The sequence below is a fragment of the Fructobacillus sp. EFB-N1 genome, assembly GCF_001038455.1.
In the GTDB taxonomy this organism is placed as follows: Bacteria; Bacillota; Bacilli; order Lactobacillales; family Lactobacillaceae; genus Fructobacillus; species Fructobacillus cardui.
The window spans coordinates 1-57,671 of the sequence record NZ_LDUY01000001.1 but is presented as its reverse complement, the minus strand read 5'-3'; the positions used below and the strand labels follow the sequence as shown (position 1 = coordinate 57,671).

Here is a 57,671-nt window from a genome sequence, read left to right as displayed (position 1 = left end):
CGTTGTCGCTAGCTTACTCTTAGCGACTGGCTTTTGGTTGCGCCTAGAAGGTTATCGCGACCGCCTCCACCAAGCTGCGACTGCCTTTTTAACCCGACGACAAGCGCGCGCTTTACCAAGTAAAAATTAGTCTAAACGCAAACAGTACACTTCCTGATTTTTTATCGGTGAACCACAGTAACTCTGTCAGCGTCCTTCGCATTTTTTTATGATGCAAGCGAGACGCTGCCCATACATAAACAAATAACTAATCGATCTCAATTTAGTCAACACGAAAGGTATCGCCAGCACCATGTTAATCACATCCAAAAGCCACAGGCCCTATTCCCTTTTGGCTGTCCTACTTGCCCTCTGCCTCATTATTGGTAGTACCGGTAGTTTTAGTTCACAAACATCGCTCGCCATTGTCAGCACCACCATCTTGTTCCTGATAGCAAGCTACTACCTGCGACCTTTTTCCAACCGCTTGAGCATCCGCCAAATCAGAACTATCACCTACCTAGCCCTCACGTTAATGGTTGTCGGCCAGGTGCTGATTCTGATTTGTCAGCCATGTTGGCCGTCCTGGTTATTTTCAGATTTTTATGGCGCTGGCCAAAAGCTAGCACTACCAGGGCCAAAGTTAAAATCAGCCTGGGACTCACTGCCACAGCACTGCTGGGCATGCTGATGAAGCCGAATATGATTGTCCTGTTACCTGCTGGATTCTTAACACTACTGATTTTAGCCATCAAGAGATTTTAGCCATCAAGAAAGAACGGACAAAAAAACAACTGTTATGCTTCATTCTTTTTCTCAGCTTGGGGATGGCCCTAGCGATGCCAGCCACCCTCTTAATTGACCATGCCAGCTCCTATCAGCCACATAGTGTGCTAGTCATTGGGTCTTAATGGGGCTCGATAAGAGTGAAGATGGCATGTACAATGACTAAGACGTCGAAAAGGATATCAGCCTAGCTAACACCACTGCCCGTCGGCAATATGATAGCCAACAAATTGTTCATCGAATCCAAACGCTCGGACCACTGGGTCTCAGTGAACTCTGGTTGAAAAAATTAACGATTTTATTAGACGTCAGCGCCGTCCAAGACTGATATAACGGTGGCTTTGAATCGGCTCCAAAATGGTATCAAGACCACATTGCCTTTATCAAAAAGCCATTAAAATCGGCTACGTTGTCGCTTCGATCATTCTCTTTTTCACGGTTAGCCTCCCTCTGCTATGCTGGCGACCACGCTTTCATCGTCAAAAAGACCAACTAGCTCTGCTAGCTGTTTTAACCGCCTTGGGCTATCTGGCCTTCCATGTTATCTTTTGGGAAGCTGAATCACGTTATGGGCAAATTATCCTACCGGCTCTTTTCCTCCTTCTAGCCGCTTTACCAGCCCCTGTCACCCGTCGACAAAAGGTTACCGATGTTAAAAGACAAAAGCGCTGGCCTCGTGTCACCTTTCTCATTTCGGCAACCATTACCATCTATGCCATCTTCCTGCAGTCCTACTCACTGTCCACCATTGCTGTGGCCGCCCAACGGAGCCAACTTTCGGTCCAATACCACGCCCAAGCAACAACCACTAGTCCCGGTACAACGCTTGAACAGCAAGTTAATTTGCCCAAACCCGCTAATACTTTCTCGGTTTAAATTCAAGCCAAACAAACCATGACTATCACACTCCAAAGCCTTCAAAGTGCCCATGTTTGGACCTTAACAGAAAAAGCGGATGAATTTATCCTGAAGCAACCCCTTCCCGCAGGCTCTTACCAGATTGTCATTCAAAATCAGGGACTAGTTCCCCAGTTAATTGATTTAGTTCAAACCAATAACTACACTCTGGCACCTTTTCCAATAACGATTAACCAGTTACAAAATAAGAACGTATCACTGATTTACTTCTTTGAATGGCTCAATATGAAGCCGTCCTAATAATAGCCATTTCCCTAATAAAAAAGACGAACCCGTCAACATCAACTTAGTCAGCAGACTAACTGTGACGTGCGATTCGTCTTTTTATTTTCGGTTGGTTGTTTAGTCCCATCATAAATATATTTGTAATAATGCGATACACTTTTAAGTGCAGCGTTTTATTAATTATTATAATAAAATTTCATCATACTAAAATTAATTGCTATTCCAATATTTATAACACAACAATCATAATACTTTATCAGCCATAATAGAATATGATGCTTTTATTTATTCACTAAACTTAAGTAAAATTTTTTTAAGGTCTTAAGCAAATTTCTTAGGTTGAACATATCAATCCGTCCAATATCTAGCGATTCATTTAAAAACTCTTCAACTTTTTGAGCTAACTCTAAGATATCAATATTTTCATCCGAATGAAAGTCCTTGGAATTTGTTATCTGAATATACTCAGAGTTCAAATATTGATTTAATAAATTTGCCTTTGAACCCACAGTGAGCAACTCCGAATACAATTGACTAGAATCCAAGACTTCTCGAAAAATATTTACATTTAAATTAGAGTGTACGATGTTACGCATCAATTCATAGTTATCGTCAAAAATTGCAACGACTAGCTGCTCAGCTTGCATTTCATGTTGTGCTTTATCTCCGGACTCCAAGATGTCATAAACTTGTTTCAGAATATTGTCATCCGCTGAAATCACTGAGTACATAAAACTGATTTCCCCACGATCGTAAGTAAACTTATTTTTCAGTACCTCTCTATCGACCGCTTTTTTGAGCACTTTTAACAAAACAGCCAAATAATTCTCTTTGCAAAAATATAAATCATTCTGATCAAAGAACAAGAAAGTGTTAATTGTTGACAAAATATCCTTGATTGATATCTCCTGTTTCTGCGAATCATCGAGTATCTGCTGTTCAAGTTTCTCAAGTTGCTTATCTGTCATATTTCTAAAGTTTGCAACTTCGTCTAAACTAGATACCTTCCCAATTGGCCTAAATAATTTCATCCATGAGTTGATGAAACCTGCTGCATCAAAAACACCACTAAAAACAGCTTCATTAACAGAATTATCGTACATTATTACTTGTTTCAAATTATTGTCATCATGATATTTAAGCGTTATTTCTTCTGCCAATGATTTCTCTTCATCGTCCTTTATATGCATAAAGAAAAAACTACGGGTATTGAGAATTCGATCAATCAATACAATGTTTTCACGAGTTAAATTTCCCTCACGATATTCTGTCGCAATCACAAATAGATTTACAAATACCGATCGTTTGATTTGAAGACAATCAAGCTTGTCTTGCGTGTCCCCCTCCCAGTACTGATTTAACTTCCTATCAATGATAGTAAACGTAGTCAGAATAAATTCCAACGTTCTTAAGTTAATTTTCCCTCCATTTCGTCGAGCGTAACCAGCAAAAATCTCCACAAGCCACTCTGAATCTTCTTGTAAGAAATGATTGCCTGAATCTTGGAAAAACTCTTGTCTGATATTGTTAAAATCATAAGTAAAAGGAAATATTCGACTCACAACCTTCTCGCGAGTCATATTAAACTCGTTGATTTCAACGTCCCGAATTTCCTTAACGTTACCAACAACGATTACCCTATATCCATACGGCTCAATAATGTCAGTAAGCAGAAATCCCATTAAATCCGACGTGTGGATATCTCGACTAATACGTTCTAAATCATCAATAATTAAAACCGGAGATGAATCTGGTACTTGAGAGCGTAATCGTTTATTAATTACATAGTTTTCAGTTGTTGCTGCTAGTGTTTTAAAATTCGAAAACTTTTCCCAAACAGCACTGCCTATTTCATTAACAATAGGCACTATGTCCTTGGTGTTGACTTGATCTTCTTTATCTATATTTTTACCAAAACTAGAGATGAATAATTTCCCAATCAATTCCGACTTTAACTTTGCCAGCGATTCATATCCATACACAGAGAAATAAACAACCTTATGCTCCCCACAGATATGCGGTACCACAGTATTCTTTAAAAAATAAGTTTTCCCGGAACCCCAAGCCCCATCAATCATCACTGCAAACTGATCGTCACTGTTAACATAGTTCGATAAACTTTCGAGCAACTGACTATTTTCCAAATTCACACCTCACAATAGTAATATGTATAGAATGTACAGACAAAAAGAACTGCAGTGATTATCCCACTTGCTAAATATACCTACGTTAATGATACTTCACATAGTTTTAATTTCCTACTCTTCTTGAACACGCCCACATAAAAAATCCCCGCCAGCTCAGCCCTCATTCGGCCCAAACTTGGCGAGGATTCTGGCGGGAAACGTAACAATTTCCCCGCCAATCGCGTCCTTTGTAGTTTCCGAAAATGCGTTAAATCAACATTCCGGTTTCAATTTGCATATAATTTTTATTCCCATTCAACCGTTGCAGGTGGCTTAGCGGTAATGTCGTACACGACGCGATTGATGTGATCCACTTCGTTGACAATTCGTGAAGAAACCTTTTGCAACACATCCCATGGCAAGCGGGCAAAGTCCGCTGTCATACCATCAACAGAAGTAATGGCACGGACGGCAATCGTGTATTCGTACGTACGGTAATCACCCATGACACCAACAGACTTGTTGTTTGTCAAGACAGTGAAGTACTGCCAAACATCACCTTCCAAACCGGCCTTGGCGATTTCATCGCGCAAGATAAAGTCGGATTCACGGACAGTTTCCAACCGGTCCTCAGTGATTTCACCCATGATTCGGATACCAAGACCTGGTCCTGGGAATGGTTGACGCCAGACCAACTCGTGGTCCATTTGCAGCTCTTCACCTAAGGCACGAACTTCATCCTTGAACAACTTGTTCAAAGGTTCGATCAAAGTAAAGTTCATTTCTTCAGGCAAACCACCAACGTTGTGGTGTGACTTAATTGTTTGGGCTGTATCCGTACCAGATTCAATCACATCCGTGTACAACGTTCCCTGGGCCAAGAAGTCAACGTCCTTCAACTTAATCGCTTCATCGTTGAAGACTTCGATAAATTCGTTACCGATAATCTTACGCTTTTGTTCTGGGTCAGTAACACCAGCAATCTTTGACAAGAAACGATCCTGTGCATCAACCTTGATGATGTTCAAGCCAAACTTGCCACCCAACATGTCCATCACTTGTTGTGCTTCGTTCTTACGCAACAAGCCATGGTCAACAAAGATACAAGTCAATTGGTCGCCAATGGCCTTTTGTAACAAGACACCAACAACAGATGAGTCAACCCCACCTGACAAACCAAGCAAGACCTTCTTGTCACCAACTTCGGCGCGAATCTTCTCAATTTGTTCATCAATGAAACCAGCCATTGTCCAAGAAGCGTCTGCTCCAGCAATGTTGATGACAAAGTTTTTAATGATTTCCTTACCGTGTTCAGACAACGTTGTTTCGGAGTGGAATTGAACACCGTACAGACGGTCATCATCATTAGCAATCGCTGCAATTGGCGTCTTTTCAGAACCAGCAGCCACAACAAAGTTGTCAGGCAACTTTGTGACGTTGTCTGAGTGTGACATCAAGACAACTTGCTCTTCTGGCGTACCAGCAAAGAGCTTTGAAGGAGCAGTCTGCTTGATAACAGTCTGACCAAATTCCCCATTACCTGGGTTGGCTTCGACTTTACCACCCAAATGTTGGGCCATCAATTGCATCCCGTAACAAACACCCAAGACGGGAATCCCCAACTTGAATACTTCAGGGTCAATTGGATAAGCATCGTCATCATAAACTGATTTTGGACCACCCGAAAGGATAATTGCCTTAGGGTTGTATTCCTTAATTTCATCAATCGTCATCTTCGATGACTTCAATTCAGAGAAAACGCCGAGTTCTCGAACGCGTCGCGTAATCAATTGATTGTATTGGGACCCGTAGTCCAATACTAAGATTTTGTCATTACCTGTGGTCATGGCTTAGTCTCTTTCCTGTTCAACGTAATTTGGCGCTTTTTTGGTGATTTCCACATCATGAGGATGTGATTCCTTCAAGCCGTTATCCGTGATTTGAACGAATTGTGCGGACTCTTTTAAATCAGCAACCGTATGTGAACCAGTATACCCCATTCCGGCCCGTAAACCACCATCAATTTGGAAAACCGCGTCTTCAGCGACGTCTTCTTTGGCAAGGTAATCAGAGACCATGACCAAATCAGCACCACCAGCCAAGGCCTTAACAACATCACCTGAATAATGAATACCGCCCTGAGCGATAACCGTCTTATCCATTGGGTCTGCCACTTCAGCAATGCCCATCACAGTCGTCAAGAATGGGTAGTGAATGTCATCAGGCCAGTCAGAATGAACTGAACGGCCAGCAATCACGGCATCGACACCCAAGTCGAAGAGTTCCTTAGCAACTGCAGGATCTTCAATGGTTCCAACAGCCAAAGTAACGTGGCTCAAGGCCGCCTTCAAGTCCTTAATTTCAGCGGCAATATCAGCCGTCAAATCATCATTTAAGTAGAGGAACAAAGCAGAAACACCAGCGCCAACCAATGCTAATGCACGTTCCTTCACGTCAGCGGCCAACCAGATTTCAGCACCAACGGCCACGTGACCATCTTCAGTTACCAAAGTCTGTGGGTTCTTGTCCAAATCAACAGTTGCGGCACGCACAGCTTCAACGGCAGCCACTTGGTCTGCAACAGCTTCACTAGCAGCAACCAAGCCCAATCCACCAGATTGAGCCACAGCCAAAACGACTTCTTGTTGATCAGCAGCTGGATTAATTGCTGCAGCTGCCAACGGGTTTTTCATAGCCAATGCGCCCAAATGCGTCTTCAAGTCGACCAAGTGTGGCAAAACATTTGAAGCTGCTGGGACCAAAAGGGTTTCGTCGTAACCCAAGCCGTGTCGTGTATTCATGTCAGTCATAATTTCTCCCGATCAAAAGTTTGTGTTCGTAAAAATTACAAAGAAGCCTGGTAGTCAAAGACGTCAGTGGTCTTCTCAACGTTTTCGGCTTGGTCAATGGCTTCTGGCACATTGTGCACGCCCCTTTCGGCCATTTCCTTGCGCAAGTGGTCCAAGATTGGCATCAAAATATCAGCCAAAGTGCCCTTGTAGGCAACTCGTGCTTCAATTCCTTCTGGCACCATCTTCTTGGCTTCGTTCACTTCTCCCTGGAAGTAGCGGTCCTTTGAACCATTTTCCATGGCAGCAATGGAGCCCATGCCACGATAGAACTTAAACTTCTGGCCGTTGTCTTCGAAGACTTCCCCAGGAGTTTCCTTTGTGCCTGAGAACATTGATCCGAGCATCACAGCGTTACCACCCATGGCAATCGCCTTCATGATGTCATCGGGTGTCTTAGCACCGCCATCGGCAATGATTGCCTTACCACGACGCTTAGCTTCCTTAGCAGCATCACGAATGGCAGACAACTGTGGCACACCAATTCCCGCAACAACACGTGTTGTACAGATTGATCCAGGTCCGATTCCAACTTTCACGACATCAGCACCGGCATCGTATAAATCAGAAGCAGCACCTTCAGTGGCAATATTACCAGCAATGATGTTAACGTCAGGGAAGGCATCCTTGACTTCGCGCACCTTACGCAAAACACCTTCTGATTGGCCGTGAGCAGAATCCAAGATAATGGCATCGGCACCAGCATCAACCATTGCACCAGCACGGTCGACCGTATCATTGGTTACCCCAACGGCACCGGCAACAATCAAGTGACCCTTGGCATCCAAAGCTGCGTTAGGGAATTGATTCAAATCAACTTGGTGTTCCTTCACCTTCTTGATTTCACCTGCTTGGTCAGCAATCGTCATATTTTTATGAACAACGCCCAATCCACCAAACTGTGCCAGGGTAATGGCAAAATTCGCTTCTGTGACAGTATCCATTGCGGCTGATAGCAAAGGAATCTTCAGCTTGAGCGTAGGCGTCAATTCCGTTTCCAAAGAAACGGCATCAACTGAAATTTCGTCTTGTTTTGGGGCGACCATTTTCATATCGTCAAAGGTCAAACCCATTGGGACGAACTTATTTTTAATCTTAAATTCTGCCATGATTCTCCTCACCATCCTGCTTACAATATAGACCAAAAAGAGCACTTTGCAGCTACCACAGCTCCGCAAAATGCTCCCTCAAAAAAACCTTGATTCGCATTCACGGATAGTCACGACTTTTGGGGCGCGGTAGAGACTGCTGGCCATTTTCCAGCGATATATCTGTAAATTTCTCTTAAATTATTATTGATAATTGTACTCGGTTTTTTCTCATTTAGCAATAAAAATTCCCGAACATTAAATTATAAAAAGATGAGAATTTAGTCCTCATCTTTTAGTTGATCCAACTGATCGGCTAACTGTTGTTCAGCCTCCAATTGGGCGTCAATCGTGACCGCTTTTGGTCCCATTGACTTCTTCATTTGTAATTGCCGGTCGGCATCCCAAAACTCACCCGCAACGGAAACCGTTGACAAGAAGTTAATAAAGGCCTTTGGGTCGACCTGGCGAACAGTTTCCTGCATTTCAAACAGTTCAAAACGGGAGAGCACCATCATCAGCGTTGTTGACTCCCGCTTCGTATAAGCCCCTTCTGATGGCAAAATGGTAATGCCACGAATCAAGTCACGGTGCAAAGCATCGATGACTTCCGGTCCCCGACTCGTGACAATCAAAGCCGTGAGCTTTTGGTAACCAGTATAAATCGCATCGATTACCCGTCCGGTTGCGTAAATCCCAATCAAAGTGTACAAAGCATTTTGCCAACCAATAAAGGAACCAGCAATCAACACAATCACAAAGTTAACTGCGTTATTAAAGGCACCAATTGATTTTCCAGTTCGCTTTTGCACAACCATCGAAATAATATCAAAACCACCCGTTGAAAAACCATAGCGCAGAGCAATTCCAACAGAGGAACCAACCAGCAGGCCACCAAAGAGTGAGGCCAGCAATGGCTGAGTCGTGAAAGGATGGACTGGCACGAAAATCAAAGCCAATGCTACCACCATCGCGTTGATAAAGGATAGAATGGTAAACTTACCACCAATTAATTTCCAACCCATAATTCCAATTGGAATATTGAAAATCAGAAAGAACAGTCCGGTTGGAATCCGTAAATGCCAAGCATCAAAGACCAACAGGGAAAGCAATTGCGAAATTCCATTAATTCCAACAGAAAAAATACTATTGGGGATTAAGAAATAATTCAATCCAAAAACCTGTAGTCCAACGGAGATTACGAAAACAGCGCTTGTCAGCGCAGCCTTACGCCAAGATTTTGTTAAAGCTTGCATGGCGAGCCTCTCTTTCAAAAAAGAATTTATCACTGTCTCTCATAATATCATAGAAAACCTGTATCTTCAGCCTGGTAGCCAACATTTCCTAAACAAAAGAAAAGAAAACAAAGACCACGATAGATTGATTCTTGATACAAAAAAGCCAGACATTTGTCTGGCTAAAAATTCAATCATTATTTGGCTTTTTCTGGCTCGTGGCCACGGTCTAGGACCTGATTTAACAGGCCAAAACGGCGATATAAGACCAGCAAAACGGCAAGTCCACCAATCACCCCTAAAGCAGTTGCTAAGCCTGCACCAGCCTTTGTTGTCGTCGTCAGCAAGAAAGTCTTTGAGACCCAAGTTAACAAAAAGGCAACGATGGCCATTACGGCCGCTGATAGATAAGTCTTTAACAAGGTATCCTGGATGGTTCTCATCGAAACTTGGTAATTCTCCTTCAGATACTTCATCATCAGGTATAGCGACCAACCTAAACCAAGCGCGGTAGCAATCAAAGCCCCCATCCCCTGGAAGAGGTAAATCAATGGTGCCTGAATCACAATCTTAATTAACAAGCCATAACCAAAGGCCCGCATCACTTCTTTACCGTGTGACAAGGCCTGTAAGACAAAGGCCAACAACATAAAGAAGGACATAATAATCGTCAAAACAGCTGAGAATTGGAGCAAGTAAATCCCGGCTTGGACCGTTTGATCAATTGGGTAAAAGAATCGGTACAAAGGATCTGAAACGGCGTACATACCAAGCGCAGATGGCACCAAGACTAGAGAGGTCAATCGCAAGACGGCAATTAACTGTTCCTTCAAGGCCCCCATTTGCTTAGCCGCCTTCTTGGCTGCCAAGATTGGTAAGGCCGTTGCCGCAATACTTGTGGCGAAAGAAATGACAATCATCACCAATTTATTTGGATTGGCCGAGAACAAGGCAAAGTCAATCTGTAATTGACTAAGGCTCGTATGGAAAAACGCCTTCATCAATGGGAAAAAGCTGTATTGGTCAACGAACAAGAACAAATTCGTTGACGAACCAATAACGACAAAGGGCCATGACTCCTTCAAAATATTGATGACCATCGATAGTGCTTTTGACCCAGTTGGTTGATCCTTTTGATCTTGGTTATCATCTTTTTGATGACGACGGTGCAAAGTTTGGTCAGCAGCTGTTTGATTTTCAGCGACTGCTTGCTGGTTGGCAGCACTCATTTGTGCCAAAGCGGCTTGCTCGTCCGGCACGCCGGCAACTGGGTGAATCAACCGCGCATAGCGCACCCAGCCATAGCCCAAAACGGCCAATGAGAAGAGCGCCCCGATAAAGGCGGCAAAGGTTGATTGAACAACGGCCCCAGTCCAGTTGCTACTATCATGACTTAAGACAATCCAAGTAGCCAACAACAAATAAATCACACGACCAACCTGTTCCCAAATATCAGACAAGGCTGAAATGTGCATCAATTGGTGTCCCTGGAAGATTCCACGAACCATCGACATCACTGGAAAGACCAAGACAGCCGGTGCCAAAGAATGCAGAACTGGGACGACCTGGGCATTGCCGTTCGATAGGAGCGGCGCTGCAACATACAACAAGGTCGAAAAGATAATCCCAAGCACTACCCCGATTTGTAGTGATCGTTTGGTAAGGGCCCATAAACCATTCTGATCTTTTTTAGCAATCAGTTGGGCCATTACCTTGGAAATGGCTGATGGAAAACCAAAGGTAGCAATTGAAAGTAAAATCGCATAGATATTATACCCTTGCGAAAAAAGGGCATTCCCCTGGTTGGCTGCCTTACCAAGCATGGCCAACCATGGCAGGATATAAACTGCTCCTAAGAGGCGAGAAACAATGTTCCCCATGGATAACCAAAAGGACCCGCGGACCAAGGCACTATTTCCGCCACCCTGACTTTGGTCAAGAGCCTGCTCATCACTAGCAGACCGGCCCAACGAAGCCACTGTTTGGTCTGCCAAGGCTGTTACGTCATCAACTGGCTGACCATCATCGCCATCTTTTTGGTTGGCCGACTGCTTTGACCGGCGCTGAAAGCAGGCTGATTTTTTGGTTGTTACTGCTGGTTGTTCTACTTCTACTTCGATTTCGGATTCAGACAATGGTTTTGAATCATCTTTCGAATCGCCATTATTCAAATTCTGTTTTCGTCGATGCGACCGTTTTGGCCAAAAAGCGACAATTTTTTCTTGCTTGGTTTTAGGGCGAAGATTTCGCTCTAACTTGGCGAGCAACTCGTCAGCCGTTAGATGTTGGTCATCAAGTGGCGCCCGGTCTTTTTTTTCTTGACCACCCTCTTGTTCGTTATAAAAATCCTGGGTCATACCTGTATCACCTTTAATATGTATCCCATTAGGAAGGAAAAACCGTCTTCCTAACGGGCCATTCTTGGATTGTTTCGATTAAATCAGCTAAACACCAAGATAACACGTTCGCTCTTACTTCGCAACAATATTAACGAACTTACCTGGAATGGCAATAATTTTTTTGATTTCCAAGCCATCCAAGTTCTTTTGAACCTTTTCATCAGCCTTTGCTGCTGCAATCAAGTCGTCCTGACTGGCATCAGCTGGTAAGACCTGCTTTGAACGGACCTTGCCGTTCACCTGGAAGATGATTTCCTTTGTATCATCGACCAAGGCTTCTTCATCATAAGTTGGCCAGGCAACATAAGTGATGGATTCCTTTGAACCCGTCAACTTTTGCCACAATTCTTCGGCCAAGTGTGGTGCAAACGGTGCTAACATTTGCACAAAGCCTTCCATGTAAGCGGCTGGAAGCTTGTCTTCCTTGTAAGCATCATTGACAAAGACCATCAACGTTGAGATGGCAGTGTTGAAATGCATGTTTTCCAAGTCTTCCGTGACCTTCTTGACCGTCAAGTTGTATTCCTTCTTGAGCGTGTCATCGGCCTTATCCGTCAACTTGTCCGTTATGGAACCATCTTCATTGATGAGCAAGCGCCAAACACGGTCTAACCAACGACGAGATCCTGTCACCCCTTCTTCAGACCATGGCTTGTTCTGAGTCAATGGGCCCATAAACATTTCATAAATTCGAAGCGTGTCAGCCCCATATTCGTTCACGATATCATCTGGGTTTACCACGTTGCCCTTCGACTTTGACATCTTTTCATGGTTAGCACCCAAAATCATTCCTTGGTTAACCAACTTTTGGAATGGTTCCTTGTCCTTCACCACGCCAAGATCATACAAGACCTTGTTCCAGAAACGGGCATACAAGAGATGCAAAACCGCGTGTTCTGCTCCACCGACGTACAAGTCGACGTTCTTCCAGTAAGCTAATTTTTCAGGGTCGGCCAAAGCCTCGCCATTCTTTGCATCGATATAGCGTAAGAAATACCATGATGATCCAGCCCATTGTGGCATGGTGTTGGTTTCGCGACGACCCTTCATGCCATCTTCACGAGTGACTTCCAGCCAGTCCTTGGCATTGGCCAATGGTGATTCACCAGTACCAGAAGGCTTCAATTGCTCTTCTGTCATTTCTGGCAAACGTAGTGGCAACTCATCCTCTGGGACCAATGTCTGTGTGCCATCTTCCCAGTGAATAACAGGGATTGGTTCACCCCAGTAACGCTGGCGAGAGAAAATCCAATCACGCAAGCGGTAGTTGACCTTCTTTTCACCGGCACAATTTTCTTCCAACCAAGCAATCATCTTGTCGATGGCCTCTTGCTTGCCCAAGCCATCTACGAAGCCTGAGTTAATGTGAACGCCCTCGCCACTATAAGCTTCCTTGTCAATGTCGCCACCTTCGATAACTGGCGTAATGCGCAAGTCAAATTTCTTAGCAAAGTCGTAATCACGCTGATCGTGGGCTGGCACACCCATCACGGCTCCGGTTCCATAAGAAGCCAAGACATAGTCGGCAATCCAGATTGGCAACAATTCACCGTTAACTGGATTCTTTGCATAAGCCCCAGTGAAGACCCCTGACTTATCTTTATTCAAATCAGTTCGCTCCAAGTCAGACTTAGTGGCAATTTCTTCTTGATAAGTCGCTACAGCTGCCTTTTGATCAGCAGTGGTGATTTGATCAACCAAATCGTGTTCTGGTGACAAAACCAGGTAAGAAGCACCAAACAACGTATCTGGACGAGTTGAGAAGACTTCAATCTGCTTACCATCATGTCCATCAACCGCAAAGCGAATGGAAGCACCGATTGAGCGGCCAATCCAATGACGCTGTTGCTCCTTAATCGCTTCAGGCCAATCCAAATCATCCAAGTCATCAATCAAGCGGTCCGCATAGGCCGTAATCCGCAGAACCCATTGCTTCATCGGCTTGCGGTAAACAGGGTAGCCCCCACGCTCCGTCTTGCCATTAATCACTTCTTCGTTAGCAACAACCAAGCCACCACCTGGAAAATCAGGAGCCCAGTTGACCATGATTTCATCTTCATAAGCCAAGCCCATTTCATAGAGCTTTTCAAAGATCCATTGCGTCCACTTGTAATAGCTAGGGTCAGTTGTCTTAATTTCACGGTTCCAGTCATAAGAGAAGCCTAATGACTTCACTTGGTTCTTAAAGGTTTGAATATTTTCGTCTGTAAAGGTTGCGGGGTTGTGACCCGTCTTCAAAGCATACTGTTCGGCTGGCAAACCAAAAGCATCCCAACCCATTGGATGCAAAACATTAAAGCCACGAGCACGCTTAAAACGCGATACGATATCCGTGGCCGTATACCCTTCTGGGTGACCAACATGTAATCCTTGACCAGATGGATACGGAAACATGTCTAAAGCATAAAACTTTTCCTTATCTGATTTATCTGGTGCTACAAAGGTTTGATCCTCATCCCAAAAATTTTGCCACTTCTTCTCAATTGCTTTGTGATCGTATCCCATTTTATTCCTCCATCTACTAAAAAACGCCCCATGTTAAGCCACTTGGGCCTAACATAGGGCGATTGTCATCGCGGTACCACCTACGTTTTGTTCAATTTCTTGAACCTCGAAGTTGCCTTAACGCAGCAAGACGTACCGACTACTCCACTTCACCGGTAGGGGTTTCAACCGAGTTCATGATTTTGGTTGGTAAGCTTCCAGCCCCGCTTACTTTCTGATGCTCCGCAATCACTACTATTGTTGAAAACTACCTTTATTATAGCATAAATCAGTAAAAATTCGTATACTATAGATTAGAAAAGAAAAAGGAGCTCGCGATGCAAATTTCAAATCGACATTTTATTCAAAGTACACTTGAAGAAACGGTCGAACCTGGTAACCTCGTTGTGGATGGTGCTGCTGGTATCGGCTTAAACACACGCTTTCTATCGAGCCGTGTGGGCTCACAAGGCCAAGTTTTGACCTTTAGCGAAGAGAAAGAAAATGCGAATCAAATCGCTTCTTCTCTTTTTATGGCAGGTTTACAAGACCGCGTTGACGTGATTAACGGTGTTTTGACACAAGACAAGCTGCAAGCACAAATTGGTAAAGTTTCAAAGCTTGACCTCGCCATTCTTGACTATGGCTCTGACACTGGCACTTCCCTTCCTAACCGAGAAACGCTTAACGAACAAATCACCCTTCTTTGGGACCACCTTAAAGATGACGGTCTCTTGATTGTCAACTTAACCCGTAACCAACAGGCAGTCAACTTCGACGTCTCCATTACAAACGATACGGATAAGGCTAGCTACCAAACTCATTCTGACTTAACCTATTTGATTGAACGCAAAGACGATTAGTCCCAGCATATCAATTCGTAAAATGGTATAATAGCGCCAATCAACAAAAACGGAGGCAAAATTCATGGGACGAATTGTCAACCAAGAAGAGCACATTAATACACCCTTAGAAGACCTCATCGACCTACCCATTCTTGATACGAAGCAAGATAAGGAAGCTCGCGATAAGGCTTTGGGTATTAAAAAAGACAAATAAAACTTACAAAAGCCCGCTGGCTGTTCAGTAATTACTGACAGTTGCGGGTTTTTAGTTTAAATCTAGCAATTTTAAGCAAAAAGAAAAAGCCCACTAAAGTGGACTTTTTTGAAGAGATAATAAATTATTCTTCGATTTCAGTAACAGTTCCGGCACCAACAGTGTGGCCACCTTCACGAACAGTAAACTTCAATCCCTTTTCAATGGCAACTGGTGCGATCAATTCAACGTCGAACGTTACTTGGTCACCAGGCATAACCATTTCAACACCGGCTGGCAATTCAACAACACCAGTAACATCAGTGGTGTGGAAGTAGAATTGTGGACGGTAGTTAGTGAAGAATGGTGTATGACGACCACCTTCGTCCTTAGTCAAAACATAAACTTCGGCCATGAACTTCTTGTGAGTCTTGATTGAACCAGGAGCAGCCAAAACTTGACCACGTTCGATCTGGTCACGGTCAACACCACGGAGCAAGGCACCAATGTTGTCACCAGCTTGAGCTTCTTCCAAAGTCTTACGGAACATTTCGATTCCAGTAACCGTAGTCTTTTGGATTTCATCCTTCAAACCAACGATTTCAACTTCAGTACCAGTTGTCAAAACACCACGGTCAACACGACCAGAAGCAACAGTACCACGACCAGTAATCGTAAATACGTCTTCGACAGGCATCAAGAATGGCTTGTCATCTTCACGTGCTGGAGTTGGGATGTATGAATCAACAGCGTCCATCAATTCCAAGATGACCTTAGCTTGTTCTTCATCACCTTCCAAAGCCTTCAAAGCTGAACCCTTGATAACAGGAATGTCATCGCCTGGGAAATCATATTCTGAAAGCAATTCACGAACTTCCATTTCAACCAAGTCGATCAATTCTTCATCGTCAACCAAGTCAGTCTTGTTCAAGAAGACAACCAAATGTTCAACACCAACCTGGCGAGCTAACAAGATGTGCTCACGAGTTTGTGGCATAGGACCATCAGTTGCGGCAACAACTAAGATGGCACCATCCATTTGTGCAGCACCAGTGATCATGTTCTTAACGTAATCCGCGTGACCAGGGGCATCAATGTGGGCGTAGTGACGAGTATCAGTCTCATATTCGATGTGAGACGTGTTGATCGTGATACCACGTTCCTTTTCTTCAGGAGCGTTATCGATTTCAGCGAAATCAGTAGCAGTTCCACCATCTTTTTCTGCCAATACCTTTGAGATAGCAGCAGTCAAAGTAGTCTTTCCGTGATCGACGTGTCCGATCGTACCGATGTTAACGTGGGGCTTATTGCGAACGTAAGTTTCCTTAGCCAATGTAGTTTCCTCCAATTTTATCTCTCAGTTTTTGTCCCGAGAAAATCGTATGTTTATATTTTACAACGCCTGGGCCATAAAGGCAACCATTAAACTGCGTTTTTCTGGCACTTAAGCCGACACTTATTATACTAAGTTCTCGAATCTTTGTAAACACCCATTTCCTAAGGGGTTTACTACCCTGCCAGTTCACTCAATGCCTGCAAAACCAAGTCGTGTGCCTGCTTTTGTTTGGCCTCTTCTTCCGGTGCTTGTTCCTGATAAAAGGCTGACAAATCAGCATCCACCCAGGCCGTGGCATCCAAGATACTTTCTTCTAGCCGTGGGAACAATAACATGGCCTCTAAGCGTAGCTGATCAAACAAAGCCTGGTAGGCAATTGGGTCTTCTTGGCCAACCTGGTCATCTAAAGCTGCAACCAGTTTTTGAAAGGACTGATTTGAGAACAGTGGCAAGATGGCCTGCAAATCGATTTGGTAGCGCTGTTGGTCAAGCCACTGATAGGTGACTCCCCCGGTTTCCCCGAGCTCCTGCAAGTCACTCAAAAGCGTGCTGCGCATCAATGGACTTGCAAAGGGATCAACCAGTAAGAATTTCGCCCCCGTCACAAAAGTAGCTACGGGCAAGTGAAAGGCTTGTTGGTAGCGTTCCTGCTGGGCAACCATTGATTCATCGCTCAGATGGTAAAAATGCTGAGCAATCGTCTTGAGCGTCTGTCCTTGTTGGTCTTCGGCCTTCCTTTCGCTGCCCCGAATCTGTGCTAACAAATCTTCTATCAGAGCTTGGTTTGGACTCTGCAAGGTCCATTGTTGGGCGGACACGAAGTTTTGTATTTGCAAAAGCAGGTCAAAATACAGTAAGAACAGATTTTCATGTTGGGCATAATCCGACAAAAAATCAGTGGCGTAATCTTTTGCCAGTTGGTATTGCTGGTCCTCTTTTAAAGCCAGCACCAATTGGCGATTAACAGCCAAACTTTGCTCTTCTTGGTAAACTGTCACAAATAAATCAGCTGCCTGGTGGTAATGTTCCTGGTTAAACTCGGCCTCAGCCTGATCTTTGATTTCAATCAATGTCTTTTCCAAGTGAAACTCCTTTTACTCTAATAAGGCAACTTGCGCCTCTATTCTAACAAAGAAAAAAGGCCCTGACGGGTCTTTTCTCAAAATGATTTATAACTGCAAGTGACTAAAAATGCCGATGACAGGAATCGAACCCGTTGAGCCACTTTCAGTTTTAATTATTGGTTTGCTGCTTGTTGCTTGGCTTGGTTTTGATTCTTTTGACCTTTAGCCTTGTTGCCCTGGCTCTTAGGCTTATTTTGCTTTGCTTGACTATTTTGCTTCTTTTGGTTGTTATTTTGGCCCGGATTCTTTTGACCCTTCTTTTGGTCTTTATTTCCGTTTGCCTTCTTGCCCTTTTGACCGGCCGTTTCCTGACCCTTGGTGTGGTGTGGTCGGCGGTTTTGGTTAACTTCCATTACCACAGGCATTACCATTGGCCGGCGACGAGTCTCATTAAACAAGAAACGAGACAATGATTCGCGAACGCCATTCTTCAACTCGTTCCAGTCAAAGGCCTTGGCATTTTTCAAATAGTCTTCAATTGCATCAATCGTCAGCTTGCCAGCTTCCTTCATCAAGTCACGGTTCGCCTTCACATAGACAAAACCACGAGACGTCATCTTTGGCTTTGACACGACCTTGCGCTTTTTGCGATCAATCGTCACCACCGTCACAAAGACACCATCTTCAGACAAAATTCGGCGGTCGCGAAGGACCACATTGCCGATATCATTCAAAGAATCACCATCAATCATGGTTTCGCCAATCGTAAAGCCACCCTTCTTTTCAAAGGTTTGGCCATCATAAACGTACTGGTCGCCACGTTTAGCCATAATAATCTTTTTAACTGGAATATTAACTTCCTCGGCAGCAGCCTTTGCCGTTACCATCACACGAAATTCACCAGAAACAGGGAAGAAGAATTCCGGCTTCATGAAATTAATCATCATCTGCACGTCTTCAGCTGATCCGTGGCCAGATGACCGTAAATCAGTTGAAATCTGCTTGACATCAGCACCTTGTTGGAAGAGCAAGTTTCGTGTTTGTGCCACATAAGATTCAACAGCAAAGGACGGTGTTGTTGCAATAAAGACCAAATCAGAATCGCCCAAGCTGATATTGGGATTTTCACCCTTCGCCATCTTGTGCAAATTCTTAACGGGTTCCCCCATCTTGCCGGTTTCCAAAACAACAATTTGACCAGCCGGCAACGTCTCTAAGTCTTTCAAATCAGCAAACAGTTCTTCCTTTGGCATTGGCAAGTTCAACTTACCCAAATTCAAAGCGGCATGAACGATTTGTTCCACATCTTGCCCAGAGAAAATCAGGCGTCGGTGGGTCTTTGCCGTCGCATCAATCACCTGCTGAACACGCTGAATATTAGAAGCGACAACAGCCACAATAATCCGCTTGCCCTTGGCGGCTACAAAGCTGTCTTCAACATACTGGTGAATCTTCTTCTCGCTGACCATCGGCTTACCGATGTCTTCGGTTCCAGCCGCATCAGCTAGCAATGCCAAAACTGGCTTGGCACCAATTTCAGCCAAACGAGCGTAATTTGTTTGGTAAGAAGCTTCCGCCGTTTGGTCAAACTTAAAGTGACCAGTATAAACAATCTGACCCTCATCCGTTCCCAAAACAACCCCTAAAGCTTCAGGAATTGTATGTGTGGTATTGAAGAATGACACCTTAACGGCCCCAAAATCAATTTCAGTATTTTCATTAACCAGGTGAAAATCATCAAAAGCCTTTAAGTCGGCTTCGCCTTGGATGGCTAATTTGGCCAAGGCAATGGTCAATTCAGAACCAAAAATTGGCACTTGAAGCTGTTGCAACAAGTATGGCAAAGCACCAATAGAATCTGCATGGCCGTGTGTTAAAAAGATTCCAGCAATTTTTTCTTGGTTATTAACGAGGTACTCAAAATCAGGGATGACAACGTCAATCCCGAGTTGTTCCGTTTCGGGGTACTTGAGTCCGGCATCTAAGATGAAAATTTCATCGTTGACCGAAACGGCATACATGTTTTTGCCGTTTTCACGCACTCCCCCAAAGGGAATTATTCTTAAATCTGTCATGTTCTATCCTTTTGTCGTTACTACTTTTTAAAGCGAATCATCTTGAAAAGGCATATTGGATTATTAGCCCCTTCTTGTCTCGATTTCAATTATATTTAGTTTAACATAAAATCCACTAGCTTGGGCAAAAGGCACTCGATTCAGCTCAAAAATTGGCAAAAAATTAGAAAATGCACATCAAAAAGAAAAAGCCAAAGCCCTGAGTGGCTTGGCCTTCAAATAAAAATCAGACTTAGATTATTCTAAGTCTGATTTTTTAGATGTTAATTAAAATTAACGTTCAACCTTAACAGTTGTTTCGGTTGTTGCTGCTGTACGTTCCTGAACCAAGACAGAACCTTGTTCCAAGGCTTGCTTTGCTTGGTCAGCCAACTTAGCAAAAGTATCGAAGTCAGATACGGCCAAATCAGCCAACATCTTACGGTTCAATTCGATACCAGCCATGTTCAAACCGTGCATCAACTTTGAGTATGACAAACCATTCATCCGGGCTGCTGCGTTGATCCGAGCAATCCACAACTTACGGAAGTCGCGCTTGCGGTTCTTACGATCGCGGTAAGCGTACAAGTATGACTTGTAAACTTGTTGCTTAGCAACCTTATAATTGATGCGACGTTGGCCACGGTAACCCTTAGCCAACTTGATAAACTTTTTGCGACGTGCGCGTGAAACTGTACCACCCTTAACTCGCATGGGTAATTCCTCCTAAATAGTATTAATTAAACGACCCTTTAAATTAGAGGGTAGACAACAACTTAGCGTACTTCTTGATGGTTGTCTTGTTCATCATCCGAGTACCACGTAATTGACGACGTTGCTTCTTTGTCTTACCGTGGAAACGGTGTGATGTGTAAGCTGAGGCTGACTTAAAGCCACCCTTAGCTGTCTTCTTGAAACGCTTTGCTGAAGCGCGGTGAGTCTTCATCTTGGGCATGAGTCCATATTCTCCTATCGTTTTTCAAGTATCTAGCGACCGGTCAAAATGAATCGTGCTTAACCCTTCTTAGGAGCTAAGACCAAAAACATTTGGCGACCGTCCATCTTAGCACGTTGTTCAACCTTGGCAATATCGTCCAATTCGTTGGCCATTCGTTCTAAGACTTCGCGTCCAATATCTTGGTGAGTGATCATCCGGCCACGGAAACGCAAGTTCAACTTTACCTTGTTTCCCTTTTCAAGGAACTTGATGGCAGCCTTCTTCCGCGTTTCGAAATCACCAGAATCAATGACTGGTGACATCCGGACTTCCTTCACCTGGACAACCTTTTGGTTTTTGCGTTGTTCCTTTTGACGCTTTTGTGCCTCGAACTTGGCCTTTCCCCAATCCATGATTTTGGCAACAGGTGGTACAGCGTTGGCCTGTACAAGCACCAAATCTTGTCCCAAGTCATCGGCGATGTTTTGCGCATCACGCGTTGACATTTCTTCTTGCTTACCGTCATGAATTAATAGAACCCGACTTGCTCGGATATTATCGTTGACTAAATCAACTTGTCGTGGTTGACGTGCTATGGCTAGGTACCTCCAAAAATTTTGTTGTGAACAACGAAGAAAAAATGGGCAAACCGAAGTTCACCCACTTTACCTGACTGTACAAAAAGTACAACGTGTATCTGCCTAGCAACAGCAATCGTCACGAGGCGAGAAGCGGGTGCTCCTACTTGTTCAACACCCAATACTATACGCACTTTTCGTCTTGAAGTCAAGACTTTTCTGATTTTTATTTAAAGATCAATTGCGTTGGCTATCCTCTACTGCCAAATTAGCCAATAACCGACCACCAAAGTGATAAACAACTAAAATAGCAAATTGAGCACCAGCAAATAGCAGGACAAAGGCGACCATGTGTGCCGAGACAGCATCCTGCGTATTAGCCAACACAAACTTAAAGTTTGTGAAGACATCCCAAGAGTTTAACCGCAAGAACCGGCCCAAATAAATACCAATTGACGAAACCAGCGAGACAATGGCCAAAAGCACCAGGACAGTTATCCCGCCTCTTTTAATAAAGAACTTTTGAATCAGTAACTCCAATGAAAGAATACCTAGATAAACACCAATAAAAATGCCTGCCGACAGAACAGAATAATTAAAGTACTGATAACGAACGTCCAAAGAGTCACTAATATATTGCAGATGGATAAAATCCGTAATCATGTACATGGTATTTGGGAAAAACAGCAACCAGAGGAGGGAAAAAAATGCTTGTAGCAGCTTCGATTTAAAAATCAGCACCAACAAGGCAAAGTCCAATGGCAACAAAGCCAAAAAGACGTTCCACATTAAAAAGTCAAAATGGGTCGGTGTCACTAAGACGAACAAAATAAAGACCAAAACGACCAGGTGGACAACTAGCATATTCATTACATTTCGTTTCGTCATCGCGTTTTTGTACCCCATTACATTCGTTTAGCTCCCCCTTTTAACTCAAAGAGAAGAGATAATTTAATATCATCTATTTTAACAGAACTAAGCCCGTTCGTTAAGCCTTTTTAGCCGTTTATTTCAAAGATTTTACAAGGAAAAAGATTCCACCGGTTGACATTCCCTCATAAATTCGATAAACTTAACAGGTTGATAAATTGAACCGAAAGGAGGTGCCAGCATGGCTACCCCATCAAACAAGAATTCTAAGTCTCACAAGCGTAACCGCCGCGGACACATCGGTTTGAATGTGCCAAACATTGTTTTGGACAAGACTACTGGTGAATACCGCGTTGCTCATCGCGTCTCTCCATCAGGGATGTACAACGGTAAGCAAGTGACCGAAAATAAGTAAGTTTTAAAAAACCTCACTCTGTGTAGTGAGGTTTTTTTGTGACCAAATCAGCACCCAATCACCCGCTTGCATCACTTTTTCAATGCTGATTTCCGTTATAATAGAATTGATACCCCTTTGAAGGAGGAAAGACAATGCCCCTTGATGGCCTCTTTGTCCATTCGTTGGCCAAAGAATTAAATGAACAACTCGCTGGTGGTCGTATTACGAAAATTCACCAACCCTACCCGAACGAAATCGTGATGGTCGTTCGCAATAATAGTCAGAACTATCCGGTCCTGCTTTCGGCTAACCCAGCCTATGCCAGAGCCCAAGTGACTCGAATTCCCTACCAGAATCCCGCCACGCCGCCTAATTTTGCGATGTTCTTGCGTCGTAACCTGGAAGGCGCTCGTTTAAGCTCGGTTTCACAAGTTGAAAATGACCGAATCCTTCACTTTTCGATTAGTACCCACGATGAACTAGGTGATGATCAAACACTGATTTTAACGCTTGAGATGATGGGACGGCATTCAAACCTCTTCTTAGTCCGAGAAAAAGATCAGCGCATCTTAGAACTCATCAAACACGTCCCTGCCGATCAAAACCGTGTTCGGTCATTGATCCCCGGTGCAGTCTATACGTTGCCCCCTGCTCAAAATATGACCAATCCATTTGGCCACGATTTGACGGCTTTGGCTAAAATTTTATTGGACATGGATAAGGCTGATTGGCCAAAAGCCATTCAGCAGACCTACCAGGGATTTGCCAGCCTTTCAGCCAAGAATTTGGCAAAGCATTTGGAAACTGGGGCAGATGCCATGCAGACAGCTAAGGACTGGTTGGCTCATTTCGACTCGCCACAGCCGACCCTTTATCAAATAGACAAAAAGTTTACCTTTGCCGCTTTTAATTGGGATTCTGAACAAGCAGGCCAGCCTTATGACACACTCGGTGATTTATTGGATGCCTACTTCCAGGGCCAGGCCGAAGCTGACCGTGTTAATCAACAGGCTGGAACCTTGGTTCGTCTTGTTAAAAATGAATTGAAGAAAAATCAAACCAAAGAAAAAAAGCTCCAACAAACCCTCACGGACTCGCAAAATGCCGAGACCTATAAGGTCAAGGGCGACCTACTCATTACCTATCCACACCTTGTTCATAAGGGCATGCATTCGGTTGAAATCGAAAATTACTATGACAATAACCAGTTGTTGACTATCGACCTCGACCCACGCTTTGACGGTTTACAAAATGCCAATCGCTACTTCCGTAAGTACCGTAAACTCCGGTCAGCCAAGGACTACGTCTTAGAACAGCTGAAAACCACCGATACGGAAATTGACTACTTTAATCAAATCGCTAACCAATTGGCAGTGGCTTCGCCCAAGGACGTTGCTGACATCAAGGTCGAATTGATTGAACAGGGCTACCTCCGCGAAAAAGTCAAAATCAAGACCAAGGGGAAGCAAACAAAAAAGCCAAAACATGTTCTGTCTGCTCCCGACCAATTTACGGCTAGTGATGGCACGTTGATTGAAATTGGCAAAAACAATCTCCAAAACGACAAATTATCCCTAAAAAAAGCTAACCGCCAGAACATCTGGATGCACGTCCAAAAATTACCTGGTTCCCACGTCATTGTCCATTCCGACAATCCCTCACAGGAAACCATCGAAGAAGCGGCCAAATTAGCTGCCTACTTCTCGAAAGCCCGCGATTCGGCCAATGTGCCCGTTGATTACTTACCAGCAGGAAAACTGCGGAAGCCAAATGGTGCCAAGCCTGGTTACGTTATTTTTGAAGGACAATCGACCACTTACGTCACACCCGACCCACTTTTAGTACAAAAGTTGAAACATTCGTGATAGAATAGACTTATTCTGAATCATGTGAGGAGTAAGTAATATGCATTTCGTCAAAGAATTTAAGGATTTCATCAATCGTGGCAACATGATTGACCTAGCAATTGGGGTTATCATTGGTGGTGCTTTCTCTGGTTTAGTTAAATCATTGACAACAAACCTGATTAACCCCTTGGTTGGCTTTTTCACCGGTGGCGGTAACGACTTAGACAGTTTGAAGTGGGTCCCTTACAAGCACCTGACATTCAGATATGGTGCCTTCTTGAATGATGTCATCAATTTCTTGATTACAGCTTTTGTTGTCTTTCTTCTGATTAAAATCATTAGTACGTACATTATTAAGCCAAAGCAAAAAGCCGCACCGGCTCCGAGTGATGAATTGCTCGTGCTACAAGACATCAAAAAGATTTTGGCTGACCAACAGAAAACAACCAGCACTCAAACTACAACAACAGCAGATGCAACTGACTCACAATCCCAGTCTGCCAGTGATAAATAAAGTCATATAAAAAGCCTGTCTTTTAAAGACAGGCTTTTTATATGGCCAATTAACGAATCGCCTTTAAGGCATCATCAATTTGATCCAGGATAATTGCTTGATTATTTGGATCTTCCAAATCGTACTTTTGCAAATCCACTTTAATCTTTGGTGATTGGTCATATGAATCGAACCATCCCTGGTAGGCTTCCCACATCTTGCGGTAATAAGCCTTTAACTCATCATTGCCATCAAACTGTTCATAATCCCGACCACGCTTCTTAATGCGGGCCAAAATCGTATCAAAATCAGCATCGGCATAGACCATCAAATCAGGCGCCTTTTTTGGCAAGGCGTGCAATTCGTCCATCATCCGCGTCAACAAGTTATGATAGACATCCATTTCCATATCGGAAATATTACCATCCTTATGGTTTTCCTCTGTAAAGAGTTCATCTTCATAAATTGACCGATCCAAAACATTGTTATCGTCAGCCAAGGCCTTTTTAATCATCTCAAAACGACGGTTCAAGAAGAAAATTTGGAGCAAGAAGCCATATTGCTTTGGATCCTTGTAGTACAGTGGCAAAACCGGATTATCCCCCACCGGTTCAAAAAAGGCCTGCGTTTCAAAATGGTCTGCAATCAACCCAGTCAACGTTGTTTTCCCAACACCAATCATTCCTGCTGTAATAATCACCATACATGCTCCTCTGTTTTGTGGCCAAGGCCTTCCTTTTTCACTGGAAAGAATCCCTCAGCTTGCGCTCTTGTGACAAACGGTTGCTTACACCGCATTTAACCAGTTCGTTATGCTGAAACTAGCAGGGCCAGAGCTTTTGAAATCAGCTCCTCTGTCTTTCCCTTTTCACCGGCCAAGGCCTTCTTCACCTTTTTAATATCCTTTGGCGCATAACCCAAGGCTTCCAAAGCCGCCATGGCATCGGCCAGGTTCTGGCTATCGCCGGCAACCAAGCGATTAGAATCAGACAAGTCTAAACCTAAGCTAAGCTCTTGTCCTTGAGCTAAGTTCGCAAAGTCCGCCATCTTCCCCTTCAAATCCAGAATAATCTGCTGAGCTGTCTTCTTTCCCACTCCTGGAAACTGAGTCAAATAACCAACTTCATCCTGATCAATGGCCGCCACCAAGGAAGCTGGGTCTGCACCAGCCAGGATAGCCAAGGCTGATTTGGGCCCAATGCCTGAAACATTTAATAACTTGTTGAACAGTCCCTTTTCAGTCATCGAAGCAAAACCATAAAGGGTTAACTCCGTTTCGCGAACAATTTGTTCCACGAAAACTTGGGCTTCCTGGTCAACGGTGTAGTGATAGGGATTGGCCGGAAAAATCTTGTAGCCAATCCCATCCTTACTTTCTAAGACGATATAGCCTGGCCAGACCTGGGTAATCACACCCCGCAAGTATTCATACATAATAACTCCTGGATATCTATTTTACCGTAAAGCAGATTACGGAACTAAGTTAATTTTTTGCTTTTTCGTATCGAAATAGCCAACTTCGTCATTGCTAGCATCCGCCCAAGATTCAAACTTCATGAACTTGGCATTCGTGATGATGCGCTTCGTAGTATCAGGAAAGAGACAGGTAATAATCGTAATTTTTGCCTTATCGTCATCACGGTCATCCGGATTCAAAACGGATCCATCGTTTTCATCAACACCAACCTGACCGGTAATCTGATAAGTAAAGACCCCATCACCATTAGCCAGATAGATTGATTGACCATTTAACCAGCTTGAGCTCCCCGCTTGACCATTTTCGTAATACGGTGCATTCTGATTAAGCTTCTGTTGCAGAGCGGAAAAAGCCGTATAACCATTATCCCAATTATGAGCAGCCAGCGTATAGTTTCCCTGTCCCATTGTTGGTACAGGCGTACCTTTTTGCGCCGTATTAGCCCCAACATTCAAGGCAACGACTGAATAGGCATTATCGTAAATCGGTAGTAAGATTGACAATTTTGGAATAGCCACAAAGCCTTGCTTTGTTAATCCTTTAGCACTTTGATCTTGAGCACTAATTTTGCTGGCAATCTGTTGTCGATCATTTTGGCTATAAATCTTTGTTTGACCAAACAATTGCTTTGGAACCGTTTTTACTGGACTTAATGCAGGCTGTGATTCAGCCCAGCTGTAACTCAAAAAAGCGATAATACCAATAATTATTAACCAAAGCAGGCGTCGAACCCACTTCCTCATACGGTCAGTCATTTGGCTTTCTCCTCCTGACAGTTTTTCATTGTCTCATGATGCTAATTTTTTCTGTAGGATAAATCAGCATTAAAATGTTTGACTTAATGCTACTATTATAGCATAAAAACAGATTGGTCTAGTCGCCCCCGTTTGACCTAACAAACATGGTTTTTAGCACTAAAAAAGCAATCATTCGATTGCTTTTAAATGTTTATCAATACATGGTAACAGGTTTTACACCAATAGCTCAGCTAGACTCGATAACTGATTTTTTCTCTGCTTACAGGAGGTCAGCCAAAATCGTCTTCAAGACCCCGTCATTGTTGGAATCAGCAACTGCTTCCTCAAACCCATAGGTAAAAAGTTCAGGATCGGCATTCGGCATCACGAAGGGATGACCAACCAATTGCAGCATCTCCAAATCATTCAGGCCGTCACCAAAGGCAGCCATCTCCTCTGGCAGGATACCTAGCTGATCACCTAAATCCTTTAAGGCGACACCCTTGTTAACAGCTGGGTTGACCAAGTCAACGGCACCATAACCCGAAGTTGTGACGTGGATTGGTAGTTGACGGTTATTGACCGCTTCCATGAAGGGACGCTCAAAGTCTGGTAGATCGACCGTCATCTTCAAAATCGGTTCGTTAATCTCGCTTAAACTGTCAACAATTCTCAAATCCTTGAAATATTGTTGCGCCTTGCGATCACCATACCCCAATGCGGCCATCTCTTTCAGCATAAATGCTTGAGTGACCCCAGTGAAAACTAGGCCCATTGAGACTCTGTCGCGATTAGCTAACACAGTTTCCACAATCGGCTGAAAAGCGGCCGTCTCAATTGGGTAAGTCTTCATGATTTCACCCTGTTCAACGACTTCAGCACCGTTGTTAGCAATCAACGTAAAGTCTTGGTTGGCCCCGGCAAAGTATTTGGCCACCTTATCTAGATGATTACCAGTCGCAACCACAAAGGTTACATTCTGTTTCTTGGCTAAATCGACCATTACCTGGTAAGCCTGGCGGTCAAAACTTTTGTCCGCTCGTAAAAAGGTGGCGTCTAAATCAGTTGCAATTAGTTTAATCGTCATCATTTTCCTATCTGTAGCTACGTTCAAAAACTGGGATATGTCGCCCCTTTTCTACCATAGGCAATGACTGCCGCCGGTCACCTGCTATCGTTTCACTAACAACAGGCAATAATTATTTTTTGCCACGCTTCTTCTTTAACTTCTTCATCTTCCGGGCTGCTTGCTTCATAGCAAAATTTTGAACCTTTTGGCCAAAGTTGCCACTTGGCATACCACCGCCCATGCCACCCATCATTTGAGACATGTCCATCCCGGTTTGTCCCATCATGGATTCCATACCGGAGAAGTTTCCGTTTGAGGCTTGGTTCATCATCTTGCGCATCTGATCGAATTGCTTAATCATCTTGTTAACTTCCACAATTGGTCGCCCAGCACCGGCTGCCAAACGACGGCGGCGAGATGGGTTCAACAAATCGGGATCCTCTCGTTCAGCCTTCGTCATCGATGAGATAATCGCTTCCATATGGGCAAACTGCTTGTCATCAATTTGCAGGTTCGCTAAAGCGGGATTACCGGCCATTCCAGGAATCATCTTCAACAAATCTTCCATTGGTCCCATGTTTTGGACCTGGTGCAGTTGGTCGATAAAGTCGTTGAAATCAAAAGTGTTCAGGCGCATCTTTTCAAGCTGCTCTGCCTGCTTCTTTTCGTCAACTTCTTGCTGAGCCTTTTCGATAAAGGTCAGCATATCGCCCATGCCCAAGATTCTTGAAGCCATTCGATCTGGATAGAAAACGTCCAAATCAGTCGGCTTTTCACCTTGACCAACGAACTTGATTGGCTTCCCCGTGACGTCACGGATTGATAAGGCGGCTCCACCACGGGTGTCACCATCTAACTTAGTCAAAACGACACCAGTCAAGTTCAACTCGTTGGCAAAGCCTTGCGCTGTTTCCGTAGCGTTCTGTCCGGTCATCGCATCGACCGTCAAGAGAACTTCATCCGGCTGAGCAATCGTTTCGATGTCCTTCAATTCAGCCATCAATTCGGCATCGATTTGCAAACGACCCGCCGTATCGATCAAGACATAATCGTTCTTATTTTCCTTGGCCTGAGCCAAACCAGCCTTCACGATTTCACGTGGGTCAACGTCTGTCCCCTGTGAAAAGACCGGAACATCCAAATCTCTTCCCAAGATTTCCAACTGATCAATGGCGGCTGGACGATAAACATCGGCCGCAATCAAAAGTGGACGAGCATTATTTTCGCGCTTTAACTTATAAGCTAATTTGGCAATGGTGGTTGTCTTACCAGCCCCTTGCAAACCGGCCATCATAATGATTGTCGGAATCTTTTCTGATTTGTTGAGCGGAACTGCTTCGTCTCCCATCAAGGCCGTTAATTCATCATTAACAATCTTGATGACCTGTTGGGCTCCGTTCAAACCTTCCAGAATTTCTTGACCCTTCGCCTTTTGGCGAATTTGGTCGATGAACTTCTTCACTGTTGAGTAAGAAACATCCGCCTCCAGTAAGGCTAAGCGGATTTCACGAAGAGAGGCCTGCAGGTCTTCTTCTCTAATCTTGCCCTGACCAGTTAGGTTTTTCAACGTCTTGGAGAGACGCTGCGTCAAGTTTTCAAAAGCCATGATTGCTTGGCCAGGCCACTTTGGGCACCGGCTTCCCCCTTAATTAATTTCTTGGTTGACCAGTTGGTCTAAAATTTGCTTTAGGTGTTGATCGTTTTGGTAGTGCTCGGCAACATAGTCCAACAAATCCTGTTCCTGCACTTGACGGTGGACTGAATCTTTGTAGAGGCCCAAAACAGCCTCGTAATGTTCCAAAGAGTCAACGCCACGCTTCAAGTTATCCGAAACGGCTTGCCGGCTAACAACTTCGGCCTCGGCAATTTCAATGATGGAATAATCATCCTCAAAGTAAGCCCGCAAATAGTTTTGTTGCTTAACCGTCAGCAACGGTCCGTAAAACGGTAATAGTGCGTTCACCTGATTTTTTTTGTCTAAATCCATCGCTTAGACCAAGTCCTTAAACATGCCATAAACAAAGTCTTCAGCCGAAAAGACGCGTAAATCAGTGGCCTTTTCACCAAAGCCAATCCATTTGACTGGCAAATGAAGGCTGTCACGGATGGCAAAGACTATGCCACCCTTGGCAGTCCCGTCCATCTTGGTTAGGACGATGCCAGTCACATCAGAAGAGTCCTGGAACAACTTCGCTTGCTGCAAAGCATTTTGCCCAGTCGTCGCATCCAAAACCAGCAGAACTTCTTGTGGTGCATCTGGCAAGACCTTCTTCACCACCCGATTAATCTTTGATAGCTCCTGCATCAGGTTAACGTTGTTTTGTAAACGACCGGCCGTATCAACGAACAAGACGTCATAGTGTTCTTCTTTGGCACGTTCAACCGCCGTATAAACAACAGATGCTGGGTCAGCCTTTTCGGGACCAGCCACAACTGGCACATTAGCCCGGTTACCCCATTCCTGGAGTTGCTTCACAGCACCGGCACGAAAGGTATCCGCTGCCGCCAGAAGAACCTTTTTGCCCTCCTTCTTATGGGTTGAAGCTAATTTTCCAACGGTCGTTGTCTTACCGACACCGTTCACCCCAACAAAGAGAATCACAGTTGGTTGACCGGCTGGCGCAAAATGCATCGTTTGGTCTTCGTTTTGACCTTGAGCCTCATACTGTGACACCATTTGTTCAATAATTAAAGAACGGATTTGGTCCTTATCTTTGATGTTTTGAACCTTAACAGCCTCACGAACTTGGTTAGAAATTTGGATGGCCAAATCGAAGCCTAAATCAGCCCCAATTAAGGTATCCTCTAATTCTTCAAAGAAGTTTTCATCAACCGAACGGAAGTTAGCCAAAAAGCGGTTAAACCGTTCAGCAAAGCCGTTCCGTGACTGCTTCAAGCCACGGTCATAGACGTCCTGGTTGGATTGCTTATCTTGGTGTTGGTCTTCGTTCTGGTCTTGCTTTTGACCCTGGTTCTGATTGTGGTCAGTAGCAACAGATTGGTCGCCGTCATGCTCGTCCTTGCTATTTTCTGCAACCACTTCAGCTGGTTCGTGCTTGGCTTCGTCATGATCAGCGGTTGCCGATACACGGGTGTCAGCTGCATCTTTCGCAACAGGCTGGTTTTGTTGGTCCGTTGCTGCCACGTTTGCACTCTTCTCAGCCGGCTGATTTTGGTCAGCATCAGTTACCTGTTTCTCTGATTCACTTAGTGCTGACTCAGGCGTTGTCTGCTGTTCAACTTCGGCTGACTGATTTTCCTGATCAACCTTTTTTTTCTTAAAAATATCAAAAAGTCCCATAGTCTACTCTCCTATGTGATTAAGCGAGTTGTTGGTTCGCCTCTTCCAGGTTAACCGCAACCATCTTTGACACCCCTGCTTCTTGCATTGTAACACCATACAGAATTTTAGCGGCAACCATCGTTCCTTTTCGGTGCGTGATGGTGATGAATTGGGTATCGCCGGCAAAGTTTTTCAAATAGGCCGCAAAGCGGTCGACATTCGCCTCATCCAAGGCTGCTTCGGCTTCATCCAAAACGGCAAATGGTACCGGGCGAACCTGCAAAATCGCGAACAGCAACGAAATGGCGGTCAAAGCCTTTTCGCCACCGGATAACAACGACATTTGCTGGAATTTCTTGCCAGGCGGCTGCGCCTTAATGTCAATTCCAGTCGTTAACAAGTGCTCCGGGTCGGTCAGCTCGATTTGAGCCTGGCCACCCGCAAACATCTTTGTAAAGACATCTGAGAAATTAGCCGCAATGGCAACAAAGGTTTCCTTAAAGCGAATCTGAACCTCTTGGTCCATCTCATCGATGGTATCCTGCAAGGTCTGCTTGGCCGCTTTCAGGTCTTCTGCTTGGTTCGTCAAGAAGTCGTGGCGGTCTTTAATTTCATCGTACTCCTGGATCGCCGCGATGTTCACGGGCCCCAACGCATCGATGGCCTTCTTTGTTTCGGCCAAAGTTTGGTCAATTTCTTGGTCAGACAAATCAGAAGCAACTACATCGTCCTCTGATTCTACAGTCAAGCCATAAGTCTGCCGCAACGTTGCAATTTGCTTGGCCAAGCGTTCTTGGCTACTTTGCAAACGATGGTTAGCGGCTGATTGATCAACAACCTCGTTATTCAACTCTTCTTGGGCCAAGGCGAGTTTTTCTTCCTCTTCCTTAATCGTCGTTGATAACTTAGTCCACTGCTCAGCTAACAAATCAGCCTTTTCCTGAGCCTCTGTTAAGGCGGTCGACAAATCCGTCACAGTCTGGCTCAGTTCTTCAGCGCTCTTCGCCTGGTCGAGGCTTTCTTGCATCTGCCCCGCCTGCTCCTGCAATGACAACAAATGCTCTTGCACCTTTGTCAAGGCTTCGGTCAAACGATTCTGATTTTCTTCCTGAGCAGCACGCTGGGCCGAAACCTTGGCAAGTTCTGCTTGGAATTCGGCTTTTTGGTCCTGATAAGCCTGTTGGTCCTTAGTTAACTGATCCAACTCGGCGGTCAAATAAGCAGTTTGTCCCTCGATTTGCCCCTTCTTATCCTCGTTTTCAGTCAATGCCGCTTGGGCCGCCGTCTGTTCCTGCTCAGCGTCCTCTCTGGCAACCTGCAAATCTACTAGGTCCAAGGATAGCGTTTGAACACTGGTTTGATGGCGGTCGACGGTATCTTTTAAGCCGGCTAATTCATAATCAATCTGCTGGCCCTGGGCAACAAAATCGCGACTTTTTTGCATCAAGTCCGCCAATTTTTCCTGCCAGGTGTTGACCTGATTTTGGCTTTGATTGCGCTTTTCAGCTAGGTCGTCAACCAGTGCCTGTTGCTTAACCAGCGCTGCTTCTTTTTCCTTCAAATCAGCCTGCCGTGACAGAACAGATGGACCCTGACGGAAGTTGGCACCACCAGTAATCGAACCACCGGCATTGACCAACTGACCGTCTAATGAAACGACCCGCAAACGATTTTGACAAGCCCGAGCGACTCGAGTTGCTGCATCCAAATTCTCAACAACCAGCGTTGTTCCCAATAGCGAAGACAGAATATTTTCCATCCCAGCTGGAACGGAAACTAAGTCGGCAGCTAAACCAATATAGCCATTTTCACGGCTAGCGGCAGCAACATCGCGTGCCTGACGAGGCCGAATCGTATCAATTGGCAAAAGGGTTACCCGACCCTTTTTGTTCTTAGTCAGGTAAGCAACAATTGACTTAGCTGTTTGAGTTGAGTCCACTACAATTTGCTGTAAGGCCCCACCCAAAACGGTTTCAATTGCCTTAGTATAGGATTTTGGCACCGTTAACAATTCGGCAACGACGCCCTTAATACCTGGAAAGTTTCGTCGCACAGCCGGTACCATCAGGTTCTTAACGCCCTGATAAAAGCCAGCATAATCATCTAGAGAAGCTTCCGCCTGATAACGTGACCGCTGCTGGTCTAGGGCATAGGCCGCCTCTTGCCAACTTCTTTGTTGGTCCTGAGACGTCACCTTGGCATCTGCTAAGGCATCCTCTGCTTGCGCCACCTGGGCCTCGAAAGGATTTTCGCCAGTCGTTTGGTCCGGATGTTCTTTTTGATAGGCTGCCAAAGCGCTTTCTGCAGCATCCAAGTCGGCCTGCGCCTTCGTCATCGCCGTCTTTTTCAAGGCTAATTGCGCTTCAGTTTGGGCTAGGGCCTTTTCTTGATAAGTCAGCTTATTATGTAAGGAAGCAATTTCCTGCATCGTGGCCACATAGGCATTGCGATTTTCGGCCAATTCGTTTTGAACCGCGTCGACCTTCGTCGCCCCGTGGTCCTGGTCGATTTGCTTGATTGTTTGTTTTAATGACCGTTCTTGGTCGACTAAAGCCGTCAATTGACCCTGCACCTGTGTTAAATCAGCCTGGGTTTCTTCGACTTGATTCTGGTCGTCTTTTTGTTGTTCAGCTAAATGAGCTAAATCACGGACCAAAGTGGCCTGCTCCTGGGAAGCTAGCTTCTGATTGCCAATCAGCCGTTCTTTTTCCTGGGCCTTGGCAACAATCTCTGCCTGTAAGGTGTCACGGTCGTGTTGGATTGCCTCTAATTGACCACGAGTTTGACCAAGGTTGTCCTGAATTGAACTTACCTGGGCTTGCTGCTTTTCAACAGCCTCCTTGGTTTTGCCGGCCTCCTGGCTTTGATCAGCAACTTGTCCCTGCAACGACAAAATCGACCGGGTCAATCGTACCTGGTCTAATTTTTCAAAGCCTTCGCGTTTAGCTAAATAGTCCTTGGCCTTTAAAGCCTGGTCAGCCAAGGGAGTCAATCGGCCTTCCACTTCGGCAATAATATCGTCGACACGGTCCAAGTTATCTTCCGTGGCGGCCAAGTCCTTTTCGGCCCTGTCCTTGTTTTGCTTGTACTTGTAGACACCGGCAACTTCTTCAATGATGCCCCGTCGTTCTTCTGGCTTCGCCGAAAAAATCTTTTCGACCTGCCCCTGGGAAATGATTGAAAAACCATCCCGACCAAGACCAGTATCCATAAAGAGTTCATGGATATCCTTGAGCCGGCACTCCGTTCCGTTTAGTTGGTACGAAGATTCCCCCGTCCGATACAGACGTCTCGTAATCCGAATTTCGGTAAAATCAGAAGCAATATAATGGTCAGCATTGTCAAAGGTAATCGAAACTTCCGCCCGGTTTAAGGGCTTCCGGTTTTTTGTGCCACCAAAAATAACGTCGGCCATTTTATTGCCTCGCAAATCTTTAGCCGACTGTTCCCCCATCACCCAGCGGATGGCTTCAATAATATTTGATTTTCCAGAACCATTTGGACCAACAATCCCAGTCATTCCCCGCTGGAAGTCAATCACGGTTTTATTGGCAAAAGACTTAAAGCCAATAATTTCCAGTGTCTTTAATTTCATGGGCGTTTTGTGTACTCTTGTGTGTTATTTGGCAGTTAAATCTTGATAGGCCTTTTGTGCGGCCACCTTTTCCGCATCTTTGATGGACTGACCTGACCCATGGGCCAAAGTCTTGCCATCAACCGCAACGAAGACTTCAAAGATCTGACTGTTGTCTTCGTTACGAATTTCATTCTCAATTTGATAAGTAATATCAACAGATCCCTGAGCCTGCAACTTTTCTTGCAAGCGGGACTTGAAGTCAATAAATTGGTCAAAGAAGTTTTCATCGATGGCCGCAAAGACCGTTTGGTTCAACAATGAAACCACGGCAGCCTGGCCCTGATCTAAGAACAAGGCCCCGATAAAAGCTTCCCAGATATCCTCCAAAAGTGAAGGACGAGACCGGGCACCGTTCATTTCCTCACCCTTCCCCAAACGAATGGCTTCGTTCAGGTGGATGACTTGGGCGAAGTGAGCAAAGGACTTTGTTTGAACCATGGTGATTCGCATTTCAGTCAATTGGCCTTCATCCCAATCAGGATAGCGCTTAAAGAGGTATTCCGTCACCGTTGCCTGCATGATAGCATCACCCAAAAACTCGAGCCGTTGGTAATCCCGGCCCTGTTCCTTAGGGTGCTCATTCAAGTAATTGCGTTGGGTCAAAGCCTCTTGCAAAAGGTTTAAGTTATTAAAACTAATTTGAAACTTTTCTCTTAAAAAGTTACTAAAGTCAGATGGTGACAAGGTGTTTTCCTTTCAAAATTCAGTTGTTTTTATTATAACAGATTTTTAGGTCAGCTTTTGTTGCAAAACAGGGAAAAAAACCAAGGATCAGCACTTTGGCTTTCCTTGGTTTTTAACTTTTATTTTTCAGCTTCAACAACTTGAACAATTGAATCAACATAGGTGCTAACCAACCCTTCGGTTTTGGCTTCCGCCATTACTCGAACAATTGATTCCGTCCCGGAAGGACGAACCAGGACTCGACCATCACCGGCCATTTGCTTTTCAACCTGGTCAATCTTAGCCAACAGGGCTGGATTTTGCATCATTGCCTGCTTATCCGGCACCTTCACGTTCACTAATTTTTGTGGATATAACGTGACATCGGCTGCCAATTCTGACAGTGACTGCCCAGTTTCCTTCATCACAAAGAGCAGTTGCAAGGCCGTCAACAAGCCATCCCCAGTCTTGGCCCAGTCACGGAAAATAATATGACCGGACTGCTCACCACCAAGGTTGTCATCATCTTCAACCATCTTTTCCATGACGTAGCGGTCACCGACCTGAGTCTGGACAGATTTGATTCCTTGAGCTTCCAACGCTTTATAGAAACCAATGTTAGACATCACAGTTGAGACCACAGTTTGGTGTTTCAAACGACCTTGGTTGTTCATAAAGCGGGCAATGATATACATAATCTTATCACCATCCACAATATCACCGTTTTCATCAACAGCGATTAAACGGTCACCGTCCCCATCAAAGGCCAAACCAGCTGAGAACTCCCCTTCTTTGACCATATCAATCAAAGCCTCTGGATGAGTCGAACCAACCTGGTCGTTGATATTCAAGCCGTCTGGTTCTGTCCCCATTGTTTTAAAATCAACTCCCAAATCTGCAAAAAGACGTGGCAGAAGGTCAAAAGTCGCCCCATTGGCTCCATCTAAGGCTAACTTAAAGCCAGATAAGTCACCAGGGATAGTCTTCTGTAAGAAGGCCAAGTATTTCTGAGCACCCTCTTGGTAATGAGAAACAACACCCAACCCCTTAGCGCTTGGTCGCGGTAAGTCTTCATAGCCATCGCCGTCTAAGAGTGCTTCAATTTCGCTCTCAAGCTCATCTGAAAGCTTAAAACCGTCTTGACCAAAGAACTTAATACCGTTATCGGCGGCTGGATTATGGGATGCCGTAATTTGAATGCCGGCATCCGCTTCCAAAGCTTCAACCAAGTAAGCAACGGCTGGCGTAGTAATGACGCCCAAATTCAACACGTCAACGCCCACAGAAAGTAAGCCGGCAATCAAAGCCTCTTGCAACATTTCAGAAGAAATTCGAGTATCTTGACCAACGATTACAACTGGGCGTCGATCAGGATTATCGTTGTGGCGAGTCAAAATTGCCCCACCAGCACGACCGAGTTTCAATGCTAATTCAGGCTTTAAGCCTTCATTAGCAATGCCTCGGACCCCATCTGTTCCAAAGTATTTTAACTGCGATTCTGTCATTTTTTATTTATCTCCACTTATGGTTGGCCAATAATTTTAGCGCAAACAAATCAGACCTTATGACTTTGGACTAATCGTCACCTGAACGCTTTGATCCGACAGGCTATCAACGCCACTCGGTTTCGTCAGGCTCACGGTCTTGGTTACTTTGCTAGTAATATTGGACAGGTCCAGACTAACAGGCAAAGAATCAATGCTACTTAGTGTATCACTTGAGCCAGCAATTGTCACGGAACTCGGGCTGAAACTAATGTTAAAATTGTCCGTTGAACCGGCACTCGCCTGGCCTACTAAGCTCACTTTCTTAGTAGTTGACGACGACGCGCTCGTACTTGATTGTGAACTGCTACTACTGGAACTGGAGCTTGAGCTTGAACTCGATCCAGAACTAGAAATCGTCATCGACACTTGGGCCGTTTGCTGCGATAAGGTTACCTGAACAGCATCGCCATTCTTATCGTAAGCCGTTAATTTAGTCGATTGTGTCACGTTAGATTTAGTGCTTTTGTTTAAGGACACATCGGCGCCAACATGATCAACAGCATCCACGTTTTCCTTTGGTCCAGTGATTGTCACTGTTTTTGGATCAACAGTTGTGTTGGTCACCTGGTAGCCAGAAGCAATCTTTGAATCGTCATACTGAACTTGAACATCCTTCTTAGCGGAATCCTTTTCTGCCAAAGTGACTGTTACAGTCTGAGGACTGGCAGTCGCTGTCAACGATGAGCTAACACCAGTCAAAGCAACGTTAACAGTATGTTGTCCAACCCCTAAGCCACGCAAATCAGCCATAGCTTGAATTTCATTATGACTTTGAGCCGCCGTTACTAAGGCTGATGAACCCTGAAGGGTCACACCAACAGAACTTGGCGCCCCAACAATGACATAATCTGAAGAATTGAATTGTACCGTCAAAGGTGACGTAATCGTTGCCTTTTTTTCGGGCAACAGCGATGTATATTGATTATTATTCGATCCTGAGTAGCTCGGCTTTGTTGACAAAACATAAGCGGTAATTAAGAGTGCCAACAAAAATGAAAAAGCCACGTTCACGATTTTTGATGAAGTCCACTTATTCATGATTTCTTCCCCCGGAACAATTGTCCCAGCAAGGATTTCTTGCTCTTCTTACCAACTGGCTCAATCCACTGCTTTCCAAAGAAGTTTAAGTAGGAGTCGCGATCCATATTCCGCAGCAAGTCTCCCCGCTGGGTAATGGAAATTTCACCAGTTTCTTCTGAAACAACCACCGTGACGGCATCTGTTGCTTCTGAAATTCCAACGGCTGCTCGGTGCCTAGTTCCCAATTCCTTTGGAATTCTCGTTGATTCCGATAGTGGCAGGTAGGCAGCAGCAACCGCTACCCGATCATTATTAATAATCACCGCCCCATCATGCAAAGGCGTATTGGGAATAAAGATATTAATCAATAATTGCCCTGTCACCTTGGCATCGAGGGTAATCCCTGTCTTAATATACTCTTCTAGAGTATCTTTGCCATTAATCGTAATCAAAGCACCAATTCGGCGCTTTGACATATACTCCAAAGCCATATCCAAGCCCTTAATCAATTCGCGCGCCTGTTCATTATCAATGTGATGGCGACGAACCGTTAAGCGCCGACCCAAATTTTCAAGGCCACGTCTGATTTCTTGTTGGAAAATAACAACCAAAGCGATTGGTGCCCAGGTGATTAACTGATCCATTAACCAAGAAACGACCACCAGGCCGGTATACCAAGCGACGACCTTGATTAAGATAATGGCACCAACTCCAAAAAGGATTTGTAATGCACGGGTTCCTTCAACAAAGGTAATTACCTTATACAACAAGAACCAGATAATCAATACATCTAATAGGTGAACCAGGTTACTACTGGTCATGTATGCCCAAATTCCCATTTTTACTCCTCATTGCGGCCAACCAAAACTCTGGTTTCCGCATAGTTTATTACTTGTCTTAAATTGATACTCGTTTGCCGTGAAATCCGTTTTTGCTCATAGAGTTGCTGGGTGAAATCTCGTTCCGCATTTAGTGCCTTTAATTCAAGCTCTAATCGCATGCGATCGTCTTCTTCTTGTTGATCAAATGTAGAGACCGCCTTGGTCTTTTCAATTTGAAAACGGTAGATCACAATTAAATTATACGCTTCTTGCCGTAAAACGCGCTGCATCACGGTATCACCAACTTGTTTCTCCACATATGCTGAGATAGCCGCAATCGCAGCCTTTAGTAGTTCACGAGTGGCATGGTCGGCCTCTTCTTGCACCCGATCATTTTCTTCTTCAGCCAGCCAAATTCGCACCTTAACGGCCAAACGACGCAACAACCACTTTAATCGCTTATTAGCAAAAAAATCACGAGTTGTTCCCAAATCAGCCTCAATTTGATCAAGACGCCGATCTTGCAAAGAATAGGTAATGGGCGTAATTTCTTCATCAACTAACAATTGTTGGAGGCGATTACGTTCCGCCTTCAAAGCGACTTCCTGTAACTCCAAGTCCTTCTCGGCGGCAAAATCATGTTGGTCCTCATCCTCATGAAGCTTCCGTCGTAATTGGCGGACTTTTTTTTGCCGCCGAGTGATTAGTTCATGGACAATTCGCCGATTTTGATTATTTTGCACATCCCGTAAGGCCTGAATGCCAACTCGCATAATCCAGAGGCGTGCCTGATCTTCTGATAAATCAGCCCGGTGTTCCTCCGGCAAATCGTCATCAACCTCCGTTGCGCCTTCCGGTTGAGTGAAATCGTGCTTCGTTGTCTGCTTGGTCACAACTGGTAGCATGACAGAAGCCACTACCAAAGAAAAGATGACCACTACCGCCGCAATAAAAATCATTAAATCACGGCCAATAAACAGCTCGCCTTTGTAGGTGACCACAGGAATAGTCAAAACTGCGGCCATCGTAACAGCACCTCGAACCCCTGTCAAACCCGATACAATGGCTGATTTAAAAGAAACCACCTTCGCCTTATGCCGCAACCTCTGGCCGATTTGAATGGCCAAAGCCCACAAAACGCGTAAAGAAAAGATAATAAACCAGACTAGTAAGCCATAAGCCAGTGCCTGTAAGTTGGAAATATTGGTATCTTCTAAGATGTTGTGCAAGGCATTTGGCAAGGTGACGCCAAGTAAGACAAAGATTAGGCCATTTAAGACGTAAACTAAGACCTCCCAAGCATGGACCGAAACAATCGTTGCTTCGGCCGATAAAAGGCCAACGTGACGGTCATTTAAGATTTTAGCAGTGATTCCGCCCGTCACAACGGCAATCAAACCAGAAGCGTGCATGGGATACTCAGCTACCCAATAAATAATAAATGGTAGCAAAATTGTAATCACTGTATAGAAAACAACATCAGCTAAGCCAAAGCGTGAGACGGAATCCCGCAGCCAAATAATCAGCGCCCCAATGATAACGCCGGTCACAATCCCGGCCATGGTCATCCAAGCAAAGTTTAACAAAGCATCCGTTAATAAGAAAGTCCCGGCTACTACTGCTTTGATAGCCGTATTAAACGAAACCAAACCGGTCGCATCGTTGACCAAGCTCTCTCCTGTCACCACATGTAAAAGGTTTTCAGGGAGTTTAACCCGTTTTGCAATAGCTTGAACCGCGATTGGATCCGTTGGAGATAACACAGCTGCCAAGGCGAGCGAAGCAGCAATCGGTAATTCTGGAATCAAAAAGTGAATTAGCCAGCCCCCAAAAATGGTCGTCACCAAGACAAGCCAAATGGCATTCATTAAAATTGGTACCCGCAATTTCCACAATTCCCTTTTCGGAAAGCGCCAGGCATCATTAAACAGAATCGGAGCCACAAAAAGCATCATAAACCAGTGGGAATCGACTTCGATATAGGTGCCACCAACCGTGGCCAATAAAAAGCCAATCACAATTTGAAACAGTGAAATCGGGACGGCTGGAACAAAGTGAGAGATGATGCTTGAGATGGCGACACCAATCACTAAGACAATCATTAACTCAATAATATCCATAGGCTACCGATCTCCTAAAATACGAACTTCAGGTTCTAGGCGAACATGGTACTTCTCAAAAACTTTTTCTTGAACAAGGTGAATTAAGTCTTCGTAGTCATTGCCCGTTCCTTGATCCATGTTGACCATAAAACCGGCATGCTTCTTCGATATTTCAACCCCACCGACACGTGTACCTTGCAATCCGGCATCCATAATCAACTTACCAGCGAAATAGCCAGTTGGTCGCTTAAAGACGGAACCATTCGATGGCCATGACAAGGGTTGCTTGTTGGCACGGGCAAGGTTAACCTGATCCATTTTTTCTTGAATAGCCTGTTGGTCACCAGGTGCCAGATCAAAGGTTGCCTGGACGATAACCCCGCCGTTTTCCTGAAAAACAGAATGACGGTAGCCAAACTCTAATTCATCCTTTGTAAAAGTCTTTAAGCTTAAATCAGGCATCACCGCTAATACAGAGGAAACGACCATATCGGCTTGTCCACCATAAGCACCGGCGTTCATGAAGACCGCCCCACCAACGGAACCGGGAATCCCAGCCGACCATTCCAATCCAGTTAAGGACTTATCACGGGCTAAGGCAGCCAACCAAATAATGTCACAGCCAGCCTGGACTAACAGTTGATTATTTTCTTGCTGAACGGCCTTGAGTTCGGTCGTCAAAATCACCAAACCTCGTAGACCACCAGAACGAACCACCAAGTTAGACAGCCGACCAAAAACATGAACCGGCAGGCTTTCGTGCTTGGCCCAATCCAGCAAGGCGGTCAACTCAGCTATTGAAGTCGGAATCGCCAAATAATCCGCTACGCCACCGGCTTGGGTGTAGGCGTAGGGTGCAATTTCTTGCTCTTTTTGTATTAAACCTTGGGCAATTTGCATAGTATTCTCCATTAGTATCCTATCTTCTCTATCATACCAAACTTTAATCTTTTCATAGAAAAAAAGACGGCGCAAGAGCACCGTCTTTCTTGAATTCGTTTCAGCTATTCGGACAAAAAATCGCCTTAACGGTACTTCTTGCCCATTCCTGCTAGCAGCTTGCGTAAATAACGATCGCCAGCTGGTCGGTAATTCCGGTGGTCAGGGCGACGCAATATCGCCGATAATTCACCATTTGAGACCTTCGCCCCTGCCAATGCCAATAATTGTTGCAAATCATCTGATGTGTAGGCCATGGCAATTTTGATTTTCTTGATGGTCACATTATTGACCAAATCAGCCTTGGTCATATCAAAGGTAGGTGGAACCACATGTCCATCTTTGTCCAAGCGTTCACCACGCTTATCAATCACCAAGCCATTCAAAAAAGCCTCCAAATCATGAGCCGAAAGTGCCTGATCTGGTTGACTATCATCTTCTTGTTTAGTCAAAATTCGGTCTAAATCCTTTTGCGCAATTTTAACGCCACCCATGGCAAAAAGTCGAATGACATCTTGATTCGATAAATCAAGGGCATAGCACAACCGAATTATTGTATCGTTATAGTTCATTAATTTTCCTTTGAAAATACGGGTAGTCGGGCGAACTTATGCGCCCGACTTAAAAAGTTCATCATAAATATTGCCTAAACCCAGCTTAAAATGGATGAGTATCGTACGTCTGCCACGATTCATGTGAATCCTGAATACGCTTAAACATCCGCTCCATTTCCTTTAGAGTAAACGAGGTCAATACTGGCCGACCATGGGGGCAATTATACGGATTTTCAGCTTGTGCTAAATCGCGTAAGAGCGTCTTTGCCTCTTCGTCTGAAATATGCCAATTGGCCTTAATCGCCCGCTTACAAGACATCATAATCGCAGCCTTTTCGCGAAAGGCTGCTACAGTAAGCTTACCATCATGAAGAACCCAGTCAATCATTTCTTCAATGGTACTTTCAGCCTGATCAGCTAAAATCCAGGCCGGATGCTCATACAAAGCAATCGTATTGGGTCCAAATTCTTCCAGGTGCAAACCAACCTGCTCAAAAATTTCATGAAAATCAGCAATCTTTAACATATCTGCGGTCGAATAAGTCAGAGTAATCGGAGCCAGCAATTGCTGCTGGTCCTCGCCTACCTGGCCAACCACCCGTCGATAATACTCATAATTCAAACGCTCTTGAGCAGCATGCTGGTCAACTAAGTACAAATGATCTTGGTCTTGAGCAAAGAGAAAGGTCCCGTGCATCTGGCCAATATAATCCAGACTAGGAAAACCTGTCTTTTTGCTAGCCTCATCACTTAAATCCAAATCCTGGTTAACGGGCTTAGAAGCCACTTTAAGCTGGTCCTGATTTTGCTGCCCGCTCAGCCCATCGTTTTGCTGTGAATCAAGATCCAAACCCATGGCCTGATTGGCTAATGCAGCCAAGCCAGTATCGGCATGAGCATACAGGCCACCATTCACTTTGACATCGCTAGTTGGCTGGTCAGTAGGGGCGTCTTGCTGGTAAGCTGCTAACGGTTCAGCGACCTTCGACTGAGGTTGGTCTTCGTCCGCAAAAGCCGGCCGGTATTCTTCTTTGGCATAACGGCTGGCAAAATCAGCAACTTTCACATCGGTTAGTTGATTTTCATCGTCAATCTCAACCACCCGGTCAGCCTTAACCGGAACAGAAAGGACCTCTTTGGCCGACTTCTTCACGGGAACGGTCGGCTCAGCTGCCGCCGAATCCGGACTTTCGGCCGTTTCCCCTTGACCCAAGTTATCAAGCGCTGCAGGAATCAAGTTTTCGCCACGCAACCGGTCGGCAATGACCTGCGTAATCAACTCCGTCAGCTCCCCCTCTTCACTCAAACGAATCTCAGCCTTCTGAGGGTGAACATTGACATCAACCAACAGTGGGTCCAGCTCAATATTGATAGCACCAATTGGAAAACGACCAACCATCAATTTTGAACCATAACCTATACTAATCGCATTTGAAACAGAGAAATTTTTGACAAAACGGTGATTTACCAAAACGGCAAAATAAGACCGGGAAGACCGAGTCTGTTCTGGCAAAGACAAGTAGCCGTTCACCTTAAAGTGATCAGAAGCGCCCTCAAAAGCAACCATTTTTTCAGCTGTTTTTCGGTCATAAACAACTGCTAAAACCTGCCGCAAATCGCCATTACCAGACGTTCTCACTAAAGTCTTACCGTTATGACTCAGCGTCAAGGCAACATTTGGATAAGCCATAGCCAGGTGGTTGATGGTTTCCACCATCAATGACATCTCAGTTTGCGGCTTTTTCAAATACTTTAATCGAGCCGGTGTATTGTAAAACAGCGAACGGACGGCAACAATAGTCCCAAAGCGACCGGCCGTTGGGCCTTCTTGGGCCACCTGGCCACCTTTAACCTGATAAAGAAAACCGGTTTCAGCTGTCTGCGTCCTGGTCTGCAAAGTGACATCAGCAACCGCCGCAATCGATGGCAAGGCTTCACCGCGGAAACCTAAAGTCATGATATTAAACAAATCATGCCGGTCTTGTATTTTCGAAGTCGCGTGGCGAACAAAAGCCAGTGGTACTTCTTCCTGGTCAATTCCCTGGCCGTTGTCGATTACTTTAATTAAATCCAAGCCACTATTTTCAATCACAACTTCCACTTGAGTGGCATTAGCATCAATCGCGTTTTCAACCAATTCCTTTACTACGGAAGCGGGACGTTCAATCACCTCACCAGCCGCAATTTGGTTAGCCAATAATTCAGGCAGTTCATGAATTTTAGTCATTTTCTTGCCTCATTTCCTGTAATTTGGCAATCAAGTTCAGGGCTGCCAACGGAGTCAACTGGTTAAGGTTCACCCGATCGAGTTCATCAAGGGCTTTCTGGTCAGCCGGATTAATTGGTTCCACTTCAACTGCTGCTGGAACTTCTTTGGCAGGTGCAATCTCAAAGAGCGGGATGTCTGGTGCCAAGCCATCCCCAATTGGCATTGCCCCAGTTGAAACACTCGTCACCGGCTGACTAACAGTACTAGTAACGGCAGAATTTGAGCTCACAGAAGACGTCTCTTCAACACCTTCTACTTGCCCCGCTCCCTGCGCCTCCAAAGCCTTTAAAATCGACTCAGCATTCGTTAAGAGCGACTTAGGTAATCCTGCCAAGGCGGCTACCTGGATTCCATAAGAACGGTCGGCCGCTCCTGGCTGAACCTGGTGTAGGAAGTGTAAGGCACCATCGTCGGTTAACTGCGCCCCAACATGGACGTTTTGAATGGCTGGATGGCTAGCTGCCAAGGCCGTTAATTCATGATAGTGAGTCGCAAAAATCGTTGTCGCATGAAGATTTTGATCCAAGTACTCAATAATTGCCTGTGCCAAGGCCATTCCATCATAAGTGGCCGTACCTCGTCCTAATTCATCAAATAAAATCAGTGACTGTGAGGTTGCACCTTGCAGAGCTAAGTTTGCCTCGGCCATTTCAACCATAAAGGTTGACCGACCGTTAACAAGGTCATCATTGGCCCCGATTCGGGTAAAGATTTGATCAAAAATTGGTAAAATCGCCTCATCGGCTGGCACGAAGGCCCCCATTTGGGCCAACACCACGATTAAGGCAACCTGACGCATGTACGTTGACTTACCAGCCATATTCGGTCCGGTTACCAGTTGAATTTTGGTTTTTTCGTCAAAGAAGACATCATTGGCAACATATTCACCGGGTCCCAAGAGAGATTCAATCACCGGATGACGGCCCTGCTTAATCGTTAATGCCCGGTCGCCATCTATTTTAAACGCTGGCTTGGTAAAATGACGGTTTTCAGCAACGTCAGCCAGGGCAGCTAAAACATCAAGACGGGCAATCTTTTGCGCTAATGTCTGCAAGCGACTGATTTCTTCCTTGACCTTGGCGCGAATAGCCAAGAACAAATCATATTCACGGTCAAAACGCTTTGTCTGCGCTGCAAAAATTAGGTCCTCATGTTCTTTCAATTCAGGCGTTGTAAACCGCTCAGCATTCGTCAATGTCTGCTTGCGATGGTAGCGTCCCTCTTCTAATTTGTCGAGGTTTACCTTGGTCACTTCGATAAAGTAACCAAAGTTTTTGTTGTACTTGACCTTTAAAGTCGAAATGCCAGTCGCTTCTTGTTCTTGCTTTTGATAAGCTGCTAACCAATCTTGGTTATCGGCCAACGCCTGGTTGTAAGAATCAACCAAGTCATCATAACCCGGCTTGATTAAATCGCCATCACGAACCGAAATTGGTGGTTCAGGGACAATGGCTTGGTCAATCAGGCTGGCCAAATCCAGCAATGGGTCGATTTCTTCCCCGGCAGCCTGCAAGATTGGGTTAACATGGTCAGCCTTCAAAGCGGCCTGCATGTTCGGTACCGCCTGCAGCGAGCGCTTTAACTGCACCAAATCACGGGCATTAATCGTCCCCAAAGCAGCCTTAGCGGCTAAACGCTCCAAGTCATAAACATACTTTAACTGGTCCTGGACCGTTCCCCGGGTGAAAAAGTCATCCTTAAAAGCAGCCACGGCATCCTGGCGGGCCTGGATTTTCTCTAAATCCTTCAAAGGCTTAATCAGCCACTGCTTCAACAGCCGACCACCCATGGCCGTCTTCGTTTGGTCTAAGAGCGCAAAAAGAGAGCCAGCCTTTTGCTTGGTCCGAGCATTTTCAACCAAATCCAAGTTGACCCGTGTCACCTGGTTAAACACCAAATAGGCCTGGCGCTCATACGTTTGAACCGGCATAATGTGGTCCAAAGACCGCTTTTGCGTATCAAATAGATACTGAAGGAGTAGCCCAGTAACCGTCTGCTTGGCAGTATTTTTTAAATCTTTCGTTAAATAAGTAATCGTAGCGGAAGGCTGCACGGGTCCCTGATAGGAAACGACCAGTCCCTTTTCGCCAATGGCATCCGCCAACGCTGGAGTTGAAAAATCGCCCTCTTTTGCTAAGACGACTTCCTTCACCTCCAAAGCGCCTAATTCATCTAAAACGGCGCTCTCATCTGTCAATTCCGTTGCCTTCAGTTCACCAGTTGAAAGATCAATATAAGACAAGGCAAAAGCTGCCTGGTCGGCATACCCCGGACGTGATCCTGTTGCCACCACAGCAGCCAAAAAGTTATTATCCTTGCCATCCCCGTTCTTTGATGAAAGCTTCGTTCCCGGCGTAATTAACTGGACAACATCTCGTTTAACCATTCCCTTAGCCGTTGCTGGATCTTCCATTTGCTCGACAATGGCCACCTTATGACCAGCATCGACCAAGATATCGATATAGGCTGACACGGCGTGGTGAGGAATCCCGGCCATTGGAATTGGTTCAGCCGAATTTTTATTCCGTGCGGTTAAGGTTAACTCGAGAATTTTGGCCCCCTTAATTGCATCATCTTCAAAGAGCTCATAAAAATCGCCCATTCGGTAAAACACGAAGGCATCGGGGTATTGATCCTTAATTTGATGGTATTGCACCATCATCGGGGTTGGTTCTTTTGTCGCCATAAATGGCCCTCCTCTTAACAGTTTTTAAGCGATGTTACCGTTGTTCTTGCCTTTCACTGCCATTTGACGAGTCAGATTGACAAAAGACTTCTTTTATTCACTAATTTGATAACCATCTTTTAATAAATCAGCAAAGCTCACCACCGACTTTGGCTCTGCTGGATAATCCCAAACCGCCTTTTGCATCCAGACCAAATCATACCAAGTATCAAACTTATAGCCAATCCGGTCAAAGGCGCCAACATAGCGGTAGCCCATGTGCTCATGAAAATCACGACTATTTGATGTCAGATGTTCATCATCGACCTTTGGCACGGCGATGCAGGCATTCACATTGATAATGTTTTGATCACGAGAAATTTGCTCAATAATTTTGTACAGGCGCTTACCTAAACCATGGTGACGCTCGTCCTGACGAATATAAATTGAGGTTTCAACCGACCAGGCGTAGGCTTGGCGTGAGCCCATCGGGCTCGTGTAAGCATAACCCAAAATCACGCCATCCAAAACGGCCACGATGTAAGGATGCGTCTTTAACGTTGTTTCAATCCGTGCTTGAAACTCAGCAACCGTCGGCACATCGTATTCAAAGGTAATGGCCGTTTCTCGAATGTAGGGCGCATAAATCGCTAATAATTCGGCCGCATCGGCTGCTATTGCTGGACGGAAAATAATTTGATCTGTTGCCATGGTGATACCTCATCCTAAAAAGTATTTGAAATAAGAAAAGCCTACTTGTCAAACTGACAACTAGGCTTATTTTGTCAGCACTGCCACTGCTTCCACATGGGTTGTTTGTGGGAACTGGTCGACCGGTTGGATAGCACCCTCAAGGGCGTAACCATGGTCCACCAAATCCTTAATATCACGCACCATTGTCGCTGGGTTACATGAAACATAAACCAGGCGCTTTGGACTGATTTCACTAACGGCTTCAATAAAATCAGCTGTTAAGCCCTTTCGAGGCGGATCAACAAAGACAACATCCGCCTTGAGGCCTTCTTCAGCCCACTTGAGCATCTGACTTGGCGCATCGGCCGCAACAAAGTGGCTATTGGTGACTTGGTTAATGCGTGCGTTTTCCTCGGCATCGTCAATGGCCGCTTCGACCAATTCGACCCCATAAACTTCGGCCACATCGTTCGCCACAGTCAAGGCAATCGTTCCGATTCCACAGTAGGCATCAATCACGATATCGGTCTTCTTCAATTCAGCCTTTTCCTTCGCCAACTGGTAAAGCTTAGCAGTCGTTTCGGGATTGACCTGGTAGAAAGAATTAGGGCCAATCAGGTACTTCTTACCCAGCAAGATATCCTCAATAGCGGGCTTGCCCCACAAAACCTGATTTTGATAACCCATAATCACATTTGTTTGGGCCTTATTGACATTTTGAATCACCGATTCGAGCTTTGGTAAGCGCGCCTTTAGTTCGGCTGCAATTGCCTCTGCTTCTGGTAACTTCTTGGTTTTCGTCACCAAAACGACCATTAATTCACCGGTTGCTTTACCAATTCGAGCCATCACATGGCGGATAACACCACGGTCCTCTTTTTCATCATAGGCCAAAATGCCAAACTCTTGTAAGACATCCCGTGTCACGCGGATTGCTTCATCCACGGCTTGGTCTTGGATGTAAAAGGAATCGGTCGGAATTAACTTGTGCGATCCACGCCGGAAAAAGCCAGTTTCTAGGCGACCGTTAATCATTCGCGCCGGTACTTGCGCCTTATTTCGGTAATGGGTTGGGTCCGTCATCCCAATTGTATCGGCCACCTCAACGTCGAGGCGGGCCTTCTTAAATAATTCCTGTACCTGGGACTTTTTCCAGGCCAACTGGGCCGGATAAGCCAAGTTTGCTAGCGGCGCAATCCCTGTCGTTAAGGCCAACTGGTCCGTTAATTCAACTCGGTCTGCTGATTTTTCCAACAAACGTTTTACACGGGCAAAGCCGTAATTTTTTAGGACCTTTGTCACCAAAATTTCGGCCTTTTCACCAGGAAGAGCATCAGTTACAAAGAGCGGAAAACCATCCACCTTCGCCACGCCAAGGCCTTGATAAGTTAAATCGGTCACTGAAGCAGTGATGACTTCATTTTTATGGACCGGAGCGGCCTGTTTAATTGTGCGGTTGGCTTTAGCCATGCTTAGTACTTTTCCTTCTCATCTGCTTTGGGTTCGTGCTGGGTCGCCTCAAGGGCTTCAACCTGTTCCATGAACTCTTCTTGAATCTTAGCATTCGTTGCATCTACGTCAATAGCTGACAAATTAGCAACGAATTCAATGTGCTGTTTTAAGTTCTCAAAGGTCATCGGCGCATCCCCACCATACTCACCATCAAGGTTCACCTTGATTGGGTGGTCGTCATCTGATAGTGGTGTGATTTCAACCTTTGACGTCTTCTTATAAATCAGCTGTGGGTTATTCACGTGTGAACCGTTCAAAACCTGAGCGGCCAACTGCGTAATCTGCCACAAGTTAGCGGCCTTAACAATCAATAGCGTAAATTGACCGTCATCTAATTTGGCATCGGGCACGATGGATTCAAAGCCACCAACCGAATTGGTCAGGGCCAAGAAAATCATCGAGATGTCGCCATCATACTCGCCGTCATCATAAACAACCTTGGCCTTCACCGGTTCCAACCGGGTCAATAACTCGGCCCCCTTAACCAAGTAGGCCAAGTAACCATAAAGTGACTTCATCACGGACGGTACGGCATAAGTTACTTCGGAAAGCGTCCCCAAGGCAGCAATATTCATAAAGTAGCGGGCATCGGCGGGGGCCGAAATTTGCCCTTCCTCTTCCACTAAGCCACCTCGAGTCGAAATCCGACCGATATCCATCTTAATCGTCTGCCCTTTCAAAATCACCTTGGCAGCTTCCAATGGATCATCACGAGAAACCTTCAGGGCTCGGGCGTAGTCGTTGGTTGTCCCAGCCGGAATAATCGCCATTTTAGGCCGACGCTTCAAGGGCGCAATCCCGTTGACAACCTCGTTGATTGTCCCGTCACCACCAGCAGCTACGATTAAATCAAAGCCCTCGAAGGCGGCTCGGGTCGCTTCCTTTTGTGCTGAAAAAGGTTCCGGAGTGGTGGCATAGGTCGATGTTTCGTACCCCGCCTCTTCATATACTCGGATAATGCCTAACATTTCCCTTTTCGCTGTTTCCCGACCCGAACTGGGGTTATAGATAATTCGTGCTCGTTTCATGACTCACCTGCAAAGCTTCCCGACCATTCCTACAATCAGTAAAGCCTCGACTTCCTCCTAAAATATATGTACAAAAGCCCGCAAAGCGGTGCTTTTATGACAGTAACAAGGCCAACCACTTTGGTCAACCGACAATTACTGCTTGATTATTGGTTAGCGCTTGTTCAACTCGGCTAACAAAAGCTTGTTCAAGACACCAGGGTTGGCCTGACCCTTGGACTTCTTCATCAACTGGCCAATCAAGAAGCCAGTTGCCCGGTCCTTACCACCCTTAAAGTCTTCAATTGACTGTGGGTTGTCATCCAAGACCTCATTAATCATTGGTGTCAAAACGGCTGGGTCAGAAATCTGAACCAAACCTTGTGCCTTAGCGTAGGCTTCGGGCTCTTCACCTTCCATGATGGCCTCAAAGACCTTCTTGGCTTGCTTAGTTGAGATGGTACCGTCTTCAATTAACTTCACCATGCCGGCCAAGTTTTCAGGAGTCAAATCAGTATCCTGCAATTCAACCTGGTTCTTGTTCAAGTAGGCGTTCACGTCGCCGATTAAGTAGTTGGCAACACGCTTTGCAGCTGATTTTGAATCGGCTCCAGCATTGACAGCGGCGTCAAAGAAGTTCGCCATTGCCAACGTTTGCGTCAAGACTTCGGCATCGTATTGTTCCAAACCAAGGTCTTGTACATAGGCCACTTGTCGGTCCCCTGCTGACTTTGGCAATTCAGCTTGAACACGGTCAATCCAGGCTTGATCAATGTGGATTGGTGACAAATCAGGTTCTGGGAAGTAACGGTAATCATCCGCCACTTCCTTAACCCGCATCAAGAGCGTTGACTTGGTTGGCTCATCGTAACGACGAGTTTCCTGGCGGACCTTGCCACCAGAACGAATAACCTGTGCCTGACGACGTTCTTCGAATTCCAAAGCAGATTGGACATAGTGGAAGGAGTTAATGTTCTTCATTTCCACTCGTGTTCCATAGGTCTTTGACCCTCGTGGACGCAATGACACGTTGACATCAGCTCGCATCTGTCCTTCTTGCATCTTGGCTTCCGAAACACCCGTAAACAAGACAACTCGACGCAATTGTTCCAGATAAGCGTAGGCTTCCTCTGGTGAAGACAAATCAGGCTTGGACACGATTTCAACCAACGGTGTTCCCTGACGGTTCAAATCAACGTATGAATAACCATCGGTACCGTGGGTGTTCTTTCCAGCATCTTCTTCAACGTGGAGTTCTTCAATCCCAATTCGCTTTACGCTACCATCAGGCATGTTAACGTCTAGGTAGCCGTGACGCCCCAATGGTGTTCGCATTTGGGTTGTCTGGTATGACTTTGGGTTATCCGGATAAACGTAGTTCTTCCGGTCCCAACGAATGTCTTCTGTGATTTCAGCATGCAAAGCCAAAGCTACACGCATACCGTACTCAATAGCACCCTTGTTAGCAACAGGCAAGACCCCTGGGTAACCCCAGTCGATTACGTTGGTGTTTTCGTTAGGCGCATCCCCATAGTGAACGGGTGAAGGTGACAGCAGCTTAGAATTTGTCTGCATTTCAACGTGGACTTCAAGCCCAATGGTTGTTTCAAAGTTTTCGTTTGCCATTTGTCCCCTCCTTATTTCCCTTCGACAACCGGATGTTGGTCGTAGAAGTGGTTTACTTGTTCAAAGGCATAAGCAACTTGGTAAAGGGTTGCTTCATCAAATGGCTTACCAATCAACTGCATACCGACTGGCATGCCACCATTAAAGCCAGCATTGATGGACAGTCCTGGCAAACCAGCCAAGTTCACTGGAATCGTCAAAACATCGCCCAAGTACATGGTCTTTGGATCACCGATTTCTTCACCAATACCGTAAGGTTGAGTTGGTGTCGTTGGGCCAACAATCAAATCATAGTCAGCAAAGACCTTATTAAAGTCTCCGATAATCAATGTTCGAATTTGAGCGGCCTTCTTGAAGAAGGCATCGTAGGCACCAGCTGAAAGGGAGAATGTTCCCAACATAATCCGGCGCTTAACTTCGTCTCCGAAACCTTCCGTTCGAGTGTTCTTATAAACTTCTTCCAATGACTTAGCATCTGGTGCACGGAAACCGTAACGGATACCGTCGTAACGCTGCAAGTTTGAAGAAGCTTCTGATGACATCAAGATGTAGTAAGCAGCAACCCCGTATTGCGTGTGTGGTAATGAAACCTTATCAACGGTTGCTCCCATGGCTTCTAATTGGACAATGGCAGCCTTAACCTGTGTGGCCACTTCATCTGAAATTCCTTCTTGGAAGTATTCTTCAGGAACGGCAATCTTCATGCCCTTGATGTCTTGACCAATCTTTTCGGCAAAATCAGGAACTTCCAATTCAACAGAAGTTGAGTCCTTCTTGTCAAAACCAGAAATGGCATTCAAAACCAAGGCGTTGTCCTTGACCGTCCGGGTCAATGGACCGATTTGGTCCAAAGATGAAGCCATGGCAAAGAGTCCAAAACGTGATACTCGACCATAAGTTGGCTTCATCCCCACCAAACCGTTGAAGGCGGCTGGCTGACGAATCGATCCACCAGTATCAGAACCAAGCGCATAAGGAACCTGACCAGCAGCAACAGCCGCAGCCGATCCACCAGATGAACCACCGGGAACCTTCGTGTGGTCCCAGGCATTCTTCGTCTTCTTGTAGTAAGAAGTTTCGGTTGACCCACCCATGGCGAATTCATCCATGTTGGCCTTACCAACGATAACGGCACCGGCATCGTTCAACTTGGTTGTGACCGTTGCATCATAAACTGGCTTGAACCCTGACAAAATGTGGGAAGCACCCGTTGTTTCCAAACCGTTTGTGGCGATATTGTCCTTGATAGCCATTGGAATTCCAGCCAAAGGATTTGAGAAATCACCCTTTTCATCGACGGCACGAGCCTTGGCTAAGGCTTCGTCTTCGTGCATCCGGACGAAAGCTTGCAAGTCTTCATCAGTTGCCTGAATGTTGGCCAAAGTTTCCTTGGTCAATTCTTCGGCCGTGATTTTGCCAGCTTTCAAATCAGCATTCAAGTCGGCTAAGGTCTTGTCAAAATAATTAAAAGTCATTAAGCTTCGTCCTCCCCGTTCAAAATAGCGGGCACCTTAATTAAGTCGGCTGCCTCGTCTGGTGCTTGGGCCAACAAGGCCTTCTTTTCATGCCAATTGTCCGCAACATCTTCTCGTAAATGGTTCACATTCGGTGTTACTGAGAAAGTTGGCTCGACATTGGTTGTATCCACCTCTGCCATCTTCTCGCACATTGCCACGATTTCCTGGAGTTGTCCAGTGAAGTGCTCAAGTTCCTGGTCGGAAAAGCTCAGCTTGGCCAAGTCAGCAACGTGAGCGACTTCTTCTTTTGAAATTGATGTTGCCATGGGGTCACCTGCCTGAAAAAGCGGATTTCTTCGTCTTTTTCAAGGCTATCCTTTCTGATGTAATTACTGTTCTATTCTACCATAAAAGCCCATAGTTGCCCCTGCTAAATGGCAGAATGCTTGCCAATTAAGAAAAGGATGAAGCTGATTTTTCCTTGAGTGTCAAGGCATCCTTGATTTTTTTTGAAAAACCCGTATAATTAGTCATGTTGTCAAAACAACTGTCCAAGTCCTTGGATTAACGTCTCACCGTCGTTTCTCTCAGCACTTGGAGACATTTAAGAAAGGTGGAAATGATTATGGCCCTTACACAAGAACGTAAGAACGAAATCATGAAGGAATACGCCCGCCATGAAGGCGATACTGGTTCAGTGGAAGTTCAAGTTGCAGTTTTGACTGCTGACATCAACGAATTGAACGGTCACATGGAAACGCACAAGCATGATTTTCATTCACAACGTGGTCTTTTGAAGAAGATCGGTCGCCGTCGTAACTTGCTCCGTTACCTCCGTGGTACTGACGTTACGCGTTACCGTGAATTGATCAAGCGCTTAGGTTTGCGTCGTTAAGCTTTTGCTTACAAATAACCAGAATCAAATTTAAGGAGACGGACATATGCCAATTATTGAATCATCAATTCAACGAGTTCGTTTGAGTGCTAAGCAGCACGATCGTAACGAACCACAAAAGTCAGCTTACCGCACTGCCGTTAAGCGCTTCTTGAAGGCTGCCAAGGCCGGATCTGCTGATACTGCTGAAATGTACAAGCAAGTATCATCAGCTATCGATCACGCCCAATCAAAGGGATTGATCAAGAAGAACAAGGCTTCACGTCAAAAGTCACGTTTGGCTAAGTACGTAAAGTAATCAATTAATATTGATAAACGAAATCCCCCAACTCTTTATTAGTTTGGGGATTTTTTGTTGAGATCCTTTATTTGCTAGCAAGTTGTCAACTATCGCTCATGACTTGCACAATCATGACCAGCTGCTGATCTTATAATCGTGATTACTTAAAAGCCGCAAACGCCTGATCAATTTGCTCATATTCGTCTTGCGTTAAATCAACATCCAAGGCCTTAACGTTTGCTTCCACCTGATCAGCATTACGTGCACCAGGAATCACGGCGCCAATGGCAGGGTTAACAATGTACCAAGCCAAGATTGTTTGGGCAACAGTGACACCATGGCCATCGGCAATCGCCTTCACCTTGTCCAAGGCAGACAAAATGGTGTTAAATTGGTCCTGACTATATTGCTTTTCAAACTTAGCGTAATCGTCCTTCGTGTACTTACCCGTCAAAAGACCAGATGCCAATGGGAAGTATGGAACAAAGGAAATCTTATTTTCCTTCAAGTAAGTCCACTCATCCTTTTCAGCCCCACGATAAACCAAACTGTAGTGGTCTTCGACAATATCAACCTGGTTATTCTTATTCGCCTCTTTAATCTGATCAAGGCTAAAGTTTGACACCCCAATTGCACGAATCTTACCAGCTTCCTTCAATTCGTTCAATGCAGCAACAGCCTCGTCCTTTGGTGTTGCTTCATCTGGGAAGTGGATGTAGAAGATATCGATATAATCCGTCTTCAAACGCTTCAAGGAGTCCTCGACGGCCTGCTTCAAGAATGCTGGACTATTGTTGGGCTTATTGCCGTTACTGGCATCCTGAGCACCCTTGGTCGCAATCACAATCTTTGATCGGTCATAATCTTGGATGACATCACCGATAATTTCCTCAGATCGGCCTTCCCCGTACATATAGGCAGTATCAATCAAGACCACTCCTGCGTCCAAGGCTTCCTTAACCAAGGCATAGCCGTCTTCATCCTTCAAACCAGGAAAAAGGTTGTGGCCACCGACCTTGTTGGTCCCCAAACCAAGCTTGGTTGTCTTCACATCGGTCTTGCCAATTGTTACTTCTTTTGCCATGCGTTTGTTCCTCCTGAATCCGTTACGTGTGTTATTTTAAAAAAACGTTCATAAGTATTGTAAACTAAAAAAAGAAGAAATTGTAAATCAAAAGAAAAAGAAAGATTAAAGACTAAAAGAATCTCTCTTGTTCTTTATCCGCTTGATTTATATTTATTAATATAATGCCGCTTACCCTCAGGTTGTTCAACGCTACGTCTAATTTTTTCAGAACTAGCCGATTATCCAATATCTGACCATCATCTTGTTTTACATATGAAATAAGATAATATTCATTTTCGCCTAAAACCTTCGGATACTGTGTCTTCACTCCATACCAATTTCTTAAATGTTCATCCATCAAAATTCTTCCCTGTTGAGCGAAAAAGATAAATTCATCTTCTGAAAGCCGATTGGCAGCATTAAAAACCTCTTCGCTCCATTCATCGGGTTTTCCATAAACATAATTAAGAGATAAATACCTCAGTAAAACATAAATCGGATGCCTAAATGAAAAGGTTTTCAAAATACTCTCTCCAAGTTCTTCTCCAACTAATGGGCTAAGTTTCTCAATTGACCAAAAGCTAAAACATTGAAGGAATAAAATTTGTTCTGAGAAATCGTATCCGTTATTTTCTAGAACTTTTCTCATTACATTTAATATTTTTTTCTCAGTTATCTGTTCGTCCGAAATTAGATTTTTACAGTTCTATTTGAAATCACGCAAAATCACATAAACAATATTATTACGGACTCCTTGCTTAAATGCTGCTAAGGCAGCTTCTTGTAGTTTTTCTCTATTGTCGTAACTAAGAGTTATCTCTTAATTGTTGTAATAGGGCATCATTATCATCATGACGAATTCTATTAGCAAGAAACTCTTTATTGTTAATAATCTTAAGAAATTCAAATTCACTTAATCCAGTTGGATTTTCATAAATAAAATATTGATTACTTGCAATATCACGAGGATCCTTTAATCCCGATATAACTTCAAATAAATCTTTAACCATTCGATTAATACTATATTTTCCATTAAAATTATCAAAGGGTTCTTGAGAGTCCGGATATTTTTTTCATCATAAGTACCATTAACAATTTCATCATATATTTTTGAATGAAATAAATATATATAATTATTAATTGCTCCCAACTGCTAACACGTCCATATTTTCTTTGAAACACAAACATCTGGTTAAAATAATTATTAAATTGCTCTCTATCTCGTAAAGTTCTGCCTTCCGAAATAGCCAAATTTCTTAACGTCAAAGGATAGCTAATTTTTAAATTTCGGGATACATCTGAAAAATACTCATCCTAAATATTTATTGTCGCCAACAATCTGGGTAATTCTAATCTCTTATCAATAATTTTTACTAAATAATTTTCACTTACTTTATAAGTATCTTCTTCATGAGCGCTTTTCTTAATATTTTGCTTTACAATTCTCTGATAGTCACCCACAAAAATAATCGAAACACGTCCTTTTAAAAGACTAAACAACTTATACGTTTCAATCTGTTGATCAGCCGTTAATCGATCAAAATCATCCACAATCAAAATTTTCTTTTTAATTTTTCCTTTTGTTAACAGGAACTGACCTGTACCCTGAAAGTTGTATAACTTTCAGGGTTTTTCTTATGACTAAATTT

General features: G+C 44.7%; 51 protein-coding genes, 1 riboswitch and 1 other annotated feature (1 of these 53 running past the window's edge). Of the genes, 10 read left to right on the top strand and 41 right to left on the bottom strand.

Annotated elements, in window-relative coordinates; genetic code table 11:
* From FEFB_RS00245 to FEFB_RS08155, 3 genes are all read left to right on the top strand, one after another.
* On the top strand, window positions 1-130 hold the 3' portion of the coding sequence (locus FEFB_RS00245) for a phosphatase PAP2 family protein (protein WP_047974249.1). It extends 539 nt beyond the left edge of the window; only the last 130 of its 669 coding nucleotides appear in the window; the start codon falls outside the window, past its left edge; it ends in the stop codon at window positions 128-130.
* A 992-nt stretch (window positions 131-1,122) separates the two neighbouring features.
* Window positions 1,123-1,641, top strand: a complete 519-nt coding sequence (locus FEFB_RS08160) for a hypothetical protein (protein ID WP_053068886.1) — start codon at window positions 1,123-1,125, stop codon at window positions 1,639-1,641.
* Window positions 1,642-1,659: 18 nt separating this feature from the next.
* On the top strand, window positions 1,660-1,923 hold the full coding sequence (locus FEFB_RS08155; protein ID WP_053068885.1) for a hypothetical protein: 264 nt from the start codon (window positions 1,660-1,662) through the stop codon (window positions 1,921-1,923).
* A 266-nt stretch (window positions 1,924-2,189) separates the two neighbouring features.
* On the opposite strand, the gene FEFB_RS00235 is transcribed toward FEFB_RS08155, so the two are convergent.
* From FEFB_RS00235 to leuS, 7 genes are all read right to left on the bottom strand, one after another.
* A complete protein-coding gene (locus FEFB_RS00235; protein WP_161795077.1) occupies window positions 2,190-4,052 on the bottom strand; it encodes a P-loop NTPase fold protein in 1,863 nt (620 codons plus the stop codon).
* Between the two features lie 287 nt (window positions 4,053-4,339).
* Window positions 4,340-5,881: a glutamine-hydrolyzing GMP synthase gene (guaA, locus tag FEFB_RS00230; RefSeq protein WP_047974247.1), complete on the bottom strand. Its 1,542-nt coding sequence runs from the start codon at window positions 5,879-5,881 to the stop codon at window positions 4,340-4,342.
* Window positions 5,882-5,884: 3 nt separating this feature from the next.
* A complete protein-coding gene (locus FEFB_RS00225; protein ID WP_047974246.1) occupies window positions 5,885-6,844 on the bottom strand; it encodes an IMP dehydrogenase in 960 nt (319 codons plus the stop codon).
* Between the two features lie 35 nt (window positions 6,845-6,879).
* Window positions 6,880-7,992, bottom strand: a complete 1,113-nt coding sequence (locus FEFB_RS00220) for an IMP dehydrogenase (protein WP_152666205.1) — start codon at window positions 7,990-7,992, stop codon at window positions 6,880-6,882.
* Between the two features lie 87 nt (window positions 7,993-8,079).
* A riboswitch (purine riboswitch) is annotated at window positions 8,080-8,176 on the bottom strand.
* Window positions 8,177-8,252: 76 nt separating this feature from the next.
* The gene (locus FEFB_RS00215) at window positions 8,253-9,227 is read right to left on the bottom strand and encodes a YitT family protein (RefSeq protein WP_047974244.1); all 975 of its coding nucleotides are present in this window, start codon (window positions 9,225-9,227) and stop codon (window positions 8,253-8,255) included.
* A 176-nt stretch (window positions 9,228-9,403) separates the two neighbouring features.
* Window positions 9,404-11,563 carry a polysaccharide biosynthesis protein gene (locus tag FEFB_RS00210; protein WP_047974243.1) on the bottom strand — a complete coding sequence of 720 codons (2,160 nt, stop codon included), beginning with the start codon at window positions 11,561-11,563 and terminating at the stop codon, window positions 9,404-9,406.
* Window positions 11,564-11,677: 114 nt separating this feature from the next.
* On the bottom strand, window positions 11,678-14,110 hold the full coding sequence (gene leuS / locus FEFB_RS00205) for a leucine--tRNA ligase (RefSeq protein ID WP_047974242.1): 2,433 nt from the start codon (window positions 14,108-14,110) through the stop codon (window positions 11,678-11,680).
* Between the two features lie 317 nt (window positions 14,111-14,427).
* Here leuS and FEFB_RS08150 point away from each other — a divergent pair, with 317 nt between their 5' ends.
* Window positions 14,428-14,952 (top strand): hypothetical protein, encoded by a 525-nt coding sequence (locus tag FEFB_RS08150; RefSeq protein WP_053068884.1) that lies wholly within the window; start codon window positions 14,428-14,430, stop codon window positions 14,950-14,952.
* Window positions 14,953-15,016: 64 nt separating this feature from the next.
* The gene (locus FEFB_RS09070) at window positions 15,017-15,148 is read left to right on the top strand and encodes a hypothetical protein (protein ID WP_255360177.1); all 132 of its coding nucleotides are present in this window, start codon (window positions 15,017-15,019) and stop codon (window positions 15,146-15,148) included.
* A gap of 124 nt (window positions 15,149-15,272) precedes the next feature.
* Here the strand turns inward: FEFB_RS09070 and tuf are convergent, their stop codons facing one another.
* The 7 genes from tuf to FEFB_RS00165 all read right to left on the bottom strand — a co-directional run bounded on the left by tuf (window position 15,273) and on the right by FEFB_RS00165 (window position 22,002).
* The gene (gene tuf / locus FEFB_RS00195; RefSeq protein WP_047974241.1) at window positions 15,273-16,460 is read right to left on the bottom strand and encodes an elongation factor Tu; all 1,188 of its coding nucleotides are present in this window, start codon (window positions 16,458-16,460) and stop codon (window positions 15,273-15,275) included.
* Window positions 16,461-16,636: 176 nt separating this feature from the next.
* On the bottom strand, window positions 16,637-17,545 hold the full coding sequence (locus FEFB_RS00190) for a hypothetical protein (protein ID WP_047974240.1): 909 nt from the start codon (window positions 17,543-17,545) through the stop codon (window positions 16,637-16,639).
* 155 nt (window positions 17,546-17,700) lie between these two features.
* The gene (locus FEFB_RS00185; RefSeq protein WP_082131863.1) at window positions 17,701-19,602 is read right to left on the bottom strand and encodes a ribonuclease J; all 1,902 of its coding nucleotides are present in this window, start codon (window positions 19,600-19,602) and stop codon (window positions 17,701-17,703) included.
* A gap of 273 nt (window positions 19,603-19,875) precedes the next feature.
* Window positions 19,876-20,295, bottom strand: a complete 420-nt coding sequence (rplT, locus tag FEFB_RS00180) for a 50S ribosomal protein L20 (RefSeq protein ID WP_047974239.1) — start codon at window positions 20,293-20,295, stop codon at window positions 19,876-19,878.
* 43 nt (window positions 20,296-20,338) lie between these two features.
* Window positions 20,339-20,536, bottom strand: a complete 198-nt coding sequence (rpmI, locus tag FEFB_RS00175) for a 50S ribosomal protein L35 (RefSeq protein ID WP_047974238.1) — start codon at window positions 20,534-20,536, stop codon at window positions 20,339-20,341.
* Between the two features lie 59 nt (window positions 20,537-20,595).
* The gene (infC, locus tag FEFB_RS00170; RefSeq protein ID WP_369795887.1) at window positions 20,596-21,048 is read right to left on the bottom strand and encodes a translation initiation factor IF-3; all 453 of its coding nucleotides are present in this window, start codon (window positions 21,046-21,048) and stop codon (window positions 20,596-20,598) included.
* 96 nt (window positions 21,049-21,144) lie between these two features.
* Window positions 21,145-21,271: a sequence feature (ribosomal protein L20 leader region), on the bottom strand.
* Window positions 21,272-21,333: 62 nt separating this feature from the next.
* Entirely contained in the window at window positions 21,334-22,002 is a 669-nt protein-coding gene (locus FEFB_RS00165; RefSeq protein ID WP_235271941.1) for a DUF1361 domain-containing protein, read from the bottom strand.
* Between the two features lie 205 nt (window positions 22,003-22,207).
* On the opposite strand from FEFB_RS00165, the gene rpmF reads away from it, so the two are divergent.
* From rpmF to mscL, 3 genes are all read left to right on the top strand, one after another.
* The gene (gene rpmF, locus FEFB_RS00160) at window positions 22,208-22,381 is read left to right on the top strand and encodes a 50S ribosomal protein L32 (protein WP_047974236.1); all 174 of its coding nucleotides are present in this window, start codon (window positions 22,208-22,210) and stop codon (window positions 22,379-22,381) included.
* Window positions 22,382-22,515: 134 nt separating this feature from the next.
* Entirely contained in the window at window positions 22,516-24,228 is a 1,713-nt protein-coding gene (locus FEFB_RS00155; RefSeq protein WP_047974235.1) for an NFACT family protein, read from the top strand.
* Window positions 24,229-24,268: 40 nt separating this feature from the next.
* Window positions 24,269-24,724 (top strand): large conductance mechanosensitive channel protein MscL, encoded by a 456-nt coding sequence (mscL, locus tag FEFB_RS00150; RefSeq protein WP_047974234.1) that lies wholly within the window; start codon window positions 24,269-24,271, stop codon window positions 24,722-24,724.
* A gap of 49 nt (window positions 24,725-24,773) precedes the next feature.
* Here mscL and FEFB_RS00145 read toward each other — a convergent pair whose 3' ends face one another.
* From FEFB_RS00145 to gatC, 23 genes are all read right to left on the bottom strand, one after another.
* Window positions 24,774-25,406, bottom strand: coding sequence for a deoxynucleoside kinase (locus FEFB_RS00145; RefSeq protein ID WP_047974233.1), 633 nt, complete (start codon window positions 25,404-25,406; stop codon window positions 24,774-24,776).
* A 107-nt stretch (window positions 25,407-25,513) separates the two neighbouring features.
* Window positions 25,514-26,137 carry a Holliday junction branch migration protein RuvA gene (ruvA, locus tag FEFB_RS00140; RefSeq protein WP_047974232.1) on the bottom strand — a complete coding sequence of 208 codons (624 nt, stop codon included), beginning with the start codon at window positions 26,135-26,137 and terminating at the stop codon, window positions 25,514-25,516.
* Between the two features lie 36 nt (window positions 26,138-26,173).
* Window positions 26,174-26,935: a class A sortase gene (locus tag FEFB_RS00135; RefSeq protein ID WP_053068883.1), complete on the bottom strand. Its 762-nt coding sequence runs from the start codon at window positions 26,933-26,935 to the stop codon at window positions 26,174-26,176.
* Between the two features lie 262 nt (window positions 26,936-27,197).
* Entirely contained in the window at window positions 27,198-28,007 is an 810-nt protein-coding gene (locus tag FEFB_RS00130; protein ID WP_235271940.1) for an HAD-IIB family hydrolase, read from the bottom strand.
* A 109-nt stretch (window positions 28,008-28,116) separates the two neighbouring features.
* On the bottom strand, window positions 28,117-29,592 hold the full coding sequence (ffh, locus tag FEFB_RS00125; protein ID WP_047974230.1) for a signal recognition particle protein: 1,476 nt from the start codon (window positions 29,590-29,592) through the stop codon (window positions 28,117-28,119).
* A 39-nt stretch (window positions 29,593-29,631) separates the two neighbouring features.
* Window positions 29,632-29,973, bottom strand: a complete 342-nt coding sequence (ylxM, locus tag FEFB_RS00120; RefSeq protein ID WP_047974229.1) for a YlxM family DNA-binding protein — start codon at window positions 29,971-29,973, stop codon at window positions 29,632-29,634.
* Window positions 29,974-29,976: 3 nt separating this feature from the next.
* Entirely contained in the window at window positions 29,977-31,287 is a 1,311-nt protein-coding gene (gene ftsY / locus FEFB_RS00115) for a signal recognition particle-docking protein FtsY (protein ID WP_047974228.1), read from the bottom strand.
* Window positions 31,288-31,306: 19 nt separating this feature from the next.
* Window positions 31,307-34,864 (bottom strand): chromosome segregation protein SMC, encoded by a 3,558-nt coding sequence (gene smc / locus FEFB_RS00110; RefSeq protein ID WP_047974227.1) that lies wholly within the window; start codon window positions 34,862-34,864, stop codon window positions 31,307-31,309.
* 24 nt (window positions 34,865-34,888) lie between these two features.
* Window positions 34,889-35,590, bottom strand: coding sequence for a ribonuclease III (gene rnc, locus FEFB_RS00105; RefSeq protein WP_047974226.1), 702 nt, complete (start codon window positions 35,588-35,590; stop codon window positions 34,889-34,891).
* 119 nt (window positions 35,591-35,709) lie between these two features.
* Window positions 35,710-37,074, bottom strand: coding sequence for a phosphoglucosamine mutase (gene glmM / locus FEFB_RS00100; protein WP_047974225.1), 1,365 nt, complete (start codon window positions 37,072-37,074; stop codon window positions 35,710-35,712).
* A 57-nt stretch (window positions 37,075-37,131) separates the two neighbouring features.
* Complete coding sequence (locus FEFB_RS00095) at window positions 37,132-38,154, bottom strand: YbbR-like domain-containing protein (protein ID WP_047974224.1); 1,023 nt, start codon at window positions 38,152-38,154, stop codon at window positions 37,132-37,134.
* A complete protein-coding gene (gene cdaA / locus FEFB_RS00090; protein WP_047974223.1) occupies window positions 38,151-38,975 on the bottom strand; it encodes a diadenylate cyclase CdaA in 825 nt (274 codons plus the stop codon). The genes FEFB_RS00095 and cdaA overlap by 4 nt, the downstream gene beginning before the upstream one ends.
* Window positions 38,976-38,977: 2 nt before the next feature.
* Window positions 38,978-41,077, bottom strand: a complete 2,100-nt coding sequence (locus tag FEFB_RS00085; protein WP_047974222.1) for a sodium:proton antiporter — start codon at window positions 41,075-41,077, stop codon at window positions 38,978-38,980.
* A gap of 3 nt (window positions 41,078-41,080) precedes the next feature.
* Entirely contained in the window at window positions 41,081-41,959 is an 879-nt protein-coding gene (gene murB, locus FEFB_RS00080; protein WP_047974221.1) for a UDP-N-acetylmuramate dehydrogenase, read from the bottom strand.
* Window positions 41,960-42,084: 125 nt separating this feature from the next.
* The gene (locus FEFB_RS00075) at window positions 42,085-42,570 is read right to left on the bottom strand and encodes a DUF1456 family protein (RefSeq protein WP_047974220.1); all 486 of its coding nucleotides are present in this window, start codon (window positions 42,568-42,570) and stop codon (window positions 42,085-42,087) included.
* A gap of 85 nt (window positions 42,571-42,655) precedes the next feature.
* Window positions 42,656-44,779 carry a DNA mismatch repair endonuclease MutL gene (mutL, locus tag FEFB_RS00070; RefSeq protein ID WP_047974219.1) on the bottom strand — a complete coding sequence of 708 codons (2,124 nt, stop codon included), beginning with the start codon at window positions 44,777-44,779 and terminating at the stop codon, window positions 42,656-42,658.
* Complete coding sequence (gene mutS, locus FEFB_RS00065) at window positions 44,772-47,507, bottom strand: DNA mismatch repair protein MutS (protein ID WP_047974218.1); 2,736 nt, start codon at window positions 47,505-47,507, stop codon at window positions 44,772-44,774. Before mutS ends, mutL begins: the two co-directional genes overlap by 8 nt.
* A gap of 93 nt (window positions 47,508-47,600) precedes the next feature.
* On the bottom strand, window positions 47,601-48,197 hold the full coding sequence (locus FEFB_RS00060; protein ID WP_047974217.1) for a GNAT family N-acetyltransferase: 597 nt from the start codon (window positions 48,195-48,197) through the stop codon (window positions 47,601-47,603).
* A gap of 66 nt (window positions 48,198-48,263) precedes the next feature.
* Window positions 48,264-49,649 carry a 23S rRNA (uracil(1939)-C(5))-methyltransferase RlmD gene (gene rlmD / locus FEFB_RS00055; RefSeq protein ID WP_047974216.1) on the bottom strand — a complete coding sequence of 462 codons (1,386 nt, stop codon included), beginning with the start codon at window positions 49,647-49,649 and terminating at the stop codon, window positions 48,264-48,266.
* A gap of 2 nt (window positions 49,650-49,651) precedes the next feature.
* Window positions 49,652-50,719, bottom strand: coding sequence for a diacylglycerol kinase family lipid kinase (locus tag FEFB_RS00050; protein ID WP_047974215.1), 1,068 nt, complete (start codon window positions 50,717-50,719; stop codon window positions 49,652-49,654).
* 153 nt (window positions 50,720-50,872) lie between these two features.
* Window positions 50,873-52,324, bottom strand: a complete 1,452-nt coding sequence (gene gatB, locus FEFB_RS00045; RefSeq protein ID WP_047974214.1) for an Asp-tRNA(Asn)/Glu-tRNA(Gln) amidotransferase subunit GatB — start codon at window positions 52,322-52,324, stop codon at window positions 50,873-50,875.
* An 11-nt stretch (window positions 52,325-52,335) separates the two neighbouring features.
* Window positions 52,336-53,799 carry an Asp-tRNA(Asn)/Glu-tRNA(Gln) amidotransferase subunit GatA gene (gene gatA / locus FEFB_RS00040; protein ID WP_047974213.1) on the bottom strand — a complete coding sequence of 488 codons (1,464 nt, stop codon included), beginning with the start codon at window positions 53,797-53,799 and terminating at the stop codon, window positions 52,336-52,338.
* A complete protein-coding gene (gene gatC, locus FEFB_RS00035) occupies window positions 53,799-54,107 on the bottom strand; it encodes an Asp-tRNA(Asn)/Glu-tRNA(Gln) amidotransferase subunit GatC (RefSeq protein ID WP_047974212.1) in 309 nt (102 codons plus the stop codon). Before gatC ends, gatA begins: the two co-directional genes overlap by 1 nt.
* A gap of 299 nt (window positions 54,108-54,406) precedes the next feature.
* Here gatC and rpsO point away from each other — a divergent pair, with 299 nt between their 5' ends.
* Window positions 54,407-54,676 (top strand): 30S ribosomal protein S15, encoded by a 270-nt coding sequence (rpsO, locus tag FEFB_RS00030; RefSeq protein WP_047974261.1) that lies wholly within the window; start codon window positions 54,407-54,409, stop codon window positions 54,674-54,676.
* 46 nt (window positions 54,677-54,722) lie between these two features.
* Window positions 54,723-54,974 (top strand): 30S ribosomal protein S20, encoded by a 252-nt coding sequence (rpsT, locus tag FEFB_RS00025; RefSeq protein ID WP_047974211.1) that lies wholly within the window; start codon window positions 54,723-54,725, stop codon window positions 54,972-54,974.
* Window positions 54,975-55,116: 142 nt separating this feature from the next.
* Here the strand turns inward: rpsT and FEFB_RS00020 are convergent, their stop codons facing one another.
* The 4 genes from FEFB_RS00020 to FEFB_RS00005 all read right to left on the bottom strand — a co-directional run bounded on the left by FEFB_RS00020 (window position 55,117) and on the right by FEFB_RS00005 (window position 57,594).
* A complete protein-coding gene (locus tag FEFB_RS00020; RefSeq protein WP_047974210.1) occupies window positions 55,117-56,040 on the bottom strand; it encodes an aldo/keto reductase in 924 nt (307 codons plus the stop codon).
* Window positions 56,041-56,152: 112 nt separating this feature from the next.
* Window positions 56,153-56,671: a hypothetical protein gene (locus FEFB_RS00015; protein WP_047974209.1), complete on the bottom strand. Its 519-nt coding sequence runs from the start codon at window positions 56,669-56,671 to the stop codon at window positions 56,153-56,155.
* Between the two features lie 157 nt (window positions 56,672-56,828).
* Entirely contained in the window at window positions 56,829-57,032 is a 204-nt protein-coding gene (locus FEFB_RS00010; protein ID WP_047974208.1) for a hypothetical protein, read from the bottom strand.
* A 304-nt stretch (window positions 57,033-57,336) separates the two neighbouring features.
* Window positions 57,337-57,594 carry a P-loop NTPase fold protein gene (locus FEFB_RS00005; RefSeq protein WP_369795886.1) on the bottom strand — a complete coding sequence of 86 codons (258 nt, stop codon included), beginning with the start codon at window positions 57,592-57,594 and terminating at the stop codon, window positions 57,337-57,339.
* Window positions 57,595-57,671: the final 77 nt, after the last annotated feature.

Bases quoted from the DNA above. Each gene is read 5' to 3' on its own strand.
- FEFB_RS00165 (WP_235271941.1), bottom strand. From the start codon at position 22,002: ATGGGGTACAAAAACGCGATGACGAAACGAAATGTAATGAATATGCTA.
- FEFB_RS00010 (WP_047974208.1), bottom strand. From the start codon at position 57,032: ATGGTTAAAGATTTATTTGAAGTTATATCGGGATTAAAGGATCCTCGT.
- FEFB_RS00210 (WP_047974243.1), bottom strand. From the start codon at position 11,563: ATGACCCAGGATTTTTATAACGAACAAGAGGGTGGTCAAGAAAAAAAA.
- FEFB_RS00225 (WP_047974246.1), bottom strand. From the start codon at position 6,844: ATGACTGACATGAATACACGACACGGCTTGGGTTACGACGAAACCCTT.
- ffh (WP_047974230.1), bottom strand. From the start codon at position 29,592: ATGGCTTTTGAAAACTTGACGCAGCGTCTCTCCAAGACGTTGAAAAAC.
- rpsO (WP_047974261.1), top strand. From the start codon at position 54,407: ATGGCCCTTACACAAGAACGTAAGAACGAAATCATGAAGGAATACGCC.
- guaA (WP_047974247.1), bottom strand. From the start codon at position 5,881: ATGACCACAGGTAATGACAAAATCTTAGTATTGGACTACGGGTCCCAA.
- rpmI (WP_047974238.1), bottom strand. From the start codon at position 20,536: ATGCCCAAGATGAAGACTCACCGCGCTTCAGCAAAGCGTTTCAAGAAG.
- mutS (WP_047974218.1), bottom strand. From the start codon at position 47,507: ATGGCGACAAAAGAACCAACCCCGATGATGGTGCAATACCATCAAATT.
- FEFB_RS00215 (WP_047974244.1), bottom strand. From the start codon at position 9,227: ATGCAAGCTTTAACAAAATCTTGGCGTAAGGCTGCGCTGACAAGCGCT.
- FEFB_RS00185 (WP_082131863.1), bottom strand. From the start codon at position 19,602: ATGACAGATTTAAGAATAATTCCCTTTGGGGGAGTGCGTGAAAACGGC.
- FEFB_RS00155 (WP_047974235.1), top strand. From the start codon at position 22,516: ATGCCCCTTGATGGCCTCTTTGTCCATTCGTTGGCCAAAGAATTAAAT.
- FEFB_RS08160 (WP_053068886.1), top strand. From the start codon at position 1,123: ATGGTATCAAGACCACATTGCCTTTATCAAAAAGCCATTAAAATCGGC.
- FEFB_RS00220 (WP_152666205.1), bottom strand. From the start codon at position 7,992: ATGGCAGAATTTAAGATTAAAAATAAGTTCGTCCCAATGGGTTTGACC.
- FEFB_RS09070 (WP_255360177.1), top strand. From the start codon at position 15,017: ATGGGACGAATTGTCAACCAAGAAGAGCACATTAATACACCCTTAGAA.
- rpmF (WP_047974236.1), top strand. From the start codon at position 22,208: ATGGCTACCCCATCAAACAAGAATTCTAAGTCTCACAAGCGTAACCGC.
- FEFB_RS00135 (WP_053068883.1), bottom strand. From the start codon at position 26,935: ATGACTGACCGTATGAGGAAGTGGGTTCGACGCCTGCTTTGGTTAATA.
- mutL (WP_047974219.1), bottom strand. From the start codon at position 44,779: ATGACTAAAATTCATGAACTGCCTGAATTATTGGCTAACCAAATTGCG.
- ruvA (WP_047974232.1), bottom strand. From the start codon at position 26,137: ATGTATGAATACTTGCGGGGTGTGATTACCCAGGTCTGGCCAGGCTAT.
- FEFB_RS00050 (WP_047974215.1), bottom strand. From the start codon at position 50,719: ATGAAACGAGCACGAATTATCTATAACCCCAGTTCGGGTCGGGAAACA.
- FEFB_RS00015 (WP_047974209.1), bottom strand. From the start codon at position 56,671: ATGAGAAAAGTTCTAGAAAATAACGGATACGATTTCTCAGAACAAATT.
- glmM (WP_047974225.1), bottom strand. From the start codon at position 37,074: ATGACAGAATCGCAGTTAAAATACTTTGGAACAGATGGGGTCCGAGGC.
- FEFB_RS00075 (WP_047974220.1), bottom strand. From the start codon at position 42,570: ATGAACTATAACGATACAATAATTCGGTTGTGCTATGCCCTTGATTTA.
- rpsT (WP_047974211.1), top strand. From the start codon at position 54,723: ATGCCAATTATTGAATCATCAATTCAACGAGTTCGTTTGAGTGCTAAG.
- mscL (WP_047974234.1), top strand. From the start codon at position 24,269: ATGCATTTCGTCAAAGAATTTAAGGATTTCATCAATCGTGGCAACATG.
- ftsY (WP_047974228.1), bottom strand. From the start codon at position 31,287: ATGGGACTTTTTGATATTTTTAAGAAAAAAAAGGTTGATCAGGAAAAT.
- rplT (WP_047974239.1), bottom strand. From the start codon at position 20,295: ATGCGAGTTAAGGGTGGTACAGTTTCACGCGCACGTCGCAAAAAGTTT.
- FEFB_RS00020 (WP_047974210.1), bottom strand. From the start codon at position 56,040: ATGGCAAAAGAAGTAACAATTGGCAAGACCGATGTGAAGACAACCAAG.
- leuS (WP_047974242.1), bottom strand. From the start codon at position 14,110: ATGGGATACGATCACAAAGCAATTGAGAAGAAGTGGCAAAATTTTTGG.
- gatA (WP_047974213.1), bottom strand. From the start codon at position 53,799: ATGACTTTTAATTATTTTGACAAGACCTTAGCCGACTTGAATGCTGAT.
- FEFB_RS08155 (WP_053068885.1), top strand. From the start codon at position 1,660: ATGACTATCACACTCCAAAGCCTTCAAAGTGCCCATGTTTGGACCTTA.
- rlmD (WP_047974216.1), bottom strand. From the start codon at position 49,649: ATGGCTAAAGCCAACCGCACAATTAAACAGGCCGCTCCGGTCCATAAA.
- ylxM (WP_047974229.1), bottom strand. From the start codon at position 29,973: ATGGATTTAGACAAAAAAAATCAGGTGAACGCACTATTACCGTTTTAC.
- FEFB_RS00085 (WP_047974222.1), bottom strand. From the start codon at position 41,077: ATGGATATTATTGAGTTAATGATTGTCTTAGTGATTGGTGTCGCCATC.
- FEFB_RS08150 (WP_053068884.1), top strand. From the start codon at position 14,428: ATGCAAATTTCAAATCGACATTTTATTCAAAGTACACTTGAAGAAACG.
- gatB (WP_047974214.1), bottom strand. From the start codon at position 52,324: ATGGCAAACGAAAACTTTGAAACAACCATTGGGCTTGAAGTCCACGTT.
- FEFB_RS00060 (WP_047974217.1), bottom strand. From the start codon at position 48,197: ATGGCAACAGATCAAATTATTTTCCGTCCAGCAATAGCAGCCGATGCG.
- cdaA (WP_047974223.1), bottom strand. From the start codon at position 38,975: ATGGGAATTTGGGCATACATGACCAGTAGTAACCTGGTTCACCTATTA.
- gatC (WP_047974212.1), bottom strand. From the start codon at position 54,107: ATGGCAACATCAATTTCAAAAGAAGAAGTCGCTCACGTTGCTGACTTG.
- smc (WP_047974227.1), bottom strand. From the start codon at position 34,864: ATGAAATTAAAGACACTGGAAATTATTGGCTTTAAGTCTTTTGCCAAT.
- FEFB_RS00130 (WP_235271940.1), bottom strand. From the start codon at position 28,007: ATGATGACGATTAAACTAATTGCAACTGATTTAGACGCCACCTTTTTA.
- FEFB_RS00095 (WP_047974224.1), bottom strand. From the start codon at position 38,154: ATGAATAAGTGGACTTCATCAAAAATCGTGAACGTGGCTTTTTCATTT.
- murB (WP_047974221.1), bottom strand. From the start codon at position 41,959: ATGCAAATTGCCCAAGGTTTAATACAAAAAGAGCAAGAAATTGCACCC.
- FEFB_RS00145 (WP_047974233.1), bottom strand. From the start codon at position 25,406: ATGGTGATTATTACAGCAGGAATGATTGGTGTTGGGAAAACAACGTTG.